This window comes from Aeribacillus sp. FSL K6-2848 (assembly GCF_038004325.1).
Lineage (GTDB): Bacteria > Bacillota > Bacilli > Bacillales > Aeribacillaceae > Aeribacillus > Aeribacillus composti.
Genome location: NZ_JBBOQQ010000001.1, coordinates 2729967 through 2787637 on the forward strand (window position 1 = coordinate 2729967; position 57671 = coordinate 2787637).

The 57671-nt window shown below is 38.9% G+C and carries 62 protein-coding genes and 1 riboswitch (2 of these 63 cut by a window edge); of the genes, 7 read left to right on the top strand and 55 right to left on the bottom strand.

Features of this window, described 5'->3' with window-relative positions; all coding sequences use genetic code 11:
• From NSS70_RS13120 to NSS70_RS13235, 24 genes are all read right to left on the bottom strand, one after another.
• A protein-coding gene (locus NSS70_RS13120) for a ReoY family proteolytic degradation factor (protein ID WP_066251907.1) crosses the window boundary here: on the bottom strand, positions 1-331 show its 5' portion. It extends 212 nt beyond the left edge of the window; 331 of the gene's 543 nt are visible here — the first part of the coding sequence; it begins with the start codon at positions 329-331; the stop codon falls past the left edge of the window.
• A 72-nt stretch (positions 332-403) separates the two neighbouring features.
• On the bottom strand, positions 404-1669 hold the full coding sequence (locus NSS70_RS13125; protein WP_144598143.1) for a tetratricopeptide repeat protein: 1266 nt from the start codon (positions 1667-1669) through the stop codon (positions 404-406).
• A gap of 21 nt (positions 1670-1690) precedes the next feature.
• A complete protein-coding gene (locus tag NSS70_RS13130; protein WP_144598142.1) occupies positions 1691-2602 on the bottom strand; it encodes a hypothetical protein in 912 nt (303 codons plus the stop codon).
• A gap of 75 nt (positions 2603-2677) precedes the next feature.
• Positions 2678-3973, bottom strand: a complete 1296-nt coding sequence (gene aroA, locus NSS70_RS13135; RefSeq protein ID WP_144598141.1) for a 3-phosphoshikimate 1-carboxyvinyltransferase — start codon at positions 3971-3973, stop codon at positions 2678-2680.
• Between the two features lie 16 nt (positions 3974-3989).
• Positions 3990-5090 carry a prephenate dehydrogenase gene (locus NSS70_RS13140; RefSeq protein WP_144598140.1) on the bottom strand — a complete coding sequence of 367 codons (1101 nt, stop codon included), beginning with the start codon at positions 5088-5090 and terminating at the stop codon, positions 3990-3992.
• A gap of 55 nt (positions 5091-5145) precedes the next feature.
• Entirely contained in the window at positions 5146-6228 is a 1083-nt protein-coding gene (hisC, locus tag NSS70_RS13145; RefSeq protein ID WP_144598154.1) for a histidinol-phosphate transaminase, read from the bottom strand.
• Between the two features lie 21 nt (positions 6229-6249).
• The gene (gene trpA / locus NSS70_RS13150; RefSeq protein WP_395994401.1) at positions 6250-7044 is read right to left on the bottom strand and encodes a tryptophan synthase subunit alpha; all 795 of its coding nucleotides are present in this window, start codon (positions 7042-7044) and stop codon (positions 6250-6252) included.
• On the bottom strand, positions 7034-8233 hold the full coding sequence (gene trpB, locus NSS70_RS13155; protein ID WP_133309193.1) for a tryptophan synthase subunit beta: 1200 nt from the start codon (positions 8231-8233) through the stop codon (positions 7034-7036). The genes trpA and trpB overlap by 11 nt, the downstream gene beginning before the upstream one ends.
• Positions 8230-8868 (bottom strand): phosphoribosylanthranilate isomerase, encoded by a 639-nt coding sequence (locus NSS70_RS13160; protein WP_094246135.1) that lies wholly within the window; start codon positions 8866-8868, stop codon positions 8230-8232. Before NSS70_RS13160 ends, trpB begins: the two co-directional genes overlap by 4 nt.
• Positions 8865-9632, bottom strand: coding sequence for an indole-3-glycerol phosphate synthase TrpC (gene trpC / locus NSS70_RS13165; RefSeq protein WP_144598139.1), 768 nt, complete (start codon positions 9630-9632; stop codon positions 8865-8867). The genes NSS70_RS13160 and trpC overlap by 4 nt, the downstream gene beginning before the upstream one ends.
• Positions 9625-10641: an anthranilate phosphoribosyltransferase gene (gene trpD, locus NSS70_RS13170; RefSeq protein WP_340881762.1), complete on the bottom strand. Its 1017-nt coding sequence runs from the start codon at positions 10639-10641 to the stop codon at positions 9625-9627. The genes trpC and trpD overlap by 8 nt, the downstream gene beginning before the upstream one ends.
• Positions 10638-12152: an anthranilate synthase component I gene (gene trpE, locus NSS70_RS13175; RefSeq protein WP_327848139.1), complete on the bottom strand. Its 1515-nt coding sequence runs from the start codon at positions 12150-12152 to the stop codon at positions 10638-10640. Before trpE ends, trpD begins: the two co-directional genes overlap by 4 nt.
• Before the next feature lie 237 nt (positions 12153-12389).
• On the bottom strand, positions 12390-12755 hold the full coding sequence (gene aroH, locus NSS70_RS13180) for a chorismate mutase (protein ID WP_063388656.1): 366 nt from the start codon (positions 12753-12755) through the stop codon (positions 12390-12392).
• Entirely contained in the window at positions 12752-13846 is a 1095-nt protein-coding gene (aroB, locus tag NSS70_RS13185; RefSeq protein ID WP_063388582.1) for a 3-dehydroquinate synthase, read from the bottom strand. Before aroB ends, aroH begins: the two co-directional genes overlap by 4 nt.
• On the bottom strand, positions 13846-15018 hold the full coding sequence (gene aroC, locus NSS70_RS13190) for a chorismate synthase (protein WP_063388583.1): 1173 nt from the start codon (positions 15016-15018) through the stop codon (positions 13846-13848). The genes aroB and aroC overlap by 1 nt, the downstream gene beginning before the upstream one ends.
• A gap of 105 nt (positions 15019-15123) precedes the next feature.
• On the bottom strand, positions 15124-15900 hold the full coding sequence (locus tag NSS70_RS13195) for a CheR family methyltransferase (protein WP_340881765.1): 777 nt from the start codon (positions 15898-15900) through the stop codon (positions 15124-15126).
• Between the two features lie 68 nt (positions 15901-15968).
• Positions 15969-16415 carry a nucleoside-diphosphate kinase gene (ndk, locus tag NSS70_RS13200; RefSeq protein WP_063388585.1) on the bottom strand — a complete coding sequence of 149 codons (447 nt, stop codon included), beginning with the start codon at positions 16413-16415 and terminating at the stop codon, positions 15969-15971.
• Between the two features lie 84 nt (positions 16416-16499).
• Positions 16500-17462, bottom strand: coding sequence for a heptaprenyl diphosphate synthase component II (gene hepT / locus NSS70_RS13205; RefSeq protein ID WP_340881767.1), 963 nt, complete (start codon positions 17460-17462; stop codon positions 16500-16502).
• Positions 17463-18188, bottom strand: coding sequence for a demethylmenaquinone methyltransferase (locus tag NSS70_RS13210; protein WP_063388587.1), 726 nt, complete (start codon positions 18186-18188; stop codon positions 17463-17465).
• A 3-nt stretch (positions 18189-18191) separates the two neighbouring features.
• Positions 18192-18971 carry a heptaprenyl diphosphate synthase component 1 gene (locus NSS70_RS13215; protein WP_066251950.1) on the bottom strand — a complete coding sequence of 260 codons (780 nt, stop codon included), beginning with the start codon at positions 18969-18971 and terminating at the stop codon, positions 18192-18194.
• A 110-nt stretch (positions 18972-19081) separates the two neighbouring features.
• Complete coding sequence (gene mtrB / locus NSS70_RS13220; RefSeq protein WP_063388589.1) at positions 19082-19309, bottom strand: trp RNA-binding attenuation protein MtrB; 228 nt, start codon at positions 19307-19309, stop codon at positions 19082-19084.
• Between the two features lie 17 nt (positions 19310-19326).
• Positions 19327-19893: a GTP cyclohydrolase I FolE gene (folE, locus tag NSS70_RS13225; protein ID WP_066251953.1), complete on the bottom strand. Its 567-nt coding sequence runs from the start codon at positions 19891-19893 to the stop codon at positions 19327-19329.
• A 227-nt stretch (positions 19894-20120) separates the two neighbouring features.
• Complete coding sequence (gene hbs / locus NSS70_RS13230) at positions 20121-20399, bottom strand: non-specific DNA-binding protein Hbs (protein WP_063388591.1); 279 nt, start codon at positions 20397-20399, stop codon at positions 20121-20123.
• Between the two features lie 337 nt (positions 20400-20736).
• On the bottom strand, positions 20737-21243 hold the full coding sequence (locus tag NSS70_RS13235; protein WP_340881769.1) for a CotG/ExsB N-terminal domain-containing protein: 507 nt from the start codon (positions 21241-21243) through the stop codon (positions 20737-20739).
• A 156-nt stretch (positions 21244-21399) separates the two neighbouring features.
• On the opposite strand from NSS70_RS13235, the gene NSS70_RS13240 reads away from it, so the two are divergent.
• The 3 genes from NSS70_RS13240 to NSS70_RS13250 all read left to right on the top strand — a co-directional run bounded on the left by NSS70_RS13240 (position 21400) and on the right by NSS70_RS13250 (position 24334).
• Positions 21400-22479, top strand: coding sequence for a CotH kinase family protein (locus tag NSS70_RS13240; protein ID WP_339196730.1), 1080 nt, complete (start codon positions 21400-21402; stop codon positions 22477-22479).
• Between the two features lie 136 nt (positions 22480-22615).
• Entirely contained in the window at positions 22616-23596 is a 981-nt protein-coding gene (locus NSS70_RS13245) for a hypothetical protein (RefSeq protein ID WP_339196732.1), read from the top strand.
• Between the two features lie 72 nt (positions 23597-23668).
• Entirely contained in the window at positions 23669-24334 is a 666-nt protein-coding gene (locus NSS70_RS13250) for a DUF2642 domain-containing protein (RefSeq protein WP_445206606.1), read from the top strand.
• 88 nt (positions 24335-24422) lie between these two features.
• Here the strand turns inward: NSS70_RS13250 and NSS70_RS13255 are convergent, their stop codons facing one another.
• The 17 genes from NSS70_RS13255 to prsW all read right to left on the bottom strand — a co-directional run bounded on the left by NSS70_RS13255 (position 24423) and on the right by prsW (position 40689).
• Positions 24423-25772 (bottom strand): arsenic transporter, encoded by a 1350-nt coding sequence (locus tag NSS70_RS13255; protein WP_340881771.1) that lies wholly within the window; start codon positions 25770-25772, stop codon positions 24423-24425.
• 449 nt (positions 25773-26221) lie between these two features.
• The gene (spoIVA, locus tag NSS70_RS13260; RefSeq protein ID WP_063388595.1) at positions 26222-27700 is read right to left on the bottom strand and encodes a stage IV sporulation protein A; all 1479 of its coding nucleotides are present in this window, start codon (positions 27698-27700) and stop codon (positions 26222-26224) included.
• Positions 27701-27870: 170 nt separating this feature from the next.
• Positions 27871-28584 (bottom strand): hypothetical protein, encoded by a 714-nt coding sequence (locus tag NSS70_RS13265; RefSeq protein ID WP_082829632.1) that lies wholly within the window; start codon positions 28582-28584, stop codon positions 27871-27873.
• Between the two features lie 20 nt (positions 28585-28604).
• Complete coding sequence (locus NSS70_RS13270; RefSeq protein WP_063388596.1) at positions 28605-28805, bottom strand: DUF2768 domain-containing protein; 201 nt, start codon at positions 28803-28805, stop codon at positions 28605-28607.
• 114 nt (positions 28806-28919) lie between these two features.
• Positions 28920-29963, bottom strand: a complete 1044-nt coding sequence (locus NSS70_RS13275) for an NAD(P)H-dependent glycerol-3-phosphate dehydrogenase (protein ID WP_066251961.1) — start codon at positions 29961-29963, stop codon at positions 28920-28922.
• Positions 29964-29982: 19 nt separating this feature from the next.
• The gene (der, locus tag NSS70_RS13280) at positions 29983-31293 is read right to left on the bottom strand and encodes a ribosome biogenesis GTPase Der (RefSeq protein ID WP_063388598.1); all 1311 of its coding nucleotides are present in this window, start codon (positions 31291-31293) and stop codon (positions 29983-29985) included.
• A gap of 190 nt (positions 31294-31483) precedes the next feature.
• A complete protein-coding gene (locus NSS70_RS13285; RefSeq protein WP_066251964.1) occupies positions 31484-31672 on the bottom strand; it encodes a capping complex subunit for YIEGIA in 189 nt (62 codons plus the stop codon).
• On the bottom strand, positions 31663-32565 hold the full coding sequence (locus NSS70_RS13290; RefSeq protein ID WP_063388600.1) for a YIEGIA family protein: 903 nt from the start codon (positions 32563-32565) through the stop codon (positions 31663-31665). Before NSS70_RS13290 ends, NSS70_RS13285 begins: the two co-directional genes overlap by 10 nt.
• Positions 32562-33158, bottom strand: coding sequence for a YphA family membrane protein (locus tag NSS70_RS13295; protein ID WP_063388601.1), 597 nt, complete (start codon positions 33156-33158; stop codon positions 32562-32564). The genes NSS70_RS13290 and NSS70_RS13295 overlap by 4 nt, the downstream gene beginning before the upstream one ends.
• Before the next feature lie 847 nt (positions 33159-34005).
• Positions 34006-35151 carry a 30S ribosomal protein S1 gene (gene rpsA, locus NSS70_RS13300; protein ID WP_066251967.1) on the bottom strand — a complete coding sequence of 382 codons (1146 nt, stop codon included), beginning with the start codon at positions 35149-35151 and terminating at the stop codon, positions 34006-34008.
• 150 nt (positions 35152-35301) lie between these two features.
• A complete protein-coding gene (locus tag NSS70_RS13305; RefSeq protein WP_066251969.1) occupies positions 35302-35886 on the bottom strand; it encodes a lysophospholipid acyltransferase family protein in 585 nt (194 codons plus the stop codon).
• Positions 35887-35889: 3 nt separating this feature from the next.
• Positions 35890-36561: a (d)CMP kinase gene (gene cmk, locus NSS70_RS13310; RefSeq protein ID WP_340881774.1), complete on the bottom strand. Its 672-nt coding sequence runs from the start codon at positions 36559-36561 to the stop codon at positions 35890-35892.
• Between the two features lie 79 nt (positions 36562-36640).
• Positions 36641-36826: a DUF5359 family protein gene (locus NSS70_RS13315; RefSeq protein ID WP_232515564.1), complete on the bottom strand. Its 186-nt coding sequence runs from the start codon at positions 36824-36826 to the stop codon at positions 36641-36643.
• A gap of 44 nt (positions 36827-36870) precedes the next feature.
• Positions 36871-37518 (bottom strand): flagellar brake protein, encoded by a 648-nt coding sequence (locus tag NSS70_RS13320; RefSeq protein WP_339193010.1) that lies wholly within the window; start codon positions 37516-37518, stop codon positions 36871-36873.
• Between the two features lie 95 nt (positions 37519-37613).
• Complete coding sequence (gene ypeB, locus NSS70_RS13325) at positions 37614-38957, bottom strand: germination protein YpeB (RefSeq protein WP_066251975.1); 1344 nt, start codon at positions 38955-38957, stop codon at positions 37614-37616.
• 14 nt (positions 38958-38971) lie between these two features.
• Complete coding sequence (gene sleB / locus NSS70_RS13330) at positions 38972-39925, bottom strand: spore cortex-lytic enzyme (protein WP_094246145.1); 954 nt, start codon at positions 39923-39925, stop codon at positions 38972-38974.
• Positions 39926-40017: 92 nt separating this feature from the next.
• On the bottom strand, positions 40018-40689 hold the full coding sequence (gene prsW / locus NSS70_RS13335) for a glutamic-type intramembrane protease PrsW (protein WP_094246146.1): 672 nt from the start codon (positions 40687-40689) through the stop codon (positions 40018-40020).
• A gap of 224 nt (positions 40690-40913) precedes the next feature.
• Here prsW and NSS70_RS13340 point away from each other — a divergent pair, with 224 nt between their 5' ends.
• On the top strand, positions 40914-41882 hold the full coding sequence (locus tag NSS70_RS13340) for an asparaginase (protein WP_340881776.1): 969 nt from the start codon (positions 40914-40916) through the stop codon (positions 41880-41882).
• A gap of 256 nt (positions 41883-42138) precedes the next feature.
• Here the strand turns inward: NSS70_RS13340 and NSS70_RS13345 are convergent, their stop codons facing one another.
• The 8 genes from NSS70_RS13345 to NSS70_RS13380 all read right to left on the bottom strand — a co-directional run bounded on the left by NSS70_RS13345 (position 42139) and on the right by NSS70_RS13380 (position 50373).
• Entirely contained in the window at positions 42139-43107 is a 969-nt protein-coding gene (locus NSS70_RS13345; protein WP_339195795.1) for a YpdA family putative bacillithiol disulfide reductase, read from the bottom strand.
• 730 nt (positions 43108-43837) lie between these two features.
• Positions 43838-45094 carry a Glu/Leu/Phe/Val family dehydrogenase gene (locus NSS70_RS13350; protein WP_063388611.1) on the bottom strand — a complete coding sequence of 419 codons (1257 nt, stop codon included), beginning with the start codon at positions 45092-45094 and terminating at the stop codon, positions 43838-43840.
• A 236-nt stretch (positions 45095-45330) separates the two neighbouring features.
• A complete protein-coding gene (locus tag NSS70_RS13355; RefSeq protein ID WP_063388612.1) occupies positions 45331-45912 on the bottom strand; it encodes a genetic competence negative regulator in 582 nt (193 codons plus the stop codon).
• Positions 45913-46042: 130 nt separating this feature from the next.
• Entirely contained in the window at positions 46043-46495 is a 453-nt protein-coding gene (locus NSS70_RS13360; protein WP_063388613.1) for a DUF2663 family protein, read from the bottom strand.
• A gap of 70 nt (positions 46496-46565) precedes the next feature.
• Positions 46566-47216 (bottom strand): LysM peptidoglycan-binding domain-containing protein, encoded by a 651-nt coding sequence (locus tag NSS70_RS13365; protein ID WP_157728008.1) that lies wholly within the window; start codon positions 47214-47216, stop codon positions 46566-46568.
• Entirely contained in the window at positions 47191-47814 is a 624-nt protein-coding gene (locus NSS70_RS13370; protein WP_063388615.1) for a CPBP family intramembrane glutamic endopeptidase, read from the bottom strand. Before NSS70_RS13370 ends, NSS70_RS13365 begins: the two co-directional genes overlap by 26 nt.
• 4 nt (positions 47815-47818) lie before the next feature.
• Positions 47819-49315, bottom strand: a complete 1497-nt coding sequence (locus tag NSS70_RS13375; RefSeq protein WP_339196744.1) for a RecQ family ATP-dependent DNA helicase — start codon at positions 49313-49315, stop codon at positions 47819-47821.
• On the bottom strand, positions 49312-50373 hold the full coding sequence (locus NSS70_RS13380) for a helix-turn-helix domain-containing protein (protein WP_339196747.1): 1062 nt from the start codon (positions 50371-50373) through the stop codon (positions 49312-49314). The genes NSS70_RS13375 and NSS70_RS13380 overlap by 4 nt, the downstream gene beginning before the upstream one ends.
• Positions 50374-50647: 274 nt before the next feature.
• Between NSS70_RS13380 and NSS70_RS13385 the strand changes: the two genes are divergently transcribed.
• A complete protein-coding gene (locus tag NSS70_RS13385; protein WP_063388618.1) occupies positions 50648-50896 on the top strand; it encodes a ferredoxin in 249 nt (82 codons plus the stop codon).
• A gap of 139 nt (positions 50897-51035) precedes the next feature.
• On the opposite strand, the gene NSS70_RS13390 is transcribed toward NSS70_RS13385, so the two are convergent.
• Positions 51036-51617, bottom strand: coding sequence for an ECF transporter S component (locus NSS70_RS13390; protein ID WP_094246150.1), 582 nt, complete (start codon positions 51615-51617; stop codon positions 51036-51038).
• 157 nt (positions 51618-51774) lie between these two features.
• A riboswitch (FMN riboswitch) is annotated at positions 51775-51926 on the bottom strand.
• Between the two features lie 141 nt (positions 51927-52067).
• On the opposite strand from NSS70_RS13390, the gene NSS70_RS13395 reads away from it, so the two are divergent.
• Together NSS70_RS13395 and serA are read left to right on the top strand one after the other, a co-directional pair.
• The gene (locus NSS70_RS13395) at positions 52068-52565 is read left to right on the top strand and encodes an inorganic diphosphatase (RefSeq protein ID WP_340881778.1); all 498 of its coding nucleotides are present in this window, start codon (positions 52068-52070) and stop codon (positions 52563-52565) included.
• Between the two features lie 170 nt (positions 52566-52735).
• Entirely contained in the window at positions 52736-54307 is a 1572-nt protein-coding gene (gene serA, locus NSS70_RS13400) for a phosphoglycerate dehydrogenase (protein WP_066247685.1), read from the top strand.
• On the opposite strand, the gene NSS70_RS13405 is transcribed toward serA, so the two are convergent.
• From NSS70_RS13405 to NSS70_RS13425, 5 genes are all read right to left on the bottom strand, one after another.
• A complete protein-coding gene (locus tag NSS70_RS13405) occupies positions 54298-54432 on the bottom strand; it encodes a hypothetical protein (protein WP_261308724.1) in 135 nt (44 codons plus the stop codon). The genes serA and NSS70_RS13405 overlap by 10 nt on opposite strands.
• Positions 54433-54516: 84 nt before the next feature.
• Positions 54517-55629, bottom strand: a complete 1113-nt coding sequence (locus tag NSS70_RS13410) for a GerMN domain-containing protein (RefSeq protein WP_339196752.1) — start codon at positions 55627-55629, stop codon at positions 54517-54519.
• Entirely contained in the window at positions 55604-56194 is a 591-nt protein-coding gene (gene sigX / locus NSS70_RS13415) for an RNA polymerase sigma factor SigX (protein ID WP_094246152.1), read from the bottom strand. The genes NSS70_RS13410 and sigX overlap by 26 nt, the downstream gene beginning before the upstream one ends.
• A 92-nt stretch (positions 56195-56286) precedes the next feature.
• Positions 56287-56871: a cob(I)yrinic acid a,c-diamide adenosyltransferase gene (locus NSS70_RS13420; protein WP_094246153.1), complete on the bottom strand. Its 585-nt coding sequence runs from the start codon at positions 56869-56871 to the stop codon at positions 56287-56289.
• Positions 56872-56921: 50 nt separating this feature from the next.
• Positions 56922-57671, bottom strand: partial view of an ATP-binding protein gene (locus NSS70_RS13425; RefSeq protein ID WP_094246154.1) — the end only. 1017 nt of this gene lie beyond the right edge of the window; only the last 750 of its 1767 coding nucleotides appear in the window; the start codon falls outside the window, past its right edge; its stop codon occupies positions 56922-56924.

Here is a 57671-nt window from a genome sequence, read left to right on the forward strand (position 1 = left end):
CCGGGGAACGGTATTGAGCGCGAAAGTTTAACTGGATATACAAGTCTTCATCTTTATTCAAGCGAATATCGTGAAAAGACTTTTCTGCATCTGTTGTCATCACATTTTCTTTATAAAATCTAAACGGAACATCATCCACACAGTGGGTGGACATGACCATTCCCCTCGGACAAAATTTGGCATGCTCTACAAAGTGGACGTTTTCCATTAATGAATCATGGCTCATTAAATAATTTAATATCCATACGCATTCCCGTCTTTTCAACTGATAATGATTTAAAAACCAGCGAATAAATTCTTTCTTCTCGTTAACAGAAACAGGGGCTTTCATCTTTAACCCTCCTCTGCTTTCCATCTAATTCAAAAATTCAACATAGTTGCGTTGAATTCCTTCCAATTCCGCCTAAAAATTGTCCTCCAATTCGAGCAGCATATTTTCATATTCAATGTTGCCTGGATCAAGCTCCAGCGCTTTTTCAAAAAGCTTCCTAGCCTTTGCCCGCTCCCCTTCTTCAAGCAGAAAATAAGCGTAATTCTCCAAAAATTCCGGGTCTGTTTTAAAATTATTATATGCACTTTCATAATGCTTTAATGCCTTTTCGTACTGTTCGGTGCGATGATAAGCGATCGCTAAATTGAAGTCAAAATGAGGATCATATTCTTCATGTCTTTCTACGATTTCCGTCAACATCTCGATCGTTTCCATATATTTGCCTTGGTTTAACAACACTCCTGAAAGTGTTATGATTGCTTCTATATAACCCGGATCAAGCTCCAGCGCTTTTTTTAACAATTTTACTGCATTGTCTACATCTTTGAGCTTTAAGGCAATTTTCCCGCCGAATAAATAAAGCTCTTTATTAAATGGATCCTCCTGCAAACCTTCTTGAACAATTTGAAAACTTTTTTCCACCATCCCTTCCTGTTCATAGCTTTTGGCCAAATATAAATATAGTGAGTGGTAGGTAGGGTCCAATTCCTTTATTCGTTCAAATTGTGCAATCGCTGTTTTTGTCTGGCCTGCATTTAAAGCTGTCATCCCATAAGCGAAATATGTGTCCAAATCCTCTTCTTCCACCGCTTTCTCAAAATAAGCAAGGGCTTCTTCAAAATCACCGCAAGCAGATAAAGACTCGCCTATTCGTTTATGAATATTTACATTCATTATATTTTCAAATTCCTCTAGGACTACTCTATAAAAGTCGATTGCTTGACGATATTTTCCGAGATGAAAATAATGCTCGGCTAATGCGAAATCAATTACTTTCTCTTCAGGCAATCTTCTCTTGGCTTCCTTCAACTTTTGTTCACTGACTTCATATAAGCCTTGCAATTGATACAAATCAGCCATAAGAAGAAGGGCTTGCGGATATGATTCATCTTCTTGATCAATTTCATTCAGCAGATCAATCGCTTTTTCTTCATCGTCAAGCTCAATGTATATTTCCGCCAAAAAAAGAGTGATAGCAGATTCATCAGGGTATAGCTGCGACAGCTCCTCAGCTATTTTTAACGCTTCATCTGTCCTGCCCCATTGAAAATATTTTTCCGCAAGCTCAAACTTTTCTTCATCATTTAACTCTTTTTCAATGGATGAAAGTTTTTTCAATCCTTTTTCCACTTGGCCGCTTTCAACTAATTGAACGGCTTCGCTCATTTTTTTATTCAACCTAAAACTCCCCTTCTAAATTCAGTACTTGTTTATTGGCTGCGAATAAATATTGAAGCGTCCTGGTGCATTCAGCTGCACTTCTTTTCCGAACCCTGGTTTATAAAATATTTGTTCTCCTGCTTTCAAAACGCTTCCGTTGTGAACGATCACTTCTGGGTTATGATTATAATAATCTAGATAATTATTTTCTTCAACTAAATCGATCATCCGAAATAAATTATAATCAACATTGCTTCCGCTTAAAATTTCGCCGCGAATCGGATAAAGACCGATTTTCATTAATGCTTCTTTCGTAAGTGGGACACCGTTTTCAGGACATTCTTCCAATGATGGCAATTTATATTTTTTTACAATTTGCTGCCATTTGCTTTTCAACTGATGGAAGATGGATTGATCTTCTGAAGAAAAATGGGGAAAAATTGGAGTTTGCTTTGGAAATAAAGTCTCACGAATCCATTCCCATGGAACATCATCAAGCTCAGCAATCTGTTTAATTTCCACGATAATCACAGTAATTTTTTCTCTTTTTAGCATTCTGATGATTGAAGGAGTCAGCCGGTCGATTGGGATTTTTGCAGCGATCGCATAATCGATCGGCGAATTCATCATCACTTTGCGAATATGTTTTTTCTTTTCATCCCATTGTCTTTCAAACGGCAAATCAACAGCAGCTATTAAAAAGGTGCAGCCTTTTTGGATCAAATTTTTCACATATAATTTGAACGAATGGCTTTGTTCTAAATGCTGAATGTTTTGGTCAAGCATGACAAAGCCAGGTGTCATGAAATAGGGCGATCCGTCCATTTTCATAAATCGAAACTGATCTAATTGCTTTTCTTTAAAACGAAACTGATTTCCGTCAACGAGTATTGAGCGCGTCACAATTTGATTGTTTTCCATTAAACGAATTTGATCAATAATATATGCCATTTTCCCACCTCAATAGCTTTTTTAGACAAGCTATGAAAAGGTTGATAAAAATATGACAAAAACCATCTGACAAACTCAGATGGTTTTGGAAAGCAAATTCAAATGGTCAAAAAAAGCAGGATAGGATACACTGACTGCCTCGTGCTGCATTAATTCCACAGGTTCTTCACAAATAGTGCTGGCAATCGCGAGCATCATGCCGATGCGGTGATCTCCATGGCTGGAAACATTCGTTCCTCCTTTCAGCTTTGTTTTTCCGCGAATGATCATTCCATCGTTTGTAGCTTCAATATCCGCTCCAAGCTTTTTCAGCTCGCCGACAACTGTATCAATTCTATTTGTTTCTTTTACCTTTAATTCTTCGGCGTCTTTAATAACTGTCGTTCCTTCAGCCTGTGTCGCAAGAAGGGCAATGATCGGAATTTCATCAATCAGTCTCGGAATCAGCTCTCCTGAAATTTCGGTTCCTTTTAACTCAGATGTCCTGATCGATATATCAGCCATCGGTTCGGCAGAATCTAATGTAGGTATAATCTCGATCTCTGCACCCATATTTTCTAAAACATCTAAAATCCCTGTTCTTGTTGGGTTAATGCCGACATTTTTCAGCTTGATTGAACTGTCCGGAACAATGGCTCCCGCAACAAGGAAAAAAGCAGCGGAAGAAATGTCACCAGGCACATAAATATTGGCGCCTTTTAATGTTTGTCCTCCCTCTACCGAAACGGTCAAATTTTGTTTTTTCACATGGACGCCAAAGGCTGACAAAAGACGTTCCGTATGATCTCTTGATTGATACGGCTCCTCAACTGTTGTGGTTCCATCTGCTTGAAGACCTGCAAGCAAAATCGATGACTTCACTTGAGCACTCGCTACTGGGGATTTGTAATAAATGCTTTTTAAATTCCCGCCGCGCAAAGACAGCGGGGTAAAAGATCCGTTATTCCGTCCATCAATATGAGCTCCCATTTGTCTTAAAGGAGCTGTTACACGATCCATCGGTCTTTTCGCAATTGACTCATCCCCAATAATGCATGCATGAAAAGGACGTCCCGCTAAAATGCCCAGCATTAATCTTGTCGTGGTGCCTGAGTTCCCAACATTTAAAATGTTGACAGGTTCTTTCAGTCCGGAAAATCCTTTCCCTTCAATTGTTACATTCGTTCCTTCCTGTTTGATCGAAACCCCCATCTCTTTAAAGCATGAAATGGTGCTTAAACAATCCTCTCCAGTTAAAAAGTTTTGAATAGTTGTTTTTCCTTCCGCAATTGCCCCAAACATAACCGCCCTATGGGAGATCGATTTGTCGCCGGGAACTTCAATAGTTCCATTCAGCGAATGTTTTTTTGTCAAAACAAGCCCTTGATTCATATCTGTATCACCCCAACTACAGTATATATGTTTCATAATTCGTGTAGCGATCAATGCATTGTTTCGCCTTCATCCGGTCTTCATCCGACTGAAAGCTGATGCGCAAAACACCAAAAATTTCTTCACGCGTTTCTAAAATTCGAATATTTGTTATGCTAATTTCCTCTTTTGCTAAATAACCGGTAATTTCAGAAATAACCCCCGGATAATCCGGAACATCGACATAAAGGTCATAAAAGGACGGAATAGCTCCTTTTTCCCTTTCAGGCAATCCGTCTCGATATGTCTTCGCTTTTTCAAAATATGTATAAAGCTGTTCTTTATCGAGCTTCTCAATGAATTGTTTAATTTGCTTCATTTCTTGAATCCATTCATCAAACAACTCGATTAATACATCATGGTTGTGAACAATAATATCGCGCCACATAACCGGGTTGCTTGACGCAATTCGGGTAATGTCGCGAAATCCTCCGGCCGCAAGCCGCTTAATAATTGGAAACATTTCTTCTTTCTTTTCTGCCTGATGGACGAGGCTTGCCGCGATTAAATGCGGAAAATGGCTAATGACCCCGGTAATGGAATCATGTTCTTCAGGTGTCATGACAATAAATTGCGCTTTTGTTCCCTTTAAAAGCTTTTTTAATTGTTCTATTTTTTCCGGACGTTCGTTGCTGCCAGGCGTTAAAATATAAAACGCATTTTCAAATAAATGAGTTTTCGCTGCCGCAACGCCTGATTTATGTGAGCCCGCCATTGGGTGACCGCCAATAAATGTTACTGTTTTCGGCAAAGAAACGCTCGCATGATCGACAATTTTTTTCTTTGTGCTGCCGACATCTGTGATAATGACTCCTTCTTTCAAGCTTAGTTCTCCCAAAAACGTTAAAACGTTCAATGTTTGTTCAACGGGAGTTGAAATAATAATAACGTCCGCTGATTCAGCGCCTTCCTTAATAGATTCTGCTGATTGATCAATGATTCCCAATTTTTTTGCCATTTGCACTTGATCGTTATTTATATCATATCCGACCAATTGAACCGATGGATGCTCTTTCTTAATTGCACGTGAAATCGATCCGCCGATTAAACCAAGACCAATGATAAAAACTTTTTCCACAAAAAACCACCTGTTTCTGCTTTTTGGTAAAAAAAGAGGTGAGCATTCACCTCTTTTAGGAAAGTAGTTCCTTTAAAGTTTGAATCAGTGCTTCATTTTCCTCTTCTGTTCCGACAGTAATTCTCAGCGATGTCGGAAATCCGAGAGCTTTTCCTGAACGGACGATGAATCCTTTTTCAAGCAGCTGTTGAAAAAGCTCATCCGCATCCTTTTGAAAATCTATTAAAATAAAGTTCGTTTGCGAAGGGAAGTACTCAAGACCAAATTGTTCACAAAAATCATAGTATTGTTTGAGCCCTTCCCGGTTCAATTTTTTGCAGGTTTCGATAAAAGTTTGATCGTTTAGCGCTGCAATAGCAGCCTTTTGTCCAAGACGATTTGTATTAAAAGGTTCCCTTGCCGGCTCAATTAAGCGGATGAGTTCTTCATTTCCAATTCCATATCCTACTCGGAGTGCAGCTAGGCCGTATGCTTTTGAGAACGTCCGTAAAATTAATAGATTTGGAAATTGATCCAATAAGGCGACTGAATTTGGATAATCTTCCGCCGTCACATATTCGTAATACGCTTCATCAGATACGACAAGGACATCCTTCGGCACTTTGTTTAAAAAATTAATAAGCTCTTCTTCACTTATGTAAACTCCTGTAGGGTTATTCGGATTGCATAACCATACAATTTTTGTTTTGGAATCAATAGAGTCTGCCATTTTATCCAAATTGTGCCGCCCATCTACAAGTTCAATTTCACGAATTTCGGCATTTTCGATCACCGCATTATGCCGGTATTGGGAAAATGACGGTGACGCCATTACGGTATTGAAGCCTTCGCTCAAAAGTGAACGTGACAGAATTTGTATAATATTATCTGATCCGTTTCCGAAAATGAGCTGATTTTCTTTTACGCCTACATGCTTTGCCACCTGTTTTCGCAGCTCTGCACTACAGCCGTCAGGATAGATCGCAAGAGATTCAAGCTCCTCTTGTATCGCTTGTTTCACTTTATCAGAACAACCGTACGGGTTTTCGTTTGATGCAAGCTTGATCACCTTTGTTAGACCAAACTGTTCTTTTACTTGTTCAATTGGTTTTCCAGGTTCGTATGGTTTCAGCGACTTTAACTGTTCTTTTACCTCCAACCTTAACACCTCTTTCATCCCCTAATGGAGCAAACCGTGAATAAACCTTTCAAATTCCTGTAACCCGCTCTGTTTTGTATTCGCATTTGTGAGAAGCGGAATAAGCTTTTCAATTTGTTTAACAATCGCACTGCCCACAACGACGCCGTCACTTATTTTGAAAAATTTTTTTACATGCTCATTCGACGAAATGCCAAACCCGACAGCCACCGGAACTTCCGCATACTTCTTTACATGAGAGATAAAATCAGAAACGCGCTCATCAAATGATTGGCGCTCACCCGTCACCCCGAGAGATGAAACACAATATAAAAATCCTGCGGCGTTTTCAGCAATTTTTTTTATTCGATTGTAGGAAGTGGGAGCAACCATAGAGATAAAATAAATCCCATGCTCGTCACATTTTTTTCGCATCCATCCGCTTTCTTCGAACGGGAGATCAGGAATGAGAAGTCCTTCTAATCGATTTTTCTCCATTAAAGTAAAAAAGTATTTTTCTCCTAATTGTAGCACAGGATTGAAATAAGTAAAGAGAATGATCGGAATTTTTAAACCTCTTTCTTTCATTTTATATGCTAATTCCATCGCCTTTTCAATATTCATTCCATTTCTTCTTGCCCGGATGGATGCCTGTTGAATAACGGGGCCGTCAGCAAGCGGGTCCGAATAGGGAACGCCAAGCTCAATGGCTGACGCCCCGCATTTTTCTAAAATAAGGGCGAGATCAATGGTCAACTCTTCATTCGGATCTCCAGCTGTAATAAAAGGAATAAAAAGCTTGTCAAACTGTTGAAACATGCTTTTGTTAGAAACCATTTTCAACTCCCCCTTTCGTTTTCATCAAAGTGTGAACATCTTTATCGCCCCGTCCGGACAAACAAATTAAAATTGACTGTTCATTTGATAAAGTTTTTGCTATTTCAATTCCTTTTGCAACGGCATGAGCAGATTCAATTGCGGCTAATATTCCTTCTGTTTTCGCCAATGTTTCGAGTGCTAGAATCGCCTCTTCATCTGTAACAGATTCATAAACGACACGCCCTATTTTTGCTAAATAAGCATGCTCCGGACCGACACCCGGATAATCGAGGCCGGCAGAAATCGAATAAGGCTCAATAATTTCACCGTATTGATTTTGCAATAAGTACGTCATCGAACCGTGAATAACGCCTTTCGTCCCCTTGGTAATTGTTGCCGCATGTTCACCCGTTTCCACTCCTTTTCCTCCTGCTTCCACTCCAATAAGCTTTACATCTTCTTCTAAAAACGGTGTAAACATCCCGATCGCATTGCTTCCTCCGCCCACACAAGCTATGACAACATCCGGCAGCTTGCCAAACTCGTTGAAAAACTGCTCTTTCGCTTCATCTCCAATGATCCGCTGGAATTCTCTTACCATCATCGGATATGGATGCGGACCGACAGCTGAGCCCATTAAATAAAAATGGTCTTCACAATGCTGAACCCAATATCGGATCGCCTCATTCACAGCGTCTTTTAATGTTTTATTTCCGCTTGTAACAGGCACTACTTCAGCACCTAGCAGTTGCATCCGAAAAACGTTGAGGCGCTGTCTATCGATGTCTTCTTCTCCCATAAATACTTTGCAGTCCATGCCAAATTTCGCAGCGACAGTTGCTGATGCTACACCGTGCTGTCCGGCACCTGTTTCAGCAATAAGCTTCTTTTTTCCCATTCTTTTCGAAAGAAGCGCTTGACCAATGGCATTATTGATCTTATGGGCACCAGTATGGTTGAGATCCTCCCGTTTTAAAAAAATGTTTGCTCCCCCGACATGTTTTGTTAATTGGTCTGCAAATGTTAAAGCGGTCGGTCTGCCGGAATATTTTTGCAGCATTTGATGATATTGCTGTTGAAAAGAAGAATCACTTAATGCATCCTTTAATGCTTCTTCTAATTCATACAACGGCTTCATTAACGTTTCTGGTACATATTTTCCTCCAAATTCTCCAAACCTGCCATATTCATCAGGATATTTCATCAGCCTTTCACCTTCTCTATTAATTTTGCTATTTTTTCGACATCTTTTTTTTCATTTGTTTCAACACCGCTTGCAACATCAATGTTTTCAGCGCCTTTTTCAAGCAGCTCTGTTATGTTTTCAGGTGTAATGCCGCCCGCAATAAAACAAAGCTTCCGGTGATTTTTCGCCCATATTGTATAATCGGACACATTTGACCAGTCAAAAGCAACGCCTGTTCCGCCCCACATTCCTTTCACACGGCTGTCAATCACATATCCATCCACCCAATGTGAAAATTTTTCCATTTCCTCTATCACATGTTCATGATGAGGGAGAGCTTTCCAAACAGAAAGACCGAACTTTTCCTTTACCTGTTTTACAAATTCTTCATCTTCATCGCCATGCAGCTGTATGCAGTCTAATTCGACCGCTGCTAGCACATCCTCTAAAAATTGAATCGTCGGATGAACAAATACGCCTACTAGTTTTGGACGCATTTCTTTTGGAAAAGCTTCCATCCACCTGCCGACATCATTTGCCTTCACCTGCCGTCTGCTTTCAGAGGAAAAGATAAAGCCGATATAATCGGCTCCTTGATTGATGGAAACAGCTGTATCTTCAAATGTGCGGTTGCCGCAAATTTTGACGAGTCTCACTTTACACTCTCCTTAAACAGCTCATAAATTCCTTGTTCCGGATCTTTTTTCCGCATGAGCGACTCCCCGACAAGCACGCCTTTTGCTCCATATTCATACACCGTTTGCAAATCTGCCATCGTGCTTATGCCGCTTTCACTGATCAATAAAATATCTTTCGGCACATATTTTTGAATCGTTTCCAGATGATGAATATCCGTATGAAAGGTTGTTAAATCCCTGTTGTTCACCCCCAGTATATTCGGTACAAATATATCTAGTATTCTTTCAAGAGTCTCGACAGAATGGACCTCCACCAGCACATCCAGCTCTAAGCTGACCGCTTCATCCCAAAGCTCCTTTAATTTTTTTGGCGGAAGAGCCTCCCCGATTAACAAAATGGCATCCGCTCCGATCCATTTCGATTCATACACTTGCTTTTTATCGATAATAAAATCTTTGCGCAAAACAGGAAGTTTCACCTTTTCTTTAATTTCAGACAAAAATGCGGTTGACCCTTGAAAAAACTTTTGATCGGTTAAAACAGATAAGCAGTCTGCCTTCCCTCTCTCATATTTTTTTGCAATATCGACAGGATCGAAATCTTCACGAATGACACCTTTGGACGGCGATGCCTTCTTCACTTCCGCAATGAGCCCAAGAAAACGGTTCGGGTTTTGAAGAGCATCGAAAAATGATCTTTTTTCGAATGCTTTTTTGTCTAATTGCGTCAAATCAAGTTCTTTCACTTCTTGTTCTTTAACTCTTATGATCGTATCAAGCATAGCTCTCTTCCTTTCGGATGGCCAATCTCTTTAATTGCTGATAGGCGGTCCCGTCTTTTATGGCTGTTAAAGCCATCTGTACCCCATCAGAAATGTTTTTTGCTTTTCCTGCTACGTAAAGAGCTGCAGCCGAATTTAATGCTACAATGTTCTTCACGCTTTCATTTCCTTTATTTTTCAGTACTTCCTCTATCATTTTAGCACTTTCTTTCGCATCTGAGACTTGTATTTCTTCAAGCTTCCCTCGATTCATTCCAAATTGTTCCGGAGAAATCGTATATTTTGTTATGTTCCCATCTTTTAGTTCTACGACATCCGTTTCATCACTGATCGAAATTTCATCCAATCCGTCCCTTCCTGATACTAACAGCACATGCTCTGAACGGAAATGTTTTAATGTTTCAGCCATTTTCTCCGCATGCTCCAATGATGAAACGCCAAGCACTTGTCGTTTTGTATTGGCCGGATTAGCCAGCGGCCCGAGCAAATTAAAAATCGTTCGGAATCCCACTTCTTTTCTTGCTTTGGCAACATGCTTCATCGATGAATGATAGAGAGGAGCAAACAAGAAGCTCATATTCGTTTCTTCCAGGCTTCTTCTAGCTTCTTCAGGCGTTGTTTGGATTGGGATGTTTAAACATTCGAGCACATCAGCGCTGCCGCTTCTTGAAGAAACAGCGCGGTTTCCGTGTTTTGCGACTTTCACTCCCAACGATGAAGCAACAATGGCAGATGCGGTTGAAATGTTAAATGTTGATGCTCCATCTCCGCCCGTTCCGCAAGTATCAACTGCATTTTCAAATCCTTCAAGCTGAGTCATATTTTCCTTCATCGCTTTCACAAATCCCGTCATCTCTTCGACCGTTTCGCCGCGAAATCGTAAAATAGTGATGAGACTGGCAATTTGACTGTCCGGAACCTTTCCTTCCATGATTTTTTTCATAATATCTTCTGCTTCAGATGCTGAAAGAGTCTCACCATTAATGCACTTCTCCAATATATGCTTCATGCCCTCTTCCTCCCTTTTTCTAAAAACAATTGTTCTGCTAATTCGATCGTTTGAATGAGCGCACTCGCTTTGTTTCTTGTTTCTTCCCATTCTTTTAAAGGAACAGAATCGGCAACGATCCCAGCCCCCGCCTGGACATATGCCTTCTGATTGCTCAGCGTGATCGTCCGAATTGTGATGCATGAATCAATGCTTCCATCGAAGCTGATGTATGCAACAGTCCCCGCATAGCTCCCCCTGGCAGTCGGCTCCAGCTCATGAATAATTTCCATCGCGCGTATTTTTGGGGCTCCTGAAACGGTTCCGGCTGGAAAAGCCGAAATTAATGCATCAATCGGATGAATGCTTTTTCTCAATTTTCCTCTCACTTTTGAAATGAGATGGATAACATGTGAAAAATAAGCTGCATCCAGAAGTACAGGTGTTTTGACCGTCCCGTATTCAGCAACTCGGCCGATATCATTTCTTGCTAAATCAACAAGCATATAATGCTCCGCTAGTTCTTTTTCATCCTGCAGCAATTGGCGAACGAGTCTTCTATCTTCTTCCTTTGTTTTGCCCCGCTTTCTCGTGCCGGCAATAGGATGAATTTCAACATAATCGTCGCGAACATGAATCAATCTTTCCGGTGAACTGCCGATTAGCTCTTGGTTTGATAGTTTTATATAAAATAAATAAGGGGAAGGATTGATAATTCTTAAAATTCGATATAATTGCAGACCGGTTACCGATACTTGTTTTTCAAAGCGCTGCGAAAGAACTCCTTGAAATATATCGCCAGAACGAATATATTCCTTCATTTTTTCAACATGATGCAAAAATTGTTCTTTTGTATAATTCGATTCAAATCCGGCGAAAGAAACCGGTTCTTTGTTTGACGGGATGAAAATATTTCCTTCCGGCTTGACGTTTTTTAATTCATTGCGATATTGAAAAATGCGTTCCTTTCCCGCCTCAAATATTTGCTTCAGCTCTTGCTCGCTTTCGTTTCCTTCTAGCTCTCTATAATGAATAAATGTCAGCAGTTTTTCCTTGTGGCTATATGCAATGACCGTTTGGCAAATGACCAGTTCACATACAGAATGGGTTCTGTCAGCATGACGATGAGCTGGAATCTTTTCAAATAGGCTGACCGCATCATAATCGATTTTTCCGACAGCTCCGCCTGAAAACGGCACATCGATCGCCACTTTTTTTACATTGAAGCTTACCGTCATTCTATGAAACAATGCTGATAACGAAACATCTTTGTCCATGACCATCTGTTTTCGATTTTGCAGCTGGAACGTTCCATTTTCTTCCTTGATAAAATACATCGGCTCAAGACCGATAAACGAGAAGTTGGACCAGTTCGACTCGCTGTCATTGCTTTCTAAAATATAACAAGCATCGGTTTGCAGCGTTTGAAATATTTGGATAGGTGTCAGCATATCGACATGATATTGCTCGATAATGGGAACCGTCTTATATTTGCGGCAATCCTGCAAAAAATCTTGAAAGGTTGTTGCCATTGAAGTACTCACTCCTCCAAAGTATTTGGAGAATGAGTCATAGAGGATCGTTTTTGAGGGATGAAATTGATAATAAAAATGCCCAAAAACATTACGTTTTTGGGCAGTCGATCAATCTATCTTCCTAAACCACTCATCTATTACTTCCTCGACTCATTCTCAACTACCCTTAACTAAACTCAGCTCATTTCAGGTCATATAAAAACTTTCTTATTCGCCATATTATCGGATACAGCATTATTTGTCAACAAGATCCGGTCGTAAAATTTTTGCCTTCTCTAAATAAACATGGCAAATATCGTTTTGGGCGGCTTCTGTATTAATATGCATCATCACCCTTACGCATTTCTCAAGGGCGCCTTCAACGGCTATTTCCTGCATGCATGTCACAGGAACATATTTCCAGCCTTCAATATTTCTTAATGCTTTTGCAGGGAAGCAGGCATTTAAATCATTTGTCGCCGAAATAAACACGGAAGCTACTTGTTCAGGGGCAATGTTGTTTAATCGAATCATCTCCCTTAAGAGCCTCTCCGTGCTTTCAACAATCTGTTCTTCATTATTTTCCGAAACGGTGATGGCCCCTCTAACACCTCTTATCAAACGCATCCCTCCGTTCTCCACTCATTAAGAAATGAATATAATGTATGCGTGTCAAACGTCTTAAGTACCGGATTGCCGATATCCTCGAGAAGTACAAAACGAATCTGGCTATGTACCGTTTTTTTGTCTTTTTTCATTCGTTCGAGAAGCGATTCGGTTTGAATGGTTTCATCGATTTTGACGGGAAAGCCGATTTCGTTAAACCAATTTTTGATCGATTTATATTGAAAATCTTTGCGGAATATCTTTTCACTCAGCCATAGAGCAAACAGCATGCCGCATGCAACGGCATCTCCGTGGGAAATCTTCCCGTAACCTAACTCCGCTTCGAGCGCATGGCCGAGAGTATGACCGAAGTTTAAAAACGCCCTTTTTCCCGTTTCTCTTTCATCTTCAGCGACAATTTCTGCTTTCACTTCAATTCCCTTTCGTATAAACCATTGCAGTTGTTCGCTTGTTACATGATTCAACGAATGGATCGTTTTCATTAAATTTTCAACAAATGAACGATCATTGATGAAGCCGTGCTTCACCACTTCCGCAAATCCTGAGCGGATTTCTAGAAGAGGCAGTGTTTTTAAAAACTGTGTATCATAAATAATGGCATGAGGCTGATGAAAAGCCCCGATCATATTTTTTCCGAGCGGATGGTTAATGGCCACCTTTCCCCCGACAGCACTGTCATGAGCCAAAAGGGTCGTCGGCACTTGAATGAACGGAATTCCTCTCATAAATGTTGCAGCTACAAAGCCTGCTAAATCACCCACTACACCGCCGCCAAAAGCAATGATCACGGATTCTCTGTCCAGATTGTTTTCTAAAGCAAAGGTCAAGCATTTATAGTACGTTTCAAATGATTTAGACTGTTCGCCGCTCGGAACAACACATGTCAATACGTCCAAATCAAATGCTTTTAATACCGACTCTAATTTTCCGCCATACAGATCCTTGACTGTTTGATCAGTAATGATCAAAATTTTCGAAGGATTATTGCAAACAGACAGAAGCCATTCTCCGACATTATCGATAATTCCGTCTCCTAAAAAAACTGGATACGGGCGACTTTTCGTTTGAATCATCATCTGTTCCATTAAAATTCCCTCGCATATTGTTTCATACGTTCGATATTTTCCCGAATAAGGTCAATGCGATCAAGACCAAACTGTTCAACGATCGCTTTGGCTACTTCCCATGCAACAACTGCCTCCGCCACAACACTTGCAGCCGGGACTGCGCAGCTGTCCGATCGTTCAATGCTCGCCAAAAAAGGCTCTTTCGTATCAATGTCAACGCTTTGCAAAGGCTTGTACAGTGTTGGAATTGGCTTCATGACTCCTCTGACGACGATGGGCATGCCGGTCGTCATGCCGCCCTCAAAGCCTCCCAGATTGTTTGTTTTGCGATAGTATCCTTTCTCTTCGCTCCAAAGGATTTCATCATGAACTTCGCTGCCAAAACTCCGTCCCGCTTCAAATCCCAAGCCGAATTCAACCCCTTTAAACGCGTTGATGCTTACGATCGCTTGCGCTATTTTGGCATCCAGCTTTTTGTCCCAATGAACATAGCTGCCGACACCAGGCGGCATTCCTTCAACAATCACCTCAACGATGCCGCCGATGGAATCACCCTTTTCTTTTGCTTCGTCGATCGCCTTCATCATTTGCTGAGCCGCATTTTCATCTAAACAACGCACAGGTGAGTTCTCTGTCTTTTCCTTCAACTCAGCAAGCGTCGAATAGTCCAATTTTTGCGCACGGACACCGCCAATTTCAATGACATGTCCTGCCACTTGAATGCCGAGTTCAGACAAAATTTTCTTCGCAACAGCTCCTGCTGCCACCCTGACAGTTGTTTCCCGGGCAGAAGAGCGTTCAAGCACGTTGCGCATATCACGATGTCCGTATTTGATCGCCCCGACTAAGTCGGCATGGCCTGGGCGAGGTCTCGTAATTTTTCGTTTCATTTCCGCTTTCTCCGATTCGGAAATCGGCTCTGCCCCCATAATTTTCGTCCAATGGGCAAAGTCTTTATTTTCTACAACTAGCGCTATTGGTGATCCTAGCGTTTCGCCATGGCGCACTCCGCCTAGAATTTGCACCTGGTCTTTTTCGATTTGCATTCTTCGACCGCGGCCATAGCCTTTCTGTCTTCTTGCAAGCTCAATATTGATGTCTTCTTTCGTTAGAGGAAGCCCTGCCGGAACTCCTTCTATAATCGTCGTTAATTGCGGGCCGTGAGATTCCCCTGCTGTCAAATATCTCATACTAGCAAACTCCTTCCCATAACACTTTAACGCTTTTATGCTTTTATGCTTTTACGTAACTATACCATAAGATTTTTTGTTTGAATAGAAAGATCTTTGCTATTGCTACAATCGTGTATAAAAAAACGTTTCGATCGTTTTTAATCCATATTTTTCCGGAGTGAAAATTTGCTCTGTGCTGCCAACAAATAAAATCCCGTTTCGTCTAAGCGAGTTGCTGAATTTTTCATAAAGCTCTTTTTTCGCAGACTCAGTAAAATAAATGAGGACGTTTCGGCATACGATCAAATCAAAATCTGTTTCAAAGCGGTCTGACAGCAAATTATGCTTTCTAAAAGTAACCGAGCGTTTAATGTCTTCTTTTACATGATAGAAAGAGCCTTCTTGCTGAAAATAATTAGTTTTATATTCAAGAGGTACTTCTTTTAGCGATCTTTCCGGATAAATTCCAATTTGTGCTGTTTTAATCGCTTGTTCATCTATATCTGTGGCTAATATATATGAGTCTTTCAATAGCGAATTTTGTGCTAAAATCATCGCAATTGTGTAAGGTTCTTCTCCCGTTGAGCAGGCAGCGCTCCAAACCTTTATATGTTTTTTACCATCCAGCAAACGCGGAAGCAATTTTTTTTCAAGGATGTTCCAGCGCTGATAGTTGCGAAAAAATTCAGAAACATTAATAGTCATCCGATCTAAAAACAGATTGTATAAACATTGATCCTTTTCCATCGCTAAAAAAAACTCGTGAAAGGATTGAAAGCCTTTTTTTTCATACAATGATTTTAATCTTCTTTTCATTTGAGTCTCTTTATATAACGACAGGTCAATCCCACTTTTTCTTTTTATCTTTTCGATAAATGCAACATAGTCCTTATCTGTCACTTTCCGATCTTCCCCCGAATGTAATGTAGAAAACCCTAATCAAACCATTGTTTGATTAGGGTCAGATGTTAATAGATCCATGCATCAATTTCACGGTCATATTCTACAAGCTCTTCAGCTTTAAAAAACAATTGAATTTCCCGCTCAGCGCTTTCAGGTGAATCAGAACCGTGAATTACATTCTTCCCTACTGTTAAACCAAAATCGCCGCGAATTGTTCCAGAAAGGGCATCCTTTGGATTGGTTTTTCCCATCATTTGACGGGCAATTTCGATTGCATTTTCGCCTTCCCAAACCATTGCAAAAACCGGTCCTGAAGTGATGAATTGAACGAGTTCATTGAAAAAAGGCTTTTCTTTATGTTCTCCATAATGCTGCTGGGCCAATTCTTCAGAGATTTTCATTAATTTTGCACCGATAAGCTTCAGCCCTTTTTGCTCAAATCTTGAAACGATTTGTCCAATCAGCTGCCGTTGTACACCATCAGGCTTTACCATTAAAAACGTCTTTTCCATCAACACATCCACCTCGAAAATTTCTTTATGTATAAGTACAAAATCCACAAGAAAATAGTATCATTATTAAAGCGGTTACGCAAACTAAAATTTCCTTTTTCCAATATATTTGGCAATATTGTATAGCGAAGTTCGCGCTTTCCCGTGCTTGAGGCCTTCCAATTGATGAAAGCTCTTCTGCAAATAGCGGTCACTAATATTCATCGACTGTTCGATTGCTCTTGATTTTTTAATTTCATAAATAATCGGCTTGATTTCTTCAGCAGTTGTTTGATTATTGATTTTGACAATTTTTTTTCTTAATTCTTCATTTTGCATGGCAAACAAAACAGGAAGGGTAATGTTTCCTTGAAGTAAATCGCTCCCAACTGGTTTTCCAAGCTCTTCTTCCGTAGAGGTAAAATCTAAAAGATCGTCAATAATTTGATACGAAATTCCAACATAATAACCGTACAAATACAGCTTTTTACAAACGGATTCTGGAGCGCCGGAGGCAAGAGCGCCCAATTGGCAGCTGACAGCAATTAATAAAGCTGTTTTTCTTTTAATTCGTTTGACATACGTCCGATAAGACTGATCAAAATTGTATTTATCGTTGATTTGTTCGATTTCTCCTAAACAGAGTTCAACAAGAGCTTTCGAAAGAACTCGGTGAATAAGCGGATCGTCCAGCTCTGTTATGATTTCAAGAGCCCGTGCGAATAAGTAATCTCCAACATACATGGCAATGCGATTGTCCCATTTTGCATTAACTGTTGGTTTTCCTCTTCGCAGCTCAGCATTGTCGATGACGTCATCGTGTACCAATGAGGCGCTGTGAATCAGCTCTAAAGCGACGGCAACCGGTTTCATACGGTCAATGTTAAAATCTCCGAACATTCCTGACAACAATACAAAAACAGGGCGAATCCGTTTTCCCCCTGCTTGAAGAAGATGAATCCCGGCTTCACGTATTAACGGATCTTTTGTTTGTACGGAAGACAGCAATTCATTTTCAATCACTTCAAGGTCTTTTGTTAAAAAGGAATAGAATGATTTTAACTTCATTTATTTCACCTTTGTTTCCAATTTCGGTTTATAACCTAAGTGCATTGCTGCAACACCGCCTGTAAATGGCTTCACTTCTACATTTATAAAACCAGTTTGCTCGAACATTTTTTTCAGCTCTTTCATGCCAGGAAATTGACGCGCGGACTCCTGCAGCCAAGAATATTCTTCATAGCTTTTAGCAAATATCTTGCCGAATAAAGGCATGATAAAGCGAAAATAAAAATAGTAAAGCTGTTTGAAGCCAATCAAGGTCGGCTGTGATGTCTCCAAACAAACTACCATTCCTCCGGGTTTCAATACGCGGTACATTTCCGATAGAACCTGCATATAATCAGGAACATTTCTGAGGCCAAACCCGATGGTCACATAATCAAACTCGTTTTCAGGAAACGGCAAATCCATCGCATTGCCGTGAATAAATGAAATATTGGAAAATTGTCTTTCCTTTGCCTTTTCCTCACCGATGCTTAACATATTTTGGCTAAAATCAAGTCCTATGACCTTTCCGTTTTGCCCGACTGCTTCCCCGAGCGCAAGCGTCCAGTCCCCCGTTCCGCAGCAAACATCGAGTGCGTAGGAACCTTTTTTCACATTCATTCTCCGCATCGTTTCTTTTCGCCATGCAATATGACGATTAAAGCTGATCACAGAATTCATCCGGTCATAATTTTTATAAATTTTTTCAAATACGCGGTGCACACGTTCTTCTTTCGATTGCTGCATTTTTTAACCTTCCTCCACTATCATATGCGAAAACCGTAATACATGAATTCGGTTCATAATAAATTGTTTTACGGCAGGCGAATATTTCAGACTTTTTTCCAACAGTTTATTAATTTCCCAGAAATAATGATTGCAGCATTCTATGAAAGTTCCAACTAAATCAATCGGGCTTTTAGATTTCTTTTGAAATTGTGTTAAAACGGACTGGCTATTTTTATCGTATTTATGTTTTTCTTCACATAAACGTTTATATGTTAAATATGTTTTGGAAATTTCCGGCCACGTCTCAATTTGAAAATGCTCTCCGATCCGTTGAAATAACGCGGTTTCCACAATGACGATGCTTTCGACTATTGCTTCAATCGACTGGCAGCTTCGGTCGTAAAGACGAATTTTATGCTCATTAATTTCTTTAATCGCGGTTGCAAGCGCACGAACCATTTTCAAGTCTTGAATTTCAGAAAGAATAAAATAATATAGTCCGCTGAAATAATCACCTGCAATAACATTTAATTGTCTTTCAACAAAAAGCTTCTTATTTTCACATTCCGTTGTCGTTACTAAATCATGGGTATCAAGGGCTGATTGAACAAGCATGGCGGTCACAACATATTTTTCCTTCTTTTCATCTGCTATTTCCGCTTCTTCAAAAAGCGCGTAAAACAATAGCAGCTTGTCTTCATCAATTACAGGCTTTTGAATATATTGTTTAAGCACAGGATGTGAAAAATATTGGTCTAGCGAACGTTTTATTTGCTCCAGCTTTTGATAGATTTCCATCATTATCACCCTTGTCCCCCATATATCTCTATACTAACATTTACAAATTTTATTATATCATAACCACATTTTTTCATTAGGCTTTGTCGAAAAAGTAAAAGCAGAAATCCTGCTTATTTTCTCTCGCCGCTCTCAATCTCTCCATAGCTTGTTTGAATAAGCGCCTTGCCGCGAATTTTAATGGCAGAAGTGTGTTCCGTAAATTGAGCAATCATTACTTCTCCTTTATCAAGCTTTTCGGAATGGTGGAACCTAGTATCGGAACCTCTTGTCAAACCAATCACATTGACGCCATCTTCAATTGCTTTAATAACCACATAATCATTTTGATTCGGATTCATCTATCAACACCTACCGTTTATTTTTTTATTAATGACAACACTTCGCTTCTTGCCGCAGCATCATTCAAAAAACATCCTCTGACTGCTGACGTTACAGTGATTGATCCAGGCTTTTTCACTCCGCGCATTGTCATGCACATATGCTCCGCTTCAACAACAACCATCACACCGTGAGGATCCAATGATTCGACTATGCTGTCGGCAATCGTTGATGTAATCCGTTCTTGCAGCTGTGGTTTTTTTACAACCGCTTCAACAGCGCGGGCTAGTTTGCTTAGTCCAGTCACTTTGCCGCCTTTTGGTATGTATGCAATATGTACTTTACCGAAAAAAGGAACTAGATGGTGTTCGCACATTGAAAAAAATTGAATATCCTTTACTAAAACAAGCTCTTCATGATCCTCTTCAAATACGGTTTGAAAATATTCTTTAGGATCCTGATTTATACCTGAAAAAATTTCCTCATACATATTGGCAACCCGCTTAGGTGTATCAGCCAATCCTTCCCTATTAGGATCCTCCCCTATAGCTTCTATAATTAAACGTACTGCCTGTTCTATTTGCTCTTTATTAATTTTTGGCATACTCGGCTCCTCCTATTGTCATTCATTCATACCGATTCTAGCACAATTAATGAAAAAAAAGCAAAATGAAGCTTCCTTTCCCGCAAATAGAACAGAAATCTTTTCAATAAAACCTTTGAACAATCTCGCCTAAATAGGAAAAGCCCCAAAAAGGGGCTTATTCTGTGAAGAAATGCAGCGAGCATATGTAGTCGCTACTCATTTCTTAATTGTGTGCGTTCATTTCATTACTTGCCAGCAACTGCATCTTTAAGAGCTTTGCCTGGTTTAAACGCAGGCACTTTGCTTGCCGGAATTTCAATTTCTTCACCAGTTTGAGGATTGCGACCTTTGCGCGCTGAACGCTCACGCACTTCAAAGTTTCCAAAACCGATGAGTTGAACTTTGTCACCTTTTTTCAAAGATTCTAAAATTGTATCGAAAACAGCATCTACAGCTTTCGTTGCATCTTTTTTGGATAATTCGCTAGCTTCTGCTACAGCGTTGATTAATTCTGTTTTGTTCATTTAATGTTTCACCTCCTCCCAAAAAAGTTTCATGAAAATCCAGCTATTATACATTTCTTCACAGCTTTTAAGAATTCTATACATGCAACAACAAGAAGTTGGTGACTAGCTTATCATAAATGAAACAATATTTCATTTCAACAGTTTTTCATTTTCAAATTGGTTGCAAAGGATGATTCATCCTTATGAGAGAAGAATTTCTGTAAAAAGATTATCATAACAATAATGGCAGAATCAAGCACATTTCTATTAATTTCAGTCATTTTTCAGTTGCTTTGGCAAAAAGTTCGCCAAAACAATAGAGGGAGACTGCATAAGCAGTCAACCCTTCCATCATTTAAAAACGCAGCTCCCACATATTTCCGTTTTCAAAGCGCCGAATTTTTTTTCTTTTCGTATGTTTAAAATCCCGGCTGCCGCATGTTTTTTTACGATCGCTGCGATGGCTTCTTCTCCGGCTGCTGCATGTTTTTTTATGGCCCCTGCGATGGCTTCTTCTCCGGCTGCCGCATGTTTTTTTATGGCCCCTGCGATGGCTTCTTCTCCGGCTGCCGCATGTTTTTTTATAGCCGCTGTGATGGCTTCTTTTCCGGCTGCCGCATGTTTTTTTATGGCCCCTGCGATGGCTTCTTCTCCGGCTGTCGCATGTTTTTTTATGGTCGCTGCGATGGCTTCTTCTCCGGCTGCCGCATGTTTTTTTATGGTCGCTGCGATGGCTTCTTCTCCGGCTGCCGCATGTTTTATCCGATCTTCTTCTTCCTTCAGGTTCTTGGAAATAAAAATGTTTCAACCCTTTTTCTTCCCCACTATGAAATGCTTCTTTAATGACTTTTTCGGAAATCACTATTCTGCCTCCCTTTTTATTTTGTATAGCATATGAATCTTCACACTAACTCGTTTGGACTTTTAAATCGTTTAAAAAAATGTGCGTTTGCCATCAGTGGCAAGTTTTATCCACATTCATACTATTTAAATGAAAAACAGTGAAAAGAGGGATCAAATGGAAAAACACTTGGAGAAAATTTCCTTATACATTCATCCGAAAGATTTGCTTTTTTTACAAAAAAATAAATGGGATGAAGACGGAGTTCCCGGCATGGTTTATTTAGGGAAGAAAAAAATCGATGCGGATATAATGTATCGTGGCTCTCATACTAGGAAAGCGAAAAAAAAATCTTTTTTTATAAAATATTACCGTCCTTCAAAATACAATAACGAAAAGGAATTTCATTTAAATGCGGAATATTTTGATCCTTCATTGATTCGCAATAAGCTTTCTTTTTATTTTTTTGACCGCATAGGAGTATTCGTTCCCGAAACAAAATTCGTCCTTTTATCGATCAATGGAATCCATCAAGGTATTTATTTACGCCTTGAATCCGTCAATGAAGATTTTTTAGCAAAAAGAAAACTGCCTAAAGGTCCAATTTTTTATGCAATAGATGGTGATGCGAATTTTTCATTATACAGCGATTTAGACCAAAAGGTAAAAAAAAGCTTATCACAAGGATATGAGTTAAAATACGGGGAAAATGATGATTTTAGTAAGCTCGAACAATTTATTTATTTTGTTAATACAAGCACTTCGTCCCAATTTTCTGAAGAAATCGAACAATATTTAAACGTGGAGCAATATTTAAAATGGCTGACAGGTGTCATTTGCACACAAAATTACGATGGTTTTGTTCACAATTACGCACTTTACTTACATGGAGAAACAAGCCGTTTTCATATTATTCCCTGGGATTACGACGCGACATGGGGAATTGATGTCAACGGAGAAAAAATGCGACATGACTATGTTCGGGTAGAAGGATTTAACACTTTAACGGCAAGGCTGCTAGACGTCCAAAAGTATAAAAAACTTTACCAACAACTTTTATATGACACTATACAACATCAATTTACGGTAAAAAATTTGAAAGATGCTGTATACGGTTATTATGAACAAGTGAAAAAGTTTATTAGCAAAGATCCTTTTTTCCAATATACCCTTGACGAATTTGATCAACAGCCTTCACAAATTCTCGATTTTATCTCAAAAAGAAATCAATTTATCGCTTCACATTTAATGTTTTAGCAAGTTGAAGAACGCAAATAGGCGATCGCTTATTTTTCATGAATTGGGTAAATGTTCTGTTGCTTTCTCCCATTTTGAACGTATAAATACATTATAAATGACCTGTATGGTTGAATGCCAAGGGAGGTTAATGAAAATGACTGCAACTGGAGAAAAATTTTATCAATATGTAAAGTCGCTTGTTGGAAAAATGATTAAGGTGAATAGAGGCGGTCCTGAAAGCAAAAGCGGTTTACTGCTTGAAGTAAAAACTGATTATTTGGCCCTCTATTTATTCGAATCAAACAATGTTGTTTACTACCAATTGAAACACATTAAAAGCATTACGGAAAATTCTAAGACAAATTCCAAACCTTTTCGACTGGAAAATGTTGAACAAAACGCTTCGAAAAGCGATAGCTTCCGCCGCCTAATGAAATTATTTCAATACGAATACCTTCAAATTAACCAAGGCGGCCCTGAAGCAATGAGCGGGAAGTTATTAGATGTAACAAATCATTATGCCGTTCTCTACAAAGATGATCGGGTGATCTATGTCAATTTGGAGCATATTAAAAGCTTCTCATTAAACAAAAGCGAAAACGCTGAAGAAAAGGAAACCGTCCGCTATTTGAAAGTAAAAACATTTGATGAAATACTCAATTATTTTATTCATAAATGGGTTTCCATCAATTGGGGAGGACCGGAAGCGCTCGAAGGTGTTCTGTCATACAACGGAAATGGGACATTCATTTTAATTAACAAAGAAGAAGTCATTCGAATTCAGCCGTTCCACGTTCGAAGCATTTTTGAAGGTTCCCGCGATCAGAAAAAAAATGAGAACAAACAAACTGAAAAAAAAGATCGATCCGATCGTGATAAAAGAACTTCTATGGAAAGAGATTCTAAAAGCGGGCAAAGCACGTCCGAGATTGAGCACAAAAACACTTACTCACACTCAGAACGTCATGAAAGAACAGATGATCTTGATAGAAGGACTGAAAAAAAATACCGGTCAACGCCAAATGAAAGCAGAAGAGCTTCGAATGCCTATATAGAAAGAGCAGAGATACAGTTGCGATCAATGCCGCATCTTGAAAAAGTAGTCAAAACTGTCCACTATCGTTGGAAAGGCTAGCTAGCGTCTCTGCCATCAAATTCCCCCTCTGTTTTTGTTTCTGTTGTTTCAAAGAAAGGAGGCATTGAAGTTTTGAGATTTTCCGAACTTATTGACGAACAAGTAAAAGCAGAAATAAGCGGCAAAAACGAAGTTATCGGAATTTTAGTTGACGAAGGATTAGATGTGATCGTACTTTATATTGGTTATAAATATATATATATTCCTCTTCTACATTTACACAGTTTGGAAAAATATGATGACGAAAATCCGATTAAATACGATCAAAAAACGATTAAACCAATGATTATTGAGGATGATTCCATTTCATACCGAAAAATATTAATAAATGCTAAAGGAATGTTTGTTGAAACATATGTAACTGGAAATAAAGCTTTACACGGTTATATTACATCTGTCTTAACTGACTATTTTGTTTTTTATTCCCCCGTGTTTAAATATGTTTTAGTGTCTTTTCACCATTTAAAATGGCTCATTCCATATCCAAACACAACAACGCCTTACTCGTTAAACGAACATGAATTGCCAGTGGTGCCCGCCATGATCACCGTTAACCGCACCTTTGAAGAACAATTAAAAAAATTCATCAACAAACTAGTAGTATTTGATCTTGGGGAAAAACAAGAAAAAATCGGAGTGTTAAAGTCTGTTCAGCAAAACTTCGTCGAATTGGTAACAGCTGAAGGCCACACGGTGTTTTTAAAAATTTCCCATATTAAAACAGTGCACGTTCCGTAAACGTTTCCGCCTGCTTAATTACGTTTCGCCTAAACCATTGCTTCAATTTATAAAAAAAATGGGGTGAATCGCACCCCATTTTTTAACATTATACAAACAAAAGCTTGATCCAATAGTATAAACAGAACATCGTAAATATTAATGTTGGCGGAATGACAACAAATGTTACTTTCACATATTTTGCCCAGCCGATTTTCATTCCGTTCTCTTTTAAAATGTGCATCCATAAGAGCGTCGCCAACGTACCGATCGGAAGCAGCAATGAGCCGATATCACTACCGATGATGCTTGCTAAATAAGCTGTTTTTAACGTGATTTCGTCTAATCCGAAATTTGTAAGCACCATTGAACCGATCATTAATGCCGGGTGATTATTAAAGATATTGGATAAAACGGTGATCAGCCCGCCCATCCAAAAAATTCCGCTTGCAACATCTGTCATCAACGGCTTTAACAGCTGAAGGAAAAAAGTAACTAATCCGATATTTTTCAAGCCATAAACGATGATGTACATGGAAAAAGCAAACAGAAATACTGACCATGGTGCTTTCTTTAAAACATCGATTGGACTTAAACGAAGCTTATACCATCTCACCATTAATAAAACGATTGAACCAAACAGAGCCACAAGCCCTATCGAGATTTCGAAAAAGGAAGCGACAAACAGACTGATTCGAACAACGATCACAAACATCAACATTTTCATCATCATACTTGTTTTCTCTTTAAAAACGTTTGGCAACATTTTAGGCTTCAAAGGATGATAAGATTGGATGAAAAAGTTCTCATCTTTTGGCACGTTTATGACCCTTTTTGGAATGTCTTTATAAAAAACGAAAAAGAGCAAACTGACCATTAACAATAATCCGGTTACAGTAGGTGCGAAAATCATTGCCGTATGCATGTATAAATCCATTCCAACAATCTTTAATGCGATCAGATTTACAATGTTGCTGACACCAATTGGCGCGCTTGAAGCGGTGGCAACCAGCGCTCCACTTAGAAGGTACGGAATTTTTTCGTGATGTTTTAAACGAAGGTGATGAAGAAGCAGCAGTAAAATAGGAGTCGTAATTAAAATGCTTCCGTCATTATTAAAAATGACAGTCATGAAAAAACAGAGAAGATTCGTATACCAAAACAATCGGATTCCTGATCCGTTAGCTTTATATGCCAAACGATGAGCACACCATTCGAAAAAACGAAAACTTTCCAAAACGATTGCCATGACGATCGTTGCGATAATCGTAACAGAAGCTTCAGTTACATTTAAAGCAATTTCCGTCAACTCTTGAAAACTAATTCCCCCAACGAATAATATGATAAGTGCCCCAATTGTTGCTGGAAATGCTTCATTTACTCCGCGGGGACGCCAAAAAATCAAGATCATCGTCATGAAAAACACGAATAAAATCACTAAATCGCGGTCAACTAGCAAACTAATTCCCTTCTTCCTTACCTTCAGATTCTTTTTAAATATCCACCATTGGTTTCTATCACTCCTCATCACCTGTACTATATAAATATGTGTCTAACAATATCTCTGCCATCTATCAACAACCCATTTTCTATTAAATCAGCAAAAAACTATCAACTATTGTCTCGGCAAGATTGTTGCCATATCATGATTTTAGTCGAAAAAAAGACGGAATCATTTACGCTAATGCAATATGTTTTCTATCGCCAATTTAACTGCACAGAAGGCAAATCAATTCACTTGTCGGTTTTTTTGCTAAGTTGTTTAACTTTTCTAAAAATGGTGTGTCTTTTAGAGGCCGGAAAATGAGGGCAGAATATGTTGAAACAAAAAAATACAGGGCTTCTCTCGTTTGCCCCTTTTAAAAAAAACAACGGCCAAAAAACCGTTGTTTTTGACCTTTTGATCTTTTATAATATGATTGCTATGAGCCCGCCTGACCCCTCGTTGATGATTCTTTCCAATGTTTCTTTTAATTTGTAGCGGGCATTTTCAGGCATCAACGACAATTTTGCCTGTATTCCTTCTCTGACGATCGAGCTTAAGCTTCTTCCGAATATATCGGAATTCCATATGGACAAAGGATTTTCTTCAAAATCTTGCATTAAATAACGAACAAGCTCTTCACTTTGTTTTTCTGTGCCAATGATCGGCGCAAATTCAGATTCAACATCTACTTTAATCATATGAATGGAAGGTGCGACTGCTTTGAGTCGGACGCCGAATCTCGATCCTTGGCGGATAATTTCCGGTTCATCCAGACTCATATCTGATAAAGCCGGTGCTGCTATGCCGTAACCTGTCTGTTTTACCATTTTTAAAGCATCGGCCACTTGATCGTATTCCGCCTTAGCGTGTGCAAAATTTTGCATGAGCTCAAGCAGATGATCCTTCCCGCGTATTTCAACACCGACAACTTCTTTTAAAATTTGATCGTACAGCTCATCCGGCGCAAACAAATCGATCTCCGCTATCCCTTGGCCCATTTGAATACCAGCTAGTCCAGCCCGCTCAATAAAATCATACTCACTGAACTGCTGGACAACTTGATTGACATCACGCAGACGTTTGATATCTTTTACTGTTTCCTTCACCGTTTCTTGATAGCTCGTGCGAAGCCAATGATCTTCTCTCAGCACCATCACCCAGCTGGGCAAATTCACATTGACTTCCAAGACAGGAAATTCGAAAAGCGCTTCTCTCAATACATTCGTTACATCAATTTCCCTCATGCTTTCCACGCTCATAGCAAGAACTGGAATATCATATTTTTCATTTAATTCTTTTCTTAAAGCCTCCGTATCCGGATGATGAGGATGCACAGAATTAATAATCATAATAAATGGTTTTCCGACTTCTTTTAACTCTTCAATTACTCGTTCTTCCGCTTCTACGTAATCTTTTCTTGGAATTTCGCCGATTGAACCGTCTGTTGTGACGACTACACCAATTGTTGAGTGGTCTTGAATAACCTTGCGGGTGCCAATTTCCGCTGCTTCATGAAACGGGATCGGCTCCTCATACCATGGAGTGTTGATCATTCTCGGCCCATTTTCATCTTCGTATCCCTTTGCACCAGGCACTGTATATCCTACGCAATCTACTAATCTTATATTGACATCAAGGCCTTCATCAACATGGACGGTGACCGCTTGATTCGGGACAAACTTTGGCTCCGTTGTCATAATGGTTTTGCCTGCTGCGCTCTGAGGGAGCTCATCTTGAGCACGTGCTTTATCCGCTTCATTTTCAATATTGGGAAGAACAACTAATTCCATAAACTTTTTTATGAATGTTGATTTACCGGTTCTAACTGCACCAACGACCCCTAGATAAATATCGCCGCCAGTTCGCTCTGCAATGTCTTTGAAAATATCTACCTTTTCCAAGTGATTCCCTCCCGACTTTCAAGTCTTATAACATCCATACATTTACAATTCTTTAGTCATTACATATTTATGATGTTGTCCTATCTAGTTATGACTGTAAAAAAAGAATTTCTTCCAAAAAGAAAAGAACCTTTCTCTTAAATTGTATTCTTAAGAAAAAGGTTCATGACTTATTTTATTAAAAATACCGGTTCATTTTTTTCATTCACAGTATATGGAAGGGAAAATGCAGGGACGAACGGGGAGTTTTCTACTAGCAAATGACGGATATCTTCCCCCTCTTTGAATGATCTTTTTGATTCCTTTATGGCACGGTATAAATCTAAGCTGTAATCAACATAAACTTCTCGATTGTTGTCGATCACAAGCGGAAGATTTTCCCCTGAGTACGGACTCTTCACATGAGGAGGCTCTTTTAATCCTAGCTTTTTATAGTTCAGTGTAAATACATTTTTCGCTATTTGCTTTTCATAAGGAGGATATTCATGAGCATTGATCCTCATCTTTAGTTCACGGATCGCCTCTGCTATTCGTAAATCGATCAGCTTTACGGTTGGATTTTTTTCCACATCGACTAAAACATATAAGTAAATGCCTCCATTTTCAAACGCGGTGCCAGGGGGCTCAGGCAAATATTCAGGAATCAACAGATTGAAATCAATAGGGTATTTTTCATAAATAGGCGTTGATTTGTCTCTCGTTTTAATCGGCAAAAGCCCTTCCGTATCAGCCTTATATTGTTCTACTGCTTTTTGCACGGATTGTATTTGCGCTTCATAAGGTATTTCATTTTTATGTAATCGTTCTTCTGGGTATAAACATCCAGATAAAAGCAAAACAAACATGATAGAGATGAAAGATTTCATTATGCTTTTCTTGTTCATCCTCGTCTTCCTCACTTTGCCTACTCGCTTGTCGGTCCGGAAAAGACTACGAAAAAAATAATAATTCCTGCTAAAATCATAAAAAAATAAGCAATCACTGCTGTGATAGATTTCAAAAATCCTTTTAGTTTAAAACGGCTCAAATATATGGAAAAGACCGCGATAAACATAAAGGCCATCGCTGTGAGGGCAATCCACATTTTCATTAGACCTTCTGACATTGTGATCCACTCCTTCTATTCCTACCAATCATTTTAACATATGCTCTTTTTCACGCAATTGTTTTCCATATAAGAATCGAATTCAAAAAAAAACTGAAGCAGCTGGGAAATGTGCTACAGTTCTTCATTTCGATTTTCTAATATGTTCACAAGATCTTCCATTTCATGCGTTTTAACTCTCGCCATAAGCTCTTCGACTGCTTCTTTCGGATCTTTTTCGTGAAACAGCACTTCATAAAGGACATTGGTAATCGGCATTTTTACTGAATATTTTTCAGAAAGCTGTTTAGCTGCTTTTGTTGTTCTTACTCCTTCGACAACCATTCCCATGCTTTCTAAAACTTCATCTAGTTTTTTGCCCTTTCCTAGCAAATGGCCGGCACGCCAATTGCGGGAATGCACACTTGTGCAAGTGACAATTAAGTCGCCGATTCCGGCAAGACCAGAAAATGTTAATGGATTGGCACCCATTTTACAGCCTAATCTCGAAATTTCCGCCAATCCTCTAGTTATTAAAGCAGCCTTCGCATTGTCCCCGTATCCAAGGCCGTCGCTGATTCCGGCAGCTAAAGCAATAATGTTTTTCAGCGCTCCTCCAATTTCAACCCCGATTATATCCGGATTCGTATACACACGAAAATAGCGGTTAATAAATAAATCTTGAACAAATTTTGCTGCTTGAATATTTTTGCTCGCAGAAGTCACTGTTGTCGGCTGTCTCAAAGACACTTCTTCCGCATGGCTTGGACCTGATAATACAACTACGTCCTTCAAAAGGTGAGGAGGCATTTCTTCTTCAATAATTTCGGAAATTCTTTTTAATGAACCCGGCTCAATCCCTTTTGAAACATGGACAATTAAAACCGGCCGATCAATGGCTTCTCTTAATTGACTCAGCACTTCTCTTATCGCTTTTGTCGGGACTGCCAAGACAATCGTTTCCACATTTTCAACCGCATCCTTTAAGAAATAAAATCCGGTTAAATTGTCCGGCAATGGGACATTTGGCAAATATTTCTCATTTTTTTTTGTACGATTGATCGCTTCTATATGTTCTTTCCGATGTCCCCAAAGATGCACTTCATGACCATTGTCGCAAAGAACAATTGCAAGCGCTGTTCCCCAGCTTCCAGCTCCCAATATTGCCACCTTCGCCAAATTACTCACTTCCTTTTATTTATCTTCTTTTTCTCGCAATGATTTTAATAGGGGTTCCTTCAAACCCGAATGCATCGCGAATACGATTTTCCAAAAAACGTTCATATGAAAAATGAAGAAGCTCCGGATCATTTACAAATATGACAAATGTAGGCGGTTTAACAGAAACTTGTGTTGCATAATAGATTTTTAATCTCGTACCGTGGTCCGTTGGAGTCGGATTCATAGCAACGGCATCCATGATCACATCATTCAATACGTTTGTTTGGACACGCATCGCATGATTCTCGCTGGCAAGAATAATTTGAGGCATTAATGTGTGCAATCTCTTCTTCGTTTTTGCGGACAAAAAGACGATTGGCGCATAGTCTAAAAATAAAAATTGATCGCGAATATCTTTTTCAAACTCTCTCATCGTTCTTTCATCTTTTTCCACTGCATCCCATTTGTTTACTACAATGACAACGGCTTTCCCGGCTTCATGGGCGTAGCCAGCAATTCGCTTGTCTTGTTCAATAATTCCTTCCTCTGCATTTAAAACAACTAACACTACGTCAGAGCGTTCAATCGCTTTAAGCGCCCGCAAAACACTGTATTTTTCTGTTGTCTCATAAATTTTTCCTTTTTTTCTCATGCCAGCTGTATCAATGATGACAAACTCCTGCTTGTTATACGTAAACTTAGTGTCAATGGCGTCTCGTGTTGTTCCAGCAATTTCGCTGACGATCACTCTTTCTTCTCCTAAAATAGCATTTACTAAGGAAGATTTGCCGACATTTGGTCGGCCAATCAAAGAAAATTTAATGATGCCTTCATCATCATTTTCTGATTGGGGTTTTGGAAAATGTTTGCATACTGCATCCAAAAGATCTCCCAGTCCGAGCCCATGCGCTCCTGATATCGGGTACGGTTCTCCAAAGCCAAGAGAATAAAATTCATATATATTTTCCCTCATATCCGGGTTGTCCATTTTATTAACGGCAAGGACAACGGGTTTGTTTGAGCGGTACAATATTTTTGCAACTTCTTCATCAGCGGGAGTTACGCCTTCTCGACCGTTTGTAATGAAAATAATTACATCTGCTTCTTCAATCGCAATTTCCGCCTGATGACGAATTTGTGCTAGAAACGGTTCATCCCCAATTTCAATTCCACCTGTATCGATCAAGTTAAATTGGAAATTCAGCCATTCACAAGGTGCATAAATACGGTCACGGGTAACACCAGGTATATCTTCTACAATTGAAATACGTTCACCGACAATTCGATTAAAAATCGTCGATTTGCCGACATTTGGTCGACCGACAATAGCCACAACAGGTTTCGGCATACTAAAACTTCCTTCCTAATTTAAAACTCATCGCATTTTTTCACTATGTATAATGTTAAAGGGGCTACGCCTTCAAGAAATCGCAGCATGTTTTCGCCTAACTCCTTTTTCGGCATGCCCCGGAAGTTTTTTACCAAGCTTTTTTCCAACTACCCTATTATATAGCAGTTTATGAAATTGAACAACTGCCTTAAAAATGTTTCACAATGATATATATTTCCTCGCTTATGGCATGAGCAATTCCATCTAGAATCGCTTCTAAATTTTTTGCAATCGAATCCATTTCTTTTTGGTTATCACAAATAAAAACAGGTGCACCGCCTTTTATTTTTTTCTCATTTGTCGTAACGACCGCTAAAACCGCTTTCTCTAAAACCATCGTTTTTTCTCACCTTTCCTATTTGCCTTCGACTCCGTCGGCATGCGAATGGCATTTTCAAGCGTTGGCACGTTGCTGATCACTCGAATGGCGATATCCAAATCATGTTTTTGAGGAAGCACAAACACGCCGACTCTTCCATCCTCAAGATCTCGTTTTGCCAATGGGACTAAAGATGGTTCACCCGCATCGCGGTTTACGCCCAGCGCAGTTGAGACATCATGGAGAATCGCCTGACGTTGTCCGATGTTGGCAATCGTTGTTCTCGCATCAAATGATTTTGGTGTCAAAATAAACCCCATGCCATATTTTAAAACTAGTTCACGTTTTTCCGGGATGCCGATATTCATAATATAAATGTCATCGACATACAAGCCTGCACCGTCAAAATGCGGCTTTACATATTGAATGTCAACAATATCTTTCAATGTGCCTCCAGACATTAACACTTTAGAAATGATAAAGCAAACGACCGTCATCACAAGAGCCATCCAAAAGCCAAAGATTAAATAAGCAAGCGTAACAAATAAAGATGTGAAAATCACTAAATAATTTCTGCTTTCAAAGGCGATTGCAATTCCTTCAATATATGTACTTCCCCGAGGAACAAGCTCATATTGATCGAGCTCTGACAGTGTATTTCTTTCCATGTTGCGGACTTCGCGAAACTGCGATGCAGCCAACGTTAAAAAAGTAATGGCAGTAAACTCCTTTTCCATTATGGCCGGAACAGCAATCGTGCCGAGTCCCGCCGCTATAAATCCAAGTGCGATATGAATAATTTTTCCGTGCAAATATGTTGGATATTGGCGATAATCGGTTTTTAGCATAAAAAGACGGGCTAACACACCTACGAAGACACCATAAAAAATAGGAAGCGTGTATTCATTCATGACCCTTGCCTCTCCCTTGCATGTTTTTTGAATATATGTTCTAAAGAAGCAGCGAATGTTTTGAATGACGCCCATATGAGCAATGAAAAGATTCCGATTGACAGCATATCAAGAAAAGGAAAGTCGCCTATTACAATCGGCCGATAATAAGAATAAACTGCAGACGAAAAAAGAGCTTCTCCGTAACAAGATCCCAATATAAAAAATGCCATTCCTTCAAAAAAATCTTTGCTCAGCATATTGGATAAAATGACTCCTAATATAGATAAATACATCTGAACGTCAAGTAAAAACCAGACAGGATCAAATAAATAAAACAGCTTGACTCCTGCATAGGCAACCGTAATGATCAAAACGGAAAATAATGAATAAAATAAACGCTTAGTTCTATACAAGATGAAAAAACTAAGCAAAGCAAATAAGATATACGAAAAACCAACATGTATTTGTGTAAAGTGTATAAACGTTGCACTTCCTAAAATATTTAACAATATAAAAAAGGAGAGCCAAAAACGAGCATCCGTTTTTGGAAGCCAAAATGTTACAATTACCCAAATCATCCACATGAACCAATAATAATATATTCCTTCCATCTCCAACCTCCTACTATTTCCATTATGTGAAAAATTTATGGATGCTAACCGTACAAATTTTGAAATCAAAGCTAAAAGCGTATAAAAAGCAGTTAAAAGGCTGTGGGAGAATTGATTGCTGATGGATTGCTGTGAGAGGAAAATGTAAACATTTCACTGCCCGTCAAGAAAGGAATTTTCGCTATTTTTTTAGAACTCATAAGCCGATCTGTTTAATGGCAGAATGTCCGTATAATTTCTTTTCATAAAAAAAGGCTTCTAAATCATTATTTGTTTTTTTAGGAGGGAGTTTTTCTGCAAAAAAATTGTGGGCTAATGAATACAGGCTGGATGTATCACTTGTTTATCTGCACAAGTTTTGATTTTTAATGGAGATACGAACGCAAAACGGACGTATCGCTTGCTTATTAAAAGCAGCGAAGAATTTTGTTCGCACATATAATCACGATATAGAGCAGCTTAGCAAAAATCGAACCGATACTGCAGAACTCAAAATACAGCTTATTGAAGTGATATGGAAGCTATATACTAGGCGAGGCTTCGAACAATAACAGCTTATTACAGCGAGGATGGATCGTATCATTCTCAAGGATTTATGAAAAGAAGAGCAGTGGAGAAGATGATAAAACAGCTCGTTATATGCTGGGCGGTGCTTATTGAGTCTTTTTGGAGAACGCTCAAATGTGAAACGTAGATTTCGTTTGAGGACTGGCAATCGATACAAATTACCCTCATAAAACGACTAAACGGCCTCAGCCCTATGGAATATAGAGATAAAGCCGCTTAGATCATTTTTTATTCCGCTGTCACCTTGACAAGGGGCAGCTCGTGATAATCGCCTTTGTCTTTATTTTAATTTATTTAATTGCTCTCCGATCATTTCGCTTAGTTGAAATCCTGTCGATTCCTCTTTCGGACGATATTTGCGAAAATCTTCTTCACTACCGGGCCCATCATCTTCCAATTCCTTTATGCTTAAGGAAATCCGTTTCTCTTCTTCGTTTACATCAAGCACTTTTACTTTTACCTTTTGGCCTTCTTCTAATACTTCTTGAGGAGTGCCTATATGTTTTTTAGAAATTTGCGATATATGGACAAGACCTTCTACTCCAGGTAAAACTTCAACAAAAGCTCCGAATGAGACGAGGCGTTGTACAGTTCCTTCGACAACATCACCGGATTTGATTTTTTCAGAAATGTTTTCCCATGGACCAGGCAATGTTTCTTTAATCGATAGTGAAACCCGTCCATTATCCCGATCGACAGACAAAACTTTCACTTTTACCTTTTCGCCTTCTTGAAGCACATCTGACGGTTTATCTACATGAGCATGAGAGATCTGAGAAATATGTACAAGACCGTCAATCCCGCCGATGTCAACAAAGGCTCCGAAATCGGCTAAACGTTGGACTGTTCCTTCCAATACATCACCAGGCTGAATCGACTGAAGCACTTGCTGTTTTTTCTCTTCCTGCTCCTTTTCCACTACAGCACGATGAGACAAAATCACTCGATTTTTTTCACGGTTTAGCTCCACAACCATCAATGTCAATGTTTTTCCTTTATAATCTGAAAAATCCTCAACATAGTGAGGTTCAACCAATGAAGCAGGAATAAATCCGCGGACGCCCAGGTCTACCACTAAACCGCCTTTTACGACATCCTTCACTTCTGCCTCAAATACTTCTTTATTTTCAAATTTTCTCTCTAATTCCACCCAAGCTTTATCCGCAGCCACTTTGCTTTTCGATAAAATGACTGCTTCTTCCTCAACTTTAATGACCGCTAGTTCAAGCTTGTCATTTTCCTCTACAACATCTGAAGCTTTTTCAATATGCAAACTAGACAGTTCACTAATCGGAATGATGCCCATTTGTTTGCAATTTTTAATATCAACAATCACCTGCTTATCTTCCACTTTTGTTACAATTCCCTCTACAACGTCTCCCACTTCAGGCACAAAAACTTCACCTTGATTGATGTCCTCTACCATACCATTTACCTCCTTGGTCAAGCCATAGCAACTCAACAAAATATGTACCATTCTATTTAGTATGTCACAAGCTACTCTAAATAGAATGAAAAATACCTCTTTTCTATAAGTTCTAACAAAAAATTCCGTTTGTCAAGTTAAATCCATTGATTACCTATATTTTTCGAGCAAATTTCTAATTTCTGTCATGATTTTATCGGTCGCTTCTTCAGCTGAAATTTTTTTGTTTCGATAAGATGTAAAATCAATGGCTGGGCCGAAAATGACTTTCGTTTTCCGAAATGGTTTGTAAGAACTGACGACGGCGCATGGCAAGACGACACAATCTGATCTTAAGGCAAAAAAACCTGCACCAGCTAAACCTTTTCCGAGTTCACCTGTTTTGCTTCTCGTTCCTTCCGGAAAAATGGCTAAAACTTCTCTTTCTTTTAATATTTTCAAGCCTGTTCTTAACGCCTCTCGATCGGAAAAGCCCCTTTTGACCGGAAACGCCCCCAATGCCCGGACGATCAGGCTGAAAACCGGAATTTTAAACAGTTCCTCTTTAGCCATAAAACGGAGCTGCCTTGGTGAAACGATACCAATCGTCGGAGGGTCCAAATTATTAATATGATTGGAACAAAGCAGCACGGCACCATCCATTGGAAAATGTTCCTTTCCGATCACTTCGACCCGAAAGAGCGGTTTAATAAAGCAGTAAACAATTGCCTTTGCAAATTGATAAAATTTACCCATTTCTTACAGCCTTTCTTTTACCAATTCTTTAATTAATTCCGCCACCTCTTCAATCGTCAATGAAGTTGTATCGATTTCGACGGCATCCGGCGCTTTTTTTAATGGGGCAGTTGCCCTCGTGGAATCAAGCTTATCTCTTTCTTCAATTTCTTTCTTTAATTGTGTTAAATCGGATGTAAAACCTTTTCTTAAATTCTCCTCATACCTTCTTTTTGCTCTTTCCTCTACAGAAGCCTTTAAAAATATTTTCAACTCCGCATTCGGCAGCACATGAGTGCCGATATCCCTGCCATCCATGACAACGCCGCCGTTTCCTGCAAGCTGTTTTTGCCTTTTCACCATTTCCTCCCGCACATTAGGATGTTTGGAAACAGTGGAAACATGCTTTGTTACTTCATTGGAACGGATAATCGCCGTTACGTCTTCACCGTTTGCTAGCACTTGCTGACCTTCATTTACCGGCTTCAGTTCAATCGTCATTTCATTCAAAAGCTTGGTGAGCGCTTTTTCATCCTCCAAAGAAATGCCATTCTGTAAAGCTTTCAAAGTGAGAGCTCTGTACATCGCACCCGTATCAATGTATGTATAGCCTAAATCTTTTGCGATTTTTTTGGCAACTGTGCTTTTCCCGGCAGCTGCCGGACCGTCGATTGCAATGGAAATTTTTTTACTCATAATACCTCCTAGCTAGTTTCAAAAAATATGTATCTATTTTTTGGGAATACAGAAAGAAAAGCAGGGGTTTCCTGCTCTTTTAGCGGCTGATAGTTTCCACCCATTCGGAGATGGACATGTTTCCAACACCTTCATATTGCACGGCTTTTGATAAATATGGCTTCAACTCAGAATGGCGCAAAAAAAGCTGAGCGGCAATTAACATAATGAATTGTATAATGATCAATTTGATCAATATTTGTTCAAAGCGCTTCACAAAAAACATCCTTTTGCCATTTTTTATAAATAGTATGGACAGCCTTGCCGGTATTATTCATTCAAAATTCCTTTCTTTTTCATTTGCAGCTGCTGTTCAAAGCAAAAGCGAATCAATTTTTGCTGTGTCTTTTCATCAATATTGATAAATGCTATGGAAGCGAGCTTATGATGTTCCGCTTCCACAACTCTGAGCGCCTTCCCTGTTACCTTATAATATTCAATCGTTCCGTCCATAAACGTGAGCACCATATAAATATGTATATTTTCATTTAGCGGTACGTCCACACCGTTTGGAATAATGATTGAAATGCCGCCAGCACTTATGTCGTTTGTAACTGTTGTAAATGGGGCGAATTCCTGATTAATAGCGTGTATGGCTACATCAACGGCTGTCTCGATTCTGACAAATTGCCGCCTTTGGATCTCCTCCATATACTCAGGTGCCTGAAGCATGATCATCGGGAGGTTATCTTTTTTCTTGCCAAGAACTTTAGTACGAAATTTATACGGTTTTTTTTCGCTGTTCACAAATGTTGCAACGAGCTCGGTGCCGTCTGTTAAGAAAACAGTTTTTCCTGTCTTGCTATTTATAGGAAAATCAATATAAAGAATGTTTTCTTCTTGGTCCACAAGTTTGCATTTTAGTATTTGATCTTGGCCAGAAAGTTCCAATGTGATCATCGTACCAATTTTTATCAACGTTACCACTCTTTCAATGTAATAAGCGCTCTACATTTATTAAAGCATGAAATGAAAAAAAGGGAAAGCCTAAAAATCGACTCCCCTTTTTGTGATTAAATTTCTCTGAATAACGGTTCAGCACTTTGCAATTTTTCCACTTTTTCTTCCGTTCCGTCCATTGCGTTGATGAAAATGCGGTACGTGTCTTGGTCAATCGTTCCTAAAAATTCATAGCACAGCACTTCTTCGCCGGCATCATTTGTCACAACAGCTAATCGATCCTCCTGAATTTCAACGTTAGAATGGACTGATTTTTTCGCTTCTTCTTTTGTAATAGCAGGTTTCGGCAAATTTCTTTTTTTGTGCGCTGCTAAATAATCACGTCCAGAATAACCTATAATTTCTCCGTTGTCCAACGCTACCTTTAAACGAACTGCATCAGGATATAGACGTACACCTTTGTAATTAGAAACAAATGTGAAAACACCAATGTTGTCATATTGTGCACTCTCATAAAGCTCTAAATCCTTAAATTTTAGCTTTTTCAAAAATTCCGTTGCTCGGTTGGATGCTTCATTTAAGCTGATTTTTTGTTGTTTAATATCTCTGTTGTGCAATAAATAAATTAAATGACCGCCTTTTTTCGTGATATCCATATAAACATCATGTTTATTTCCTTTATCATGCATAGTAATGCTGTAAAACTGAATATTTGATCCTTTACCATTTGTTGTTACATCTACTCGTTCTACATTTTTAGGGGCAAATCGTTTTGCGATTTGTTTTGCTTCTTGCTCTGATATTTCCTTTCCAGTTAATTGTTCAAATCCTTTTTTAGGCTTTTGCAGCGCTGTTGCCGTTGGACCGAAATTAGTTTCGGAATAGCCTTCAACATTTTTTTCTACCGTTTTAAATCCATCAATGATCGTATTGTCCATTTGTTTTTGCCCTGATGCTAGTGCGAGTTCAACATCCATCCAGCGCAGATTGTTTTTTAAGATTAAATGCTGGACGTTTCTCAATTCGTCTTGTATGTCTTTTGCATTTTTATACAATTTTTTTAACGTTTCATATTCTTGATCCGTTAACGGATCTTTGTTTAAATCTCTCACTGCTGTTTGATAACTAAATTTACCAATATTCGACAAAAATTCCTCTGTTTTATTGAAAGGTAAAAGAGTTAACGGAAGCTGGCCGACATCATTGTGCGCTTCCGATGTAATTCTCCAAACTTCCGCCAGCGCCGGTGACAATGATTTTCTTGAATTCATGGCGAGTGTCTCGCCAATTTTGTCATGAAGCTGATCCACTTGATAGGTTAGATCGTGAAAAGCCCGCTGGTAATTGTTTTCTGCATGAATTAATACGGCGTTTTTTTCCTGATGCTCTTTATATCCCCAGTAGCCTGTTCCGATTAAGGCCACTGTAAGCAGCCCGATTAATAATCCTCGAAGCATATTGAATCACCTCACTATTCACAGAATATGTGTTTTCCGATTTTCTTGATTTGCGGCCGCGTCCATATCCATGGGCTTGTTGCTGTATCAGGATTGAAATAATAGAGAGCTTCTTCTGTCGGATCCCACCCGTTAATGGCGTCCATCACCGCTTTTCTCGCTGTTTCATTTGGTGTCAAATATATTTGTCCATCGCTGACAGCTGTAAAAGCACCCGGTTCAAAAATAACACCAGCAACCGTATTTGGAAATGTCGGGCTGTTCAGTCGGTTTAAAATAACTGCCGCAATTGCTACTTGACCAATATAAGGCTCGCCGCGGGCTTCTCCGTAAACGGCATTGGCTAAAAGATTTAAGTCATTTTGTGAAAAGCCTCCAGGCATATTCACCGCCATCGGCTGTACCGATTTCCCTGTTTGTTGTTTATTTTGGGCTGCTTGCTGTTTAGGAGCAGCCTGCTTTTGCCCTTGTCCAGCCTGACCAGCTTGTTGTTTTTTTGGCGGTACATTTTTTGCGAGATTTTTTTCGGTTTGCTTCCGCCATTTTGCGCGCAGCTCCTCAGAAGGCGCTGTTTGGATTTTTAGCGGCACTCCGCCATAATGGGTAAAGTCTCTGCCTTTTCGAATTTGTTCGTGGACAAAAGACTTATAATATTTTGTCGTATTGATAAGCTTTTGTTTTGTTTCAGGACCAACTAAACCATCTACTTCTTTAAGTCCGAAATTATTTTGAAATTTTCTAACTGCCCAATAAGTATTCCATCCATATACCCCATCAATTTTCCCATGATAATATCCGTTATATTGAAGTCTTGCCTGCAGTTCAATGACATCATCACCTGTCGCACCTCTCTGAATCACTTGTTCGCTAAAAGCATGAACATGCAGCTGATTGTTAGAAAGAATAAGAAAAACGATTAAAACAAAAGCGTTTGCGAGCAGATATTTCATGTTTTTTCCCATCATCATGCCTCCTCACTTTATATCGTTACATGTATTTTCTGTAGTAGATGTCATTTTATACAACAAAAAAACCGGCTCATGCCGGTTCAAAAATTTTTTTATCCTGATATTGTTTCGATATTTTGCTTGTATACCATGCGCGCTTTTTTTGCTTTATGAAGCCCAAACCACCATAAAAACACCATAAACGGAGTGACCCAAAACTTCCAGTCTTCATTGGAAAGCAAGATATAATTGTACGTTCCGTGCAAAAGAAACGGAATAACTAGAGAATAAAGGAGCCATCTTTTTTTAAGCCTATCATTCGAAAATTTGCTTTTTCCTAAATAATACCCCATGATGACACCGAACAATGCATGGCTTGGGACTGGAAAAATTGCGCGCCCGAATGCAAACTCCACACCGTTCGCAATTAAATATAAAATATTTTCCAATGTCGCAAAGCCGAGAGAGATGGACACACCATAAACGATTCCATCGTAATGTTCATCAAAATGAAAATGGGAGTAAATTGTAAAATAAAAAATAAACCATTTAAAAAACTCTTCCAATAAACTCGAAGCAAAGAAAGCTTGTAAAAAAGAAGAGGGAAATACATTTTCTGTTTCCAGAACGTATTCAATAAACATAATTGGAAAAACAAGCAGCGCACCGAAAATAAACGTCCGAACCACCATGTAAAGGGGTTCCATTTCATATTGATCCTTCAAATAAAAATATGAAAGTATTGCCAGCCCTGGTGCAATGCCTGCTGTAATAATCGCAATCATAATGACAGCCTCTTTTCTTCTAGTATCTCCTTATTTATGTATAGATTTATCAGAATGTTCCTTTTAAAATAAAACAAAATAAAAGAATGAGAAATGATGATTCATGTTAGAGCAGCAGTAAGTTGTTAAAAACATCCTTTTGATAAAATGGTAACATGTATATGACAAAATGAAAATCAAAAATAAGCATGAAAAAATGAAACTTTAATGAAAGGGATAAAAAGATGAAGAAAGTATTGATTTTACATACAGGCGGTACAATTTCAATGCTGGAAGATGAACAAAGCGGTGCAGTGAGACCAGAAGGGTCCAATCCACTAACAAATTTTTCATTGAATGTAAACAATGTACAAACAATCGTAAAAGAGCTTTTTAACTTGCCTTCCCCGCATATAACTCCAAAGGAAATGCTGGAAATTAAAAAAGAAATCGAACATCATGCCAAAAATGGAAGCATCGACGGTGTCGTCGTCACTCATGGAACGGATACTTTAGAAGAAACAGCTTATTTTTTAGATTTGACTCTTGACCTTCCCATCCCGGTTGTTGTAACAGGTGCGATGAGGTCAAATAATGAACTCGGATCAGACGGATTATATAATTTATTGATGTCCATAAAAGTTGCTGCTTCCGACGAAGCGAAAAACCTTGGTGTGTTAGTTGTCATGAATGACGAGATTCATACAGCAAAAAACGTCACAAAAACGCATACAAGCAATATCGCTACATTCCAAAGTCCGCAATACGGACCGATCGGTATTGTGAACAAAAAAATTCTGGCATTTCATCACTATCCGTTAAGAAAAGAAACATATAGTATAACGAAAATCTCTAAACATGTGCTCCTTTTAAAGGCGTATGCAGGCATGGATGAAAAAATAATGGAAGCAGTTGAAGGACTGAATCCGGATGGAATCGTCATTGAAGCTTTAGGGCAAGGAAATTTGCCGCCGGCTTTAGTCCCCGGCATGAAACGGCTTATTGAGAAGAAAGTGCCGATCGTCATTGTCTCACGATGTTTTAACGGCATTGTGCAGGATGTCTATGATTATCAGGGCGGAGGAAAACATTTAAAACAGCTTGGCGTTATATTTTCGAACGGATTAAACGGGCAAAAAGCTAGAATAAAGCTTTTAGTGGCTTTAGAAAAAACGAGCGATTTAACTGAAATAGAAGAAATGTTTTCGAAATAATAAACTGTTGTGATGATCAACACAAATTTTACTAAAAAATGTTACAAGTAAAGGGGGTGTCTAATAAGCCGTTTTTACAGCTTATTGACGCCCCCATTAATGTGTTAGAAACGTTGATATATCGGTGTTTATGATTTTTTGTTTTCAATGGCGATTTGATTTCTGGACGGCCCCACAACTTATGAAAGCAACAAAATCAAGTAGAGAAAAACGGATTGTTTTTCTCTACTTGATTATTTTCGGGACATCCCTATTTTTACACTCTTTTGATAATTTCTTCTGCGATCAATTCCCCGTGAAATCTGCCGTTTTCGATAAAAATTTCATTCGCATCATTTCCAGCTGCGATGACACCGGCTATAAAAATCCCGTTTACATTCGTTTCCATTGTATCGGGATTGTAGTAAGGTCTGCCTGTCTGCTCATCAATAAGTACACCCATTTTTTTCAAAAAGTTATGATCTGGATGGTAGCCAGTCATGGCAAAGACAAAATCACAAGGAATAGTTTTTTCTTCTATTCCGTTCACAATATAACTAATAGAGTCATTTTTAATTTCTTTTACATCTGCCCGAAATTCCATTTTTATATAGCCTTTTTTGATAAGAGAATCAAATTCCGGCAATATCCAAGGCTTAATGCTTGAAGAATACCCGCTTCCTCGGTACAATACAGTTACTCTAGCCCCGGCTTTATAAAGCTCAAGCGCGGCATCAACACTTGAGTTTTTCCCGCCGATCACAACGACATCTTTATCAAAATATGGATGAGCTTCTTTAAAATAATGGAAAACGTGGGGCAGATTTTCGCCTGGAACATTCATGTAATTTGGATTATCATAATAACCTGTAGCAATCACAACAAATGACGCACGATATTTTCCTTTTTCCGTCGTTACCATGAACGTTCCGTCCTGCTGCTTTTCTACCTTCTCTACTTTTTCATATGTATGAATGCGCAAATTTTTTCGCTTCACAACTTCCCGGTAGTAAGCAAGCGCTTGATTGCGGACAGGCTTTCGGTTTTCTGTGATAAATGGGACTCCGCCAATTTCAAGCCTGTCTGCTGTGCTGAAAAAGGTTTGATGTGTTGGAAAGCGATAAATGGAATCAACAATATTTCCTTTTTCAATAACTAAAGGATTTATTCCTTTTTCCTTCAATTCGATCGCAGCCGATAGTCCACATGGACCTCCGCCGACAATGATCACTTTTTCTTCTTGCATCATGATCACTCCTATAGCATTAAGCGGCTGGTGACAAATCGAGTAGGAGGGAGCGATTAACTCCCGTCCTCTCACACCACCGTACGTACGGTTCCGTATACGGCGGTTCAATTAAGATAATTGACGCAAGTCTTTATAACTTCCGTGAATAGCTGTTCTCTTTATGCCAGTGGTCACTCCACCCTCCAAGAGATCTCCCACGGGATTCACCGCTTCCTCCCTCAAGTGAGGTACTACGTTTTCTGTGTTCATCATGACTCACTGAATGCCAAGGGCTATTCTCTCTTAATTGTTCGGTCCTTCTTAGTTGTTCTAGACCAACTAATACTATGACCTCTGCTGACTTCTGACTGTTCAGCTATCTATCACTAGATAGGTTACCAAGGTTACTTGGCGTGCCAGCCAGACCTCCCCGGGTAAGAGTGTAATCTTTCCTTCCATCCATCTGCTTCATTTACTCTGTATCACCTTCGGCAGAAAGGGCTTTGTTTTGTCTTGCAAACTCACCCAGTGATACCTAGCCTCATATGAAGTTCGTGTTCCTCAGACCGGAAGTTTGCCGCTCGCTTCCTTCAGATTCCGCGTCACCACGGACACCCTTGCGTTAAGCTAACTGCTACTTCTGCCTTCGCAGCTCGGGACTTTCACCCTATAGATTACACCCATGCCGGGCGCACAAGAAAAATTTCCCCTACATTATCATAGGGGAAACTGCAAAACGATGCAAATATTATACCCATCCGCGATATCTGCATGCTTCTGCCATTTTTCTTACGCCTACCATATATGCAGCAAGCCGCATATCTACTCTTCTGTTTTGCGCCGTTTCATATACAGTGTTAAATGCTTTCACCATCATTTTTTCCAATTTTTCTTCCACTTCTTCTTCAGACCAATAGTAGCCCTGATTATTTTGAACCCATTCGAAATAAGAAACCGTTACTCCTCCCGCGCTTGCCAATACGTCAGGCACGAGTAAAATTCCCCGGTCCGTTAAAATTTGAGTGGCTTCAACAGTTGTCGGACCGTTGGCTGCTTCTACGACAATTTGAGCCCGAATATTATGGGCATTTTCTTCTGTAATTTGGTTTTCAATCGCCGCAGGAACTAAAATTTCGCAATCAAGTTCTAACAATTCTTTATTAGTGATCGTATCATTAAACAATTTCGTAACAGTTCCGAAGCTGTCGCGCCGGTCTAATAAATAATCGATGTCTAGTCCGTCTGGATCGTACAGACCGCCGTATGCATCGGAAATACCTACAACTTTTGCTCCGGCATCATGCATAAATTTTGCTAAATAACCGCCTGCATTTCCAAATCCTTGGACAACGACCCTAGCCCCTTGTAAAGAAATTCCACGCTTCTTCGCTGCTTCGCGAATGCAAATGGTCACGCCTTTTGCCGTTGCCGATTCACGGCCATGTGAACCGCCGAGAACGAGAGGCTTGCCGGTAATAAATCCTGGCGAATTAAATTCATCAATCCGGCTGTATTCATCCATCATCCAAGCCATGATTTGCGAGTTCGTAAATACATCAGGTGCAGGTATATCTTTTGTAGGGCCAACAATTTGACTAATTGCCCGAACATATCCTCTGCTTAATCTTTCTAATTCCCTGAACGACATATCTCTTGGATCACAAACAATTCCACCTTTTCCACCACCGTAAGGCAAATCAATAATTCCGCATTTTAGACTCATCCAAATTGAAAGCGCTTTTACCTCGTTTTCAGTTACATTTGGATGGAAGCGAACGCCTCCTTTTGTAGGTCCTACAGAATCATTATGCTGCGCCCGGTAGCCAGTAAATATTTTAACAGAACCGTCATCCATGCGAACAGGTATTTTCACTGTCAGCATGCGAATCGGCTCTTTTAATAATTCATACACCTCTTCTGGATAACCTAGTTTTCCTAACGCTTTATGTATTACCTTTTGCGTAGCTTTTAGCACATCATGCTTGTCATTGCCTTCGGCTACCATAATAAGTAAACCTCCTATATGTTCTTTAATAATGAAAAGGAAAAGTCCACCTTTCATGACTTAGTATACACCTTCTATAAATTAATTCAATCATTAATTCATAGAAAATAAAGGGATACTGAATTTCTTGTTAAAAAAAGAAAGCGGCAAACCGCTTTGTTTTTTATCAAATAAAATACTAAATCTACGCAAAAAAAGCTGATAAAACATCGCTGAAAGGCGATGTTTTGTCAGCCTCAGGAAAAATAGTCATTCAAAAGACGAACAGCGTGATCCTTTATCAATAATTTTCCATATTCATGCAGTCTATGAGTTGTCATATGTGTCGGCGTTCCATATTCCGCTAAAATTGCAACAAGATGCTCCGTTTCAATCTTAGAGATGTCATCAAACAGCAGGTAGTATCGTCCCTGATATGAATATAGCGCGCCTTCTGTTATTTCGAAACGTTGAAGAACTTTTGCAAGATCGAGGACATCTTCGAAATTCAAAAACTCATACAATATATCTTGATGTTCATCCACTTTTACTTGCATTTCAATATAATCATCTAAAAATTCATCTTCAAGTTCTTCATCATTATTTTTGGAAACAATGATCACCATTCCCTGTGCTTTTAGTGAATAAACCTCGACCGCAATCGAACCGTTTGCATGAAAATCGAGTTCTTCACTTGCCTCATTGATCATTTCCCGGAAAAGCTGATGAACTTTTAAAGAGTTGTTCCATAGATCTTCTTTTGTTAAGCCGCGATCCGACAAATCATCTAGAGTCAGGAAAATTTTAATTTTATTATGATTAAGACGCTCGAGCCGCATCTTCTTCCCTCCTGCCGTCAATACATCATACGATATTGTATGTTGATTCTAAAAGATGGTTCTTTAGTTAGTAAACAGTTTACAATTACGAGGGGGTGAAGACAAGCATTTTTACTCACAAATCACATTTTTATTTCGTTTTATAATAGAGATTAATATCAAATTCTTTTTTCATAACAGAAAAAACCTTGTCGCGATTCATCCACTCTTCTTCGCTTTTCCAAAAATCAGTGCTTTTATCAATAATTTCCCATCTAAGCTCATGATATTCTTTTTCCGCTTTTTCTTCTTTCTTTTTAAAATAAACGGCTGTTGAATAGCTGAATGCAATCAGCAAAACGGCGAATAAGTGTGATGATTGAAAAAAATAGAATAAAACAAACAAAAGATCTGTTTCCAATCGTTGATATACGTTGAAATAAATAAACACTATAAAAATGATCACTTCCACAAATGTAATTATTTGCCAAACCAAACATTTCTGTTTATATGTTTCGAATTCTCTTTTACGCTCAATGAGCCCTTGCAGCATATGCTTGGTAGGTTGATCTGTATAGGGCAGATCTTTAATTTGCCTTTCCATTCGTTTAAAATCCCCCAAAGTTTTTTGTACAAGTTATGCATGATCTTTTTCAAATATGAAAATTTTTTAGTTATTGGGGATTATCTAAAGGGATTTTTAAAACTTGTCCGACATAAATGTTGGAATCTTGAAGATGATTCCATTCTCGAATAAGCTCTTCGCCATTTCGGCTTTTATAATACTTCATCGAGATTTTATACAGCGTTTCGTTCGGCTGGACAACATGAGTAATGATGCGTCTGTTCTCTTCCATGTTTCCATCGCTTTCATTTCCAGAAATTTCTTTTCGGGTTTCGTCTCTTGTGCTGTTGGAAGAGGATTGTTCTTCAGTCGTTGGAGAAGCTTCCTGTTCATTCTGATTTCCTTCTTCTTTGTCTGAGTTAGAGGAATTATTTTCTTCCACTCTCTCTTCTTGAACAGACTTCCCGCTATTATTTTTAATAATTACAGAGTCAAAATCTGAAAGATTTTCCCCGCTGCGGTTTGATTGATTTCGTTCTAAATAAGAAGTTAAAAATAAAACAACGACTGGCACTAATATAAAAAGAAAGACGAGAATACGCAAAAGCGGATAGTTCATTTTCTTTTTTTTCTTCCGCCTTTTTTTATGCACTTCACTCCGAGACGGATATGTCCCCGTTCTCTCTTTTATTTCATCAATCATTTTTTCCCTTAAACGCTCAGCTTGGTCATGTTCATACGGACTTGTCATCTTCTTCATCGTCCCTCCCATCGCCTTTACTATTTTTCAAATATTGAAAGCGAATTTGCACTGCCGATACAAAGTCGATAAGAAAATGAGCGAAAATTGTTGTTAAAATATTCTCAGTCAGTTCAAATATCACTCCGAGAAAAAAACTGACGAACAAAACCGTTGCAAATAACAGCCATTTTGAAAGATAACGAAAATGCATGAAGGCAAAGATCAAACTGGCGATAAACAGTCCGAAATGGGTTTGCAGAACCCCGCGAAACAATATTTCTTCCGCAAAAGCAACGATAAGGGTCATCCAAAAAATTTCCGGCAAGCTTCTGTTTTGAAACAGTTTTTCATTGATTCCTCCATCATCGTACCAGCTTTTTGGCGCCCATTTCATAATTACCAAATCAATGAGCAGAACGATAACTGTTGCAAGCAAGCCAACAGCTATCGTTTCCCAACTCAATTCCCATAATTGAAAAAAATCCTCCGCACGGTCAAAAAAAATGAACCCTAAAATAATCGATATAAGAAGAAATAGCGACTGAGTGACCATGAGATGAAATAAAAGCTCTCGATCGGTCATGTTCTTTATCAATTCTTCTTGTCTTTTAATCACGCCTTCACCCACTTTGACGAAACAGCCTTTTTAATTCTTGCTTCCAATCCCACTTTATCATTGGCTGGGATGAATGAATTTTTTTTCGGATAAAAAAACGATCGTTTATTCCGCAATTGTCGCAGCAAATCGAAACCTTTGTTGAAGGTTTTTCCTGAAAATAGCTTAAAATCATGTTCCGCCTGCATGCTTTTGCTCGTAAAAATGCTTCCATGTCGGCTAATTTTTTAAATTTCATTTTCATTCGATCTTCAATCTTGCTCCATACATAATTTACGATCTGATCAGTCGTCCAATGATACATGTTTTCATCCAACATTTGGAAATTATATTGTAAAAATCTCCTCTGTACATCAGACAAGCCGAAGCTGCTCCACTCTTCTTCTGTTAAATCAAAGCTTCCCTTTAACCGAATCGTTTTTACAATCAACTCAATCTCTTTTTTTTCAGGAAATTCAGAACGTATTATCGACCGGGGAAACTCCTCGTCACCCTTTGGTACAAGTGCAATTGCAATGCTTTGGTTTCCATCTCTTCCTGCCCGGCCTATTTCTTGTACGTATGATTCCATGTCAGCAGGATAATGGAAATGGATGACAAATCGAACGTCTTTTTTGTTTATTCCCATTCCAAAAGCATTTGTCGCCGTTATAACCGAAAGTTCGTCATTTAAAAATTGCTGTTGAATCAACATTCTATCTTCATATTCCATTCCGCCATGATAATAAGCCGCATTTGTCATTCCCTTTTGTTCAATCCATCTGGCAAGCTCTTCCGCCCACTTTCTTGTGGAGCAATAAATGATACCCGGCCCTTCTAACATTTTCAGCCATTCGGCTAATCGCTCCAATTTTTCCTCTTGGCTGCTTACGGCTTCAACATTAATGGCAACGTTTTGCCTGTCAATAGAATGAATATGAAATGTTGCATCGGTTAAATGCAAGCATTTCGCGATATCGTTCAGCACTTCTTTAGTGGCTGTGGCGGTCATCGCCAAACAAGGGGGAGAACCGATCATCTCCCTTACCTTTCCGAGCTTTAAATAGTCAGGCCGAAAATCATGTCCCCACTGTGAAATGCAATGCGCTTCATCGACGACAAATAAAGATATTTGGATTTGCGCCAATGCATCCAATAGCCTTTTTGATTTAAACATTTCAGGCGATAAAAATATAAATTTGTAACGGTGCAATTGCCGGAAAGCTTTTTCTTTTTCATATCGGGTTAAAAAGCTGTTTAATGCAATGACTCTTTTTTCTCCAAACATTTTCATCTGCTGTTCCTGGTCTTGCATGAGCGACAATAGCGGAGACACTATTAATACAGCACCTTGTAAACAATAGCCAGAAAGCTGATAGCACAATGATTTTCCACCGCCTGTCTGAAGCATGGCAACTACGTCATGTCCGCTAATAACATCTTCAATTATTTCCTTTTGGCCTGTTTTAAAGCTTGAATAACCGAATTTTTCCTTCAGCAAAGTAAAAAGATCTTTCGTCATTGCCATCTCCTTATTGCAGCCATTGCCAGCCGAATTTGAAAATAGCTGTATTGATCTTGAAGATATTCTTTAACTTTTTTCAGCTTGTTTGTTTGCAGCTTTTCAATCGCTTGCCCGATTTTGACCACATCTTCTTTGCTTACATAAGGTTCGAAGGCAAAATCGTGCATGTTTAAAGCAATCTCAACAATATGGTCCTCAATCGTATTTCTTTTAAGCTTTCGGACTGCTGCAATTTCATCAATGCCCAACCCCTCCGCCAACAAGCGGTACGTTTTTTCCGCCGATGCGGTTAGCGGGTGTTTTTTTATCAAATCTCTTAAAAGACCGAATAATATCGGATATTGATCAGAACGTTTTTGCAATTCGTTCACCATTTGAATGACGGCAGCTTGAAACATAAGCTTCAAATAAAAAGGATCTTCATTCGCAGCTGCTGCAAGCTGTTCAAAGGTGATTCCATTTTTTTTAAAGCCGGACAAACGATTGACAACTAAGATAGCTCCCTTTTCATCTAAACATTCAAGCAAACGGTTCATTTCCAAAAACGTTCGATTTCCGATATTTTTCTTTGTCTCTTTCATCTGCAATATGTATGTTTTGACAAAATGCAACAGCTGACCATTATTTGTTATAGGTAAAAATTTCGAATGGTTATAAACTAGATGGGAAACCGTTTGAACAAATAAAGATAAACGCTGCCAAAAAATTTTTCCTATATCATTGTAGGTGGCCCCATCCAGCTTATCAGGAAACGGTTTTTCTGACAAAAATTCTTGCAGCACCCGTTCGCCGTTCATTGTGACCATATAAAACTCGCCTTTTACTTGTTTGACATATGACAGCTGAACCAATCTGTTTAACAAGTGATTATATTCTTCAAGCTCGAGCTCACGGCAAATGCCAAATAAGTTCGATAAATGAAAAATAATGCTATCTTGAATCGTTTGAGAAGATTTTTTTCCTTTTAATAAATGAAAAACAGCTGCTTTCGATCGCTCGCATTTGAGCTGTTGAAAACAATAAAGGATGATTCCTTCCAAATAAGAGAGAGGCATTTGATCACCTTAAAAATTGAAACCTTCTGTTCAATCCTTATTTTATCAAAATTTATCCAATAATTGTCGAAAAATATATAATGAATGATTTGATTTAAGTAAGTTTATCGAAATACTATGACATTTCATCTTTTTTTATTGAAATGTTTAATATTCCATCTTACAATAATTATGTGGTATTCTGATTATTATATAAAACATTCTGAAGTGGAAGATAAATGTTTCTTTCTCTTTTATGACTTCTACTCATTTCATTTATACAGGAGGTTAGACAATGCCAAAATATACAATCGTTGACAAAGAAACATGCATTGCATGTGGTGCATGTGGGGCAGCAGCGCCAGATATTTATGATTATGACGACGAAGGAATCGCATACGTTATTCTAGATGATAACCAAGGGACGGTTGAAGTTCCAGAAGTTTTAGAAGATGATTTAATGGATGCTTTTGAAGGTTGCCCAACAGATTCCATTAAAATTGCCGATGAACCCTTTGACGGCGATCCTTTAAAATTTGAATAGCTGTTTCATCAGCTTTAAAAGAACAACCCCCACGGAAAAACGAATTTCTGTGGGGGTTTTGTGTATCATAATTCGGAGCACCGTGATGATGCGAAAACATCATAACGGCTGATCTCCGCTTTTTTGCTCGCATATAAATTTATGCATTTTGCACGTTAAATTTATGTTGAAGCCATTCTTTGATTCTGCCGTAAATCATTAAAAAGACAATGGCAATAATTGTTCCTTTAATGAGGTTAAAAGGCAAAATCCCGGCAATAATGACTTGCTTCACTTCTGCAATCGACATTTGCGGCATATTTAAAAACAGTGTATATGCCGGCAAAATGAAATAATAGTTCAATAAGCTCATGGCTACTGACATCGAAATGGTCCCGGCAGCTAAACCGAAAAGAACCCCTTTCATCGAACGAATTTTTTGAAACACGAATGCAAACGGCAAAAGGAAAAACAATCCAGCCAAGAAATTTGCCAACTGATCAATCGGAACTCCTGTCGCGCTTCCTTGAATGATGTAATGAAGCGTATTTTTAATCGCTTCTACAGCCAATCCTGCAATCGGCCCTAATAAAATCGTCGCCAGCATAGCAGGAATTTCGCTGAAATCAATTTTTAAAAATGCCGGAAGTCCCGGAAGCGGAAAGTTAAGAGCCATAAGCAAGTAGGAAATCCCGCTCAACATTCCTACAAAAACAAGTTTAAATGCCTTTGTTTTTAACACAGTCCTTCTCTCCTTTTCTTTCTGTGATCCATCTTGAAAAGAAGGAAGGGTCCATCTCCTGCTTCAATAAAAAAACCCTCTACATTGACGCAGAGGGAGAATTGTAAGCAGGTCAAAATAAACGTTTCAATGATCATATTTTTTGAAACGCCTGAACCCTCATCTTCTCCCATCCAGACTATACTGTCGGCTCTGGATTCTCACCAGATCCACCGTAAAGGAAAAACACCTTTACGGGTCACGGGCTAAAAAAGCTTAAAAGCTTTTATCACCGCCGGTCGGGAATTTCACCCTGCCCCGAAGATGAATCCATATTTTTTTATCTTCATTATATACAATAATAAAAAAAAAAGAAACTTATTTTATTTCATTGTCTTTTTTCTACAATTGCCAATATTTTTTACATCCTCTATAATAAAAAGGCATACATAATAAAGGAGGATTTTGTCGATGGCAAACAATAAAGTTGTCGAAGCTTTTATTGAAATTCCGACAGGAAGCCAAAACAAATATGAATATGACAAGGAAAAAGGCGTTTTTAAACTAGACCGAGTTCTTTATTCGCCTATGTTTTACCCTGCAGAGTACGGTTATTTAGAAAATACTTTAGCACTTGACGGAGATCCTCTTGACATTCTCGTAATCGTCACCAATCCGACTTTCCCTGGATGCGTCATAGAATCGCGTGTCATTGGCTATTTAAACATGATCGACAACGGTGAAGAAGATGCAAAATTAATCGGCGTTCCTGTAGATGATCCTCGTTTTGATCATGTTCAATCGATTGAAGATCTGCCGGAGCACAAATTAAAAGAAATTGCCCATTTCTTTGAACGTTACAAAGATTTGGAAGGAAAACGAACAGAGATCGGCAGCTGGGAAGAACCTGAAGCAGCGGCAAAACTAATTGACGAATGTATCGCACGATACAATGAATCTAACAATTAAACAAAAAAGAGAGCTGTTTCTTCAGAAGCAACTCTCTTTTTCCCTTTTTACACACAGTAAACGTTTTCAAACTGTAAAGTTTTGAACCTTGACAACATAGACCAGTTAAGATAAAATAATCAGAAATTTTGTTTTCATTTTTAATTCGTTCACTAGGGGGATCTTAGAAAATGTTTCATGTTCTTGTTTCTGACTCAATATCAAGCGATGGATTAGCACCATTATTGAACGATGAAAACATCAATGTCGTTCAGAAAAAAGTAAGTGAAGTTGACGACCTGGAAAAATATGATGCTCTGCTCGTCCGCAGTGCAACGAAAGTAACAGAAGAACTGCTTCAAAAAATGACAAATTTAAAAATTGTTGCAAGAGCAGGCGTCGGAGTCGATAATATCGATGTTGAAGCAGCGACAAAATACGGAGTTGTCGTGATTAATGCACCTGACGGAAATACGATTTCAACTGCCGAGCATACATTTGCCATGATGGCATCGCTTGTTCGTCATATTCCACAAGCAAATGTTTCCGTTAAATCAGGTGAATGGAACCGCTCCGCCTTTCTCGGTACTGAGCTATACGGCAAAAGCTTAGGAATCATCGGTTTAGGACGAATCGGCAGCGAAATTGCCAAAAGAGCAAAAGCTTTTGGAATGAACGTCTTAGTGTTTGATCCATTTTTAACAAAAGACCGGGCGCAAAAATTGGGAGTAAACAGCTGCAAGCTCGATGAAGTTTTAGCGCAAGCTGATATCATTACTGTTCATACACCATTGACAAAAGAAACAAGAGGTTTATTAGGAAAGGAAAATATCGGAAAAACGAAAAAAGGAGTTTATTTATTAAACTGCGCCCGGGGCGGCATCATCGATGAAGAAGCATTAATTCATTATTTAGAAATTGGACATGTGAAAGGCGTTGCTCTTGATGTATTTGAAGTCGAGCCTCCAGTAAATCGGAAGCTGCTTGATTTTGAACAGGTCATTGCTACACCGCATCTTGGAGCATCAACGAAAGAGGCCCAATTAAACGTTGCCTCTCAAGTTGCTGAAGAAGTATTAAAATTTTTAAATGGAAAACCTGTTACAAATTCTATTAATCTACCAACATTAACAAAAGATATATTTGACAAAATACAGCCGTTTTATAAATTGGCCAAAAAATTGGGTCAGCTTGCTTCTCAATACATGAAAGAACCTGTTCAACATATCGGAATCGTTTACGAAGGAACGGTTGCTGAACTCGAAACATCTTTTATTACGAAAGCATTTCTTGCTGGATTTTTAGGAGAACGGGTTGATTCAACTGTTAACGAAGTGAATGCTGGCCTCATCGCCAAAGAACGCGGCATCAGCTTCAGCGAAAAAATTGCTTCAAACGGTTCTGGATATGCAAATTGCATCGCTGTTCAAGTAGATGGAGATCATCGGACTTTTTCCGTAAAAGCAACGTATATTCCAAACTACGGTGAACGAATTGTTGATTTAAACGGTTTCGATATCGATTTTTACCCGGCAGGGGAAGTATTATATGTAGAACACATCGATAAACCAGGTGTTATTGGACGCGTCGGAAAAGTACTGGGCGACCATGGCGTAAACATCGCAACAATGCAGGTTGGACGTAAAAACATCGGCGGCGAAGCAATCATGGTTTTAACTTGTGATAAACTGATTGATGATCAGCTTATTGAAGCGTTAGTCCAGTTCGATGACATCGTTTCTGCCAAAACTATTCATTTATAATATTTAAAGGTGCTGGGAGGGCTTATCTCTCCTGGCTCCTCTGTTTTTAATCCTCCCAAAAACAAAAGACCGATGAAAAGCCCCATAATTAGGGCAATACCCAGCCTCCGCATTAAATCCAGCATCCGTTCATCCTCCTTTCCTCCTTTCGTACATTCTCAATATTTATGATGGTGTCTTTATGTTTAGACCTATTTCCGTTCCTTTTGCTATGCATCAACTTTCAGGTCAATAAAATTAGGCGAAAAAGGCACTTCCACCGGTTTTGAAATATCAATATTTCCGATTTTTTTCGCATCAAAGCCTTCGAACTTCACTTTCTTAAAGCCGAATTCTTTCGCTGTCATTAAAATCGCTTCCAGCATAACTTCAGTATGCTCTGTGTTTTTCATTTTTGAAGCATTTTCAAAAGTGACCGTAAGCAGCTCATCATCCTTTTTCAATTGCTTAATTTTAACGGAATTATTAATGGAAGGTTCAAGCCCGTCTTCCTTACCTTTTTGCATGGCATTCATTGCCTCTTCAATTGTTTCATATTCATTTTTTGATGGAACGAGCAAAGGATTGCTGCTATTTTTAGGAAAAAACAAGAAATAGGCTTTTTTCAGCAGCTTCTTTATTTGAAATTCGGAAACAAAATGCTCAGAAGGAACATGCTGCTTTTCATTTGTAAATAAGCGCACCTTTTTATAATTTTGCCACCGAAATGTTTCTTTTAATACTTCTTTAAAATTTTGTTCATTATGGAAACGGTCTTTTATATTCAATTTTTCAAAATTTATGATCACCTCGTCACTTCGGCTTTTGCTTTCATAAATGTCTGCATCTTGAAAGGCAAAAGCTGAAAGATTGAAACGTTTCACATCGATCTTGTTTAAGACGTCATTTATTTGCTTGACGGCAGGCTCGAATTGATTTCCTTTAAAGCTTAGAGGAACGACATGCTGTTTGCTTTCATCTAAAAGCCCTACTGTGATAATTTGTTCAGTTGAAGAATTTGGAACTATGGAACGATACTTCGGCGAAGCCTCCATCGTTTGACTTTCGGTTAAATGACTGTTTCCTGCGTTTTCGGCCTTTTTGTTGTATGAATATTGGGTTTGTTCATTTTTGCTGTTGCTTAGCGGAAAAACTACAAAAGTGACGGCTGCTGTCAAAGCAACAATCGAAGCTGATGGAACAATGAATTTCAATATTGTTCTTTTTCTTTTTTTCTCGGTAATATTGTTCCAAATCTCGAATGAACTGCGGGAATCTTCTACTTTTGGAAACTCGCTTATCCATTTTTTGATTTGTTCATCGCTCCACAGAGAGTTTTTCACTTGAAACTACCTCCTGTTCTGTCATAGCTCCCTGATCTTTCGTGACACCTTGTTCTTTCATAGCTTTATCTATATAATTTTTTAACACTTTTAAAGCCCGATGCTGGGTTGTTTTGACTTTGCTTTCCGTCCACCCCAACACCTCGGCTGTTTCTGCAACAGATAATTCTTTTATAAACCGTAAAATTAAAACGGTTCTTTGATTCACATTACAGTCATTCATTGCTTTGTATAACATCTGTATTTCTTCTCGTTGTAAAGCTATTTCTTCCGGGAGGGGCTCTTGATCCGCAATTTGTGCTTGATCTAAATCAAATTTTTCCATTATTCGCTGACGGAGAGTTTTTTGCTTTCGAAAAAAATCAATCGCCACATGCCGAGCAATGGAAAATAACCATGTTTTTTCACTGCTTCGTCCTTCAAAGCTCGAGTATGATTTTAAAACTTTTATATACACTTCATGCACCAAATCTTCCGCTTGTTCCCGATCCTTCACCAAATAATATAAAAACTGAAAAATATCTTGATGATACTTTTCGTATAATCTTTGAAACGATTCATCCATGCACATACCCTCCGTTTAAAATATTTGTCGAAAGAGACGCATGACATGTTACAAACAAAAAAGAAAGGGTCTTATAAAAGAGACCCTCGGTGTCAATTTTTTTTGCTATTATTTGTCCGGAACACCTTCCCGCTTCGTTCGTATTCGACATCCTTCACGTTTAGGCGGTAATTTACAACCCGAGCAGCAGCGAATAAATAATCAGACAGACGGTTCATGTAAATGAGGACCGGATGATGAATTTTAACCTCTTTCATTAAAGAAACGATTAAACGCTCTGCTCTTCTGGCAACTGTTCTCGCAATATGTAAAACGCTGGCCGCCTCCGTTCCTCCGGGCAAAATAAATTTTTCTAATGCAGGAGCTTCTTCCACATAATGATCGATTCGTTCCTCTAAAAAACGGATCATATCCTCCGTCGTTTTAAACGGATGTTTTTGCTTTTCGTACACAACCGCTATGTCAGATCCGCAATCAAACAAATGATGCTGAATTTTTTCAAGCTCTTCGTAAATATCTTGAAACGCTTTATCTGTTAAAAACGTCCTTGCATAGCCTATGTAAGCGTTCAATTCATCAATCGTTCCGTAAGCTTCCACCCTTGGATCATCTTTATCGACGCGCGCACCAATAACGTTCGTCTGTCCTTGATCCCCTGTACGCGTATATAAATTCATTGCCAAACCTCCCTTCTGTTACGTGTGAAACAATAAAGATCGGCAAATTTTTACGATGTTTGCGGCAATAATACGGTAAATGTCGTTCCAACATTTAATTTGCTGTGAACTTGTATTACCCCTTTATGGGCATCAACAATATTTTTCGCAATGGCAAGCCCCAGACCCGTACCTGCTCTTCCACGCGTTCTCGCTTTGTCAGCTTTATAAAAGCGTTCAAACACAAACGGCAGATCTTCTTCACTGATTCCGCTTCCTGAGTCCTGAACATCTATTTTTAAACCATTGCTTTCTGAAATAATTACTTTTACAAATCCTTGTGCACTCGTATGGCGGATAGCATTGTCAATTAAATTGGTCAGTACTTGCTCAATGCGGTCCGGATCAAACGAAAAGGAATCCGTTTGAACATTCAGCAAATATTCGAGGTGAATCTGTTTTTCTTTTGCAATGCCTTGAAATTTGCGAATAATTTTTTCAATAAAAGGCTTCAATTTGACATCTTGTATATTTAAGGAAATATGTCCTGCCTCCATTCTGGCCAAATCCAATAAATCATTCACCAATCGGCCCATTCGCAATGATTCGTCATAAATAACCTGAACAATCTCCTTCCGCTCCTTTTCGCTTCCTGCAATGTCATCGCGAAGAGCTTCGCTGTATCCTTGCAGCATGGCAATAGGCGTCCGCAGCTCGTGGGACACATTGGCAATAAAATCAATTCTTAATTTGTCGAGACGTCTTTCCTCCGTTATATCGCGCAAAACAACGACCGCTCCTCGAACACGATTTTGATTATA

What these genes read in the sequence shown, in the direction of transcription:
- NSS70_RS13130 (WP_144598142.1), bottom strand. Translation starts at nt 2,602, where the DNA reads ATGGCATATATTATTGATCAAATTCGTTTAATGGAAAACAATCAAATT.
- aroA (WP_144598141.1), bottom strand. Translation starts at nt 3,973, where the DNA reads ATGAATCAAGGGCTTGTTTTGACAAAAAAACATTCGCTGAATGGAACT.
- trpA (WP_395994401.1), bottom strand. Translation starts at nt 7,044, where the DNA reads ATGGTTTCTAACAAAAGCATGTTTCAACAGTTTGACAAGCTTTTTATT.
- trpC (WP_144598139.1), bottom strand. Translation starts at nt 9,632, where the DNA reads ATGCTTGATACGATCATAAGAGTTAAAGAACAAGAAGTGAAAGAACTT.
- trpD (WP_340881762.1), bottom strand. Translation starts at nt 10,641, where the DNA reads ATGAAGCATATATTGGAGAAGTGCATTAATGGTGAGACTCTTTCAGCA.
- trpE (WP_327848139.1), bottom strand. Translation starts at nt 12,152, where the DNA reads ATGGCAACAACCTTTCAAGATTTTTTGCAGGATTGCCGCAAATATAAG.
- aroB (WP_063388582.1), bottom strand. Translation starts at nt 13,846, where the DNA reads ATGGAACAGATGATGATTCAAACGAAAAGTCGCCCGTATCCAGTTTTT.
- aroC (WP_063388583.1), bottom strand. Translation starts at nt 15,018, where the DNA reads ATGAGATATTTGACAGCAGGGGAATCTCACGGCCCGCAATTAACGACG.
- ndk (WP_063388585.1), bottom strand. Translation starts at nt 16,415, where the DNA reads ATGGAAAAGACGTTTTTAATGGTAAAGCCTGATGGTGTACAACGGCAG.
- hepT (WP_340881767.1), bottom strand. Translation starts at nt 17,462, where the DNA reads ATGAAGTTAAAATCATTCTATTCCTTTTTAACAAAAGACCTTGAAGTG.
- NSS70_RS13210 (WP_063388587.1), bottom strand. Translation starts at nt 18,188, where the DNA reads ATGCAGCAATCGAAAGAAGAACGTGTGCACCGCGTATTTGAAAAAATT.
- NSS70_RS13215 (WP_066251950.1), bottom strand. Translation starts at nt 18,971, where the DNA reads ATGATGGAAATCTATCAAAAGCTGGAGCAAATAAAACGTTCGCTAGAC.
- mtrB (WP_063388589.1), bottom strand. Translation starts at nt 19,309, where the DNA reads ATGAATCCGAATCAAAATGATTATGTGGTTATTAAAGCAATTGAAGAT.
- folE (WP_066251953.1), bottom strand. Translation starts at nt 19,893, where the DNA reads ATGCCAAAAATTAATAAAGAGCAAATAGAACAGGCAGTACGTTTAATT.
- hbs (WP_063388591.1), bottom strand. Translation starts at nt 20,399, where the DNA reads ATGAACAAAACAGAATTAATCAACGCTGTAGCAGAAGCTAGCGAATTA.
- NSS70_RS13240 (WP_339196730.1), top strand. Translation starts at nt 21,400, where the DNA reads ATGGAAAAACACTTGGAGAAAATTTCCTTATACATTCATCCGAAAGAT.
- NSS70_RS13245 (WP_339196732.1), top strand. Translation starts at nt 22,616, where the DNA reads ATGACTGCAACTGGAGAAAAATTTTATCAATATGTAAAGTCGCTTGTT.
- NSS70_RS13265 (WP_082829632.1), bottom strand. Translation starts at nt 28,584, where the DNA reads ATGAACAAGAAAAGCATAATGAAATCTTTCATCTCTATCATGTTTGTT.
- NSS70_RS13270 (WP_063388596.1), bottom strand. Translation starts at nt 28,805, where the DNA reads ATGTCAGAAGGTCTAATGAAAATGTGGATTGCCCTCACAGCGATGGCC.
- der (WP_063388598.1), bottom strand. Translation starts at nt 31,293, where the DNA reads ATGCCGAAACCTGTTGTGGCTATTGTCGGTCGACCAAATGTCGGCAAA.
- NSS70_RS13285 (WP_066251964.1), bottom strand. Translation starts at nt 31,672, where the DNA reads ATGGTTTTAGAGAAAGCGGTTTTAGCGGTCGTTACGACAAATGAGAAA.
- NSS70_RS13290 (WP_063388600.1), bottom strand. Translation starts at nt 32,565, where the DNA reads ATGAATGAATACACGCTTCCTATTTTTTATGGTGTCTTCGTAGGTGTG.
- NSS70_RS13295 (WP_063388601.1), bottom strand. Translation starts at nt 33,158, where the DNA reads ATGGAAGGAATATATTATTATTGGTTCATGTGGATGATTTGGGTAATT.
- rpsA (WP_066251967.1), bottom strand. Translation starts at nt 35,151, where the DNA reads ATGGTAGAGGACATCAATCAAGGTGAAGTTTTTGTGCCTGAAGTGGGA.
- NSS70_RS13305 (WP_066251969.1), bottom strand. Translation starts at nt 35,886, where the DNA reads ATGGGTAAATTTTATCAATTTGCAAAGGCAATTGTTTACTGCTTTATT.
- cmk (WP_340881774.1), bottom strand. Translation starts at nt 36,561, where the DNA reads ATGAGTAAAAAAATTTCCATTGCAATCGACGGTCCGGCAGCTGCCGGG.
- NSS70_RS13315 (WP_232515564.1), bottom strand. Translation starts at nt 36,826, where the DNA reads ATGTTTTTTGTGAAGCGCTTTGAACAAATATTGATCAAATTGATCATT.
- ypeB (WP_066251975.1), bottom strand. Translation starts at nt 38,957, where the DNA reads ATGCTTCGAGGATTATTAATCGGGCTGCTTACAGTGGCCTTAATCGGA.
- sleB (WP_094246145.1), bottom strand. Translation starts at nt 39,925, where the DNA reads ATGATGATGGGAAAAAACATGAAATATCTGCTCGCAAACGCTTTTGTT.
- prsW (WP_094246146.1), bottom strand. Translation starts at nt 40,689, where the DNA reads ATGATTGCGATTATTACAGCAGGCATTGCACCAGGGCTGGCAATACTT.
- NSS70_RS13340 (WP_340881776.1), top strand. Translation starts at nt 40,914, where the DNA reads ATGAAGAAAGTATTGATTTTACATACAGGCGGTACAATTTCAATGCTG.
- NSS70_RS13345 (WP_339195795.1), bottom strand. Translation starts at nt 43,107, where the DNA reads ATGCAAGAAGAAAAAGTGATCATTGTCGGCGGAGGTCCATGTGGACTA.
- NSS70_RS13350 (WP_063388611.1), bottom strand. Translation starts at nt 45,094, where the DNA reads ATGGTAGCCGAAGGCAATGACAAGCATGATGTGCTAAAAGCTACGCAA.
- NSS70_RS13355 (WP_063388612.1), bottom strand. Translation starts at nt 45,912, where the DNA reads ATGCGGCTCGAGCGTCTTAATCATAATAAAATTAAAATTTTCCTGACT.
- NSS70_RS13360 (WP_063388613.1), bottom strand. Translation starts at nt 46,495, where the DNA reads ATGGAAAGGCAAATTAAAGATCTGCCCTATACAGATCAACCTACCAAG.
- NSS70_RS13365 (WP_157728008.1), bottom strand. Translation starts at nt 47,216, where the DNA reads ATGAAGAAGATGACAAGTCCGTATGAACATGACCAAGCTGAGCGTTTA.
- NSS70_RS13375 (WP_339196744.1), bottom strand. Translation starts at nt 49,315, where the DNA reads ATGACGAAAGATCTTTTTACTTTGCTGAAGGAAAAATTCGGTTATTCA.
- NSS70_RS13380 (WP_339196747.1), bottom strand. Translation starts at nt 50,373, where the DNA reads ATGCCTCTCTCTTATTTGGAAGGAATCATCCTTTATTGTTTTCAACAG.
- NSS70_RS13385 (WP_063388618.1), top strand. Translation starts at nt 50,648, where the DNA reads ATGCCAAAATATACAATCGTTGACAAAGAAACATGCATTGCATGTGGT.
- NSS70_RS13395 (WP_340881778.1), top strand. Translation starts at nt 52,068, where the DNA reads ATGGCAAACAATAAAGTTGTCGAAGCTTTTATTGAAATTCCGACAGGA.
- serA (WP_066247685.1), top strand. Translation starts at nt 52,736, where the DNA reads ATGTTTCATGTTCTTGTTTCTGACTCAATATCAAGCGATGGATTAGCA.
- NSS70_RS13405 (WP_261308724.1), bottom strand. Translation starts at nt 54,432, where the DNA reads ATGCTGGATTTAATGCGGAGGCTGGGTATTGCCCTAATTATGGGGCTT.
- sigX (WP_094246152.1), bottom strand. Translation starts at nt 56,194, where the DNA reads ATGGATGAATCGTTTCAAAGATTATACGAAAAGTATCATCAAGATATT.
- NSS70_RS13420 (WP_094246153.1), bottom strand. Translation starts at nt 56,871, where the DNA reads ATGAATTTATATACGCGTACAGGGGATCAAGGACAGACGAACGTTATT.